Annotated in this window: 54 protein-coding genes (1 of these 54 cut by a window edge); 26 read left to right on the top strand and 28 right to left on the bottom strand. The window is 72.9% G+C overall.

All coding sequences use genetic code 11. From position 1 onward, the window contains the following. Window positions 1-273: 273 nt before the first annotated feature. Window positions 274-522 (top strand): SCO4226 family nickel-binding protein, encoded by a 249-nt coding sequence (locus ACFVHB_RS30080; RefSeq protein ID WP_380328504.1) that lies wholly within the window; start codon window positions 274-276, stop codon window positions 520-522. A gap of 93 nt (window positions 523-615) precedes the next feature. Here ACFVHB_RS30080 and ACFVHB_RS30085 read toward each other — a convergent pair whose 3' ends face one another. Continuing rightward, window positions 616-921, bottom strand: a complete 306-nt coding sequence (locus tag ACFVHB_RS30085; protein WP_380328506.1) for an antibiotic biosynthesis monooxygenase family protein — start codon at window positions 919-921, stop codon at window positions 616-618. A 296-nt stretch (window positions 922-1,217) separates the two neighbouring features. Here ACFVHB_RS30085 and ACFVHB_RS30090 point away from each other — a divergent pair, with 296 nt between their 5' ends. The 4 genes from ACFVHB_RS30090 to ACFVHB_RS30105 all read left to right on the top strand — a co-directional run bounded on the left by ACFVHB_RS30090 (window position 1,218) and on the right by ACFVHB_RS30105 (window position 5,190). Next, window positions 1,218-1,931: an MSMEG_1061 family FMN-dependent PPOX-type flavoprotein gene (locus ACFVHB_RS30090; protein WP_380328508.1), complete on the top strand. Its 714-nt coding sequence runs from the start codon at window positions 1,218-1,220 to the stop codon at window positions 1,929-1,931. A gap of 80 nt (window positions 1,932-2,011) precedes the next feature. Next, window positions 2,012-2,431, top strand: coding sequence for an HIT family protein (locus ACFVHB_RS30095; RefSeq protein ID WP_380328510.1), 420 nt, complete (start codon window positions 2,012-2,014; stop codon window positions 2,429-2,431). A gap of 415 nt (window positions 2,432-2,846) precedes the next feature. Next, a complete protein-coding gene (locus tag ACFVHB_RS30100; RefSeq protein WP_380328512.1) occupies window positions 2,847-3,902 on the top strand; it encodes a serine hydrolase domain-containing protein in 1,056 nt (351 codons plus the stop codon). A gap of 103 nt (window positions 3,903-4,005) precedes the next feature. Then, window positions 4,006-5,190, top strand: a complete 1,185-nt coding sequence (locus ACFVHB_RS30105; RefSeq protein WP_380328514.1) for a thiolase family protein — start codon at window positions 4,006-4,008, stop codon at window positions 5,188-5,190. 72 nt (window positions 5,191-5,262) lie between these two features. Here the strand turns inward: ACFVHB_RS30105 and ACFVHB_RS30110 are convergent, their stop codons facing one another. Beyond that, window positions 5,263-5,802, bottom strand: coding sequence for a winged helix-turn-helix transcriptional regulator (locus tag ACFVHB_RS30110; protein WP_380328516.1), 540 nt, complete (start codon window positions 5,800-5,802; stop codon window positions 5,263-5,265). A gap of 181 nt (window positions 5,803-5,983) precedes the next feature. On the opposite strand from ACFVHB_RS30110, the gene ACFVHB_RS30115 reads away from it, so the two are divergent. Both ACFVHB_RS30115 and ACFVHB_RS30120 read left to right on the top strand, forming a co-directional pair. After that, window positions 5,984-9,700, top strand: coding sequence for a SpoIIE family protein phosphatase (locus tag ACFVHB_RS30115; RefSeq protein ID WP_380328518.1), 3,717 nt, complete (start codon window positions 5,984-5,986; stop codon window positions 9,698-9,700). A 117-nt stretch (window positions 9,701-9,817) separates the two neighbouring features. Continuing rightward, complete coding sequence (locus ACFVHB_RS30120; protein ID WP_380328519.1) at window positions 9,818-10,234, top strand: nuclear transport factor 2 family protein; 417 nt, start codon at window positions 9,818-9,820, stop codon at window positions 10,232-10,234. A gap of 13 nt (window positions 10,235-10,247) precedes the next feature. On the opposite strand, the gene ACFVHB_RS30125 is transcribed toward ACFVHB_RS30120, so the two are convergent. The 3 genes from ACFVHB_RS30125 to ACFVHB_RS30135 all read right to left on the bottom strand — a co-directional run bounded on the left by ACFVHB_RS30125 (window position 10,248) and on the right by ACFVHB_RS30135 (window position 13,145). Then, window positions 10,248-11,363, bottom strand: coding sequence for an S-adenosylmethionine:tRNA ribosyltransferase-isomerase (locus tag ACFVHB_RS30125; protein ID WP_380328520.1), 1,116 nt, complete (start codon window positions 11,361-11,363; stop codon window positions 10,248-10,250). Beyond that, a complete protein-coding gene (locus ACFVHB_RS30130) occupies window positions 11,360-12,106 on the bottom strand; it encodes an SDR family NAD(P)-dependent oxidoreductase (RefSeq protein WP_380328522.1) in 747 nt (248 codons plus the stop codon). Before ACFVHB_RS30130 ends, ACFVHB_RS30125 begins: the two co-directional genes overlap by 4 nt. A gap of 76 nt (window positions 12,107-12,182) precedes the next feature. Continuing rightward, window positions 12,183-13,145 (bottom strand): pseudouridine synthase, encoded by a 963-nt coding sequence (locus ACFVHB_RS30135; protein WP_380328524.1) that lies wholly within the window; start codon window positions 13,143-13,145, stop codon window positions 12,183-12,185. A 241-nt stretch (window positions 13,146-13,386) separates the two neighbouring features. Here ACFVHB_RS30135 and ACFVHB_RS30140 point away from each other — a divergent pair, with 241 nt between their 5' ends. The 3 genes from ACFVHB_RS30140 to ACFVHB_RS30150 all read left to right on the top strand — a co-directional run bounded on the left by ACFVHB_RS30140 (window position 13,387) and on the right by ACFVHB_RS30150 (window position 15,964). After that, on the top strand, window positions 13,387-14,478 hold the full coding sequence (locus ACFVHB_RS30140) for a PP2C family protein-serine/threonine phosphatase (protein ID WP_380328526.1): 1,092 nt from the start codon (window positions 13,387-13,389) through the stop codon (window positions 14,476-14,478). Window positions 14,479-14,681: 203 nt separating this feature from the next. Beyond that, window positions 14,682-15,077, top strand: a complete 396-nt coding sequence (locus tag ACFVHB_RS30145) for a DUF3224 domain-containing protein (RefSeq protein ID WP_380328528.1) — start codon at window positions 14,682-14,684, stop codon at window positions 15,075-15,077. Between the two features lie 128 nt (window positions 15,078-15,205). Further along, window positions 15,206-15,964 carry a DUF5995 family protein gene (locus ACFVHB_RS30150; RefSeq protein ID WP_380328530.1) on the top strand — a complete coding sequence of 253 codons (759 nt, stop codon included), beginning with the start codon at window positions 15,206-15,208 and terminating at the stop codon, window positions 15,962-15,964. A gap of 6 nt (window positions 15,965-15,970) precedes the next feature. Here the strand turns inward: ACFVHB_RS30150 and ACFVHB_RS30155 are convergent, their stop codons facing one another. After that, on the bottom strand, window positions 15,971-17,410 hold the full coding sequence (locus ACFVHB_RS30155; protein ID WP_380328532.1) for a GuaB1 family IMP dehydrogenase-related protein: 1,440 nt from the start codon (window positions 17,408-17,410) through the stop codon (window positions 15,971-15,973). An 845-nt stretch (window positions 17,411-18,255) separates the two neighbouring features. On the opposite strand from ACFVHB_RS30155, the gene rpmD reads away from it, so the two are divergent. The 3 genes from rpmD to ACFVHB_RS30170 all read left to right on the top strand — a co-directional run bounded on the left by rpmD (window position 18,256) and on the right by ACFVHB_RS30170 (window position 19,939). Next, window positions 18,256-19,056, top strand: coding sequence for a 50S ribosomal protein L30 (gene rpmD / locus ACFVHB_RS30160; RefSeq protein WP_380328606.1), 801 nt, complete (start codon window positions 18,256-18,258; stop codon window positions 19,054-19,056). Then, window positions 19,053-19,466: a hypothetical protein gene (locus ACFVHB_RS30165; RefSeq protein WP_380328534.1), complete on the top strand. Its 414-nt coding sequence runs from the start codon at window positions 19,053-19,055 to the stop codon at window positions 19,464-19,466. Before rpmD ends, ACFVHB_RS30165 begins: the two co-directional genes overlap by 4 nt. Window positions 19,467-19,549: 83 nt before the next feature. Further along, the gene (locus ACFVHB_RS30170) at window positions 19,550-19,939 is read left to right on the top strand and encodes a hypothetical protein (protein WP_380328536.1); all 390 of its coding nucleotides are present in this window, start codon (window positions 19,550-19,552) and stop codon (window positions 19,937-19,939) included. A gap of 215 nt (window positions 19,940-20,154) precedes the next feature. Here the strand turns inward: ACFVHB_RS30170 and ACFVHB_RS30175 are convergent, their stop codons facing one another. The 6 genes from ACFVHB_RS30175 to ACFVHB_RS30200 form a co-directional block, all read right to left on the bottom strand. Beyond that, entirely contained in the window at window positions 20,155-20,538 is a 384-nt protein-coding gene (locus ACFVHB_RS30175) for a DUF6087 family protein (protein ID WP_380328538.1), read from the bottom strand. Beyond that, window positions 20,505-21,584, bottom strand: a complete 1,080-nt coding sequence (locus tag ACFVHB_RS30180; protein ID WP_380328540.1) for a methyltransferase domain-containing protein — start codon at window positions 21,582-21,584, stop codon at window positions 20,505-20,507. Before ACFVHB_RS30180 ends, ACFVHB_RS30175 begins: the two co-directional genes overlap by 34 nt. After that, window positions 21,581-22,525: an ATP-grasp ribosomal peptide maturase gene (gene tgmB / locus ACFVHB_RS30185; protein ID WP_380328542.1), complete on the bottom strand. Its 945-nt coding sequence runs from the start codon at window positions 22,523-22,525 to the stop codon at window positions 21,581-21,583. The genes ACFVHB_RS30180 and tgmB overlap by 4 nt, the downstream gene beginning before the upstream one ends. Window positions 22,526-22,555: 30 nt before the next feature. Then, on the bottom strand, window positions 22,556-22,810 hold the full coding sequence (tgmA, locus tag ACFVHB_RS30190) for a putative ATP-grasp-modified RiPP (RefSeq protein ID WP_380328544.1): 255 nt from the start codon (window positions 22,808-22,810) through the stop codon (window positions 22,556-22,558). Window positions 22,811-22,976: 166 nt separating this feature from the next. Then, window positions 22,977-23,135 (bottom strand): hypothetical protein, encoded by a 159-nt coding sequence (locus ACFVHB_RS30195; RefSeq protein ID WP_380328546.1) that lies wholly within the window; start codon window positions 23,133-23,135, stop codon window positions 22,977-22,979. A 167-nt stretch (window positions 23,136-23,302) separates the two neighbouring features. After that, the gene (locus ACFVHB_RS30200) at window positions 23,303-23,569 is read right to left on the bottom strand and encodes a hypothetical protein (protein WP_380328548.1); all 267 of its coding nucleotides are present in this window, start codon (window positions 23,567-23,569) and stop codon (window positions 23,303-23,305) included. Between the two features lie 453 nt (window positions 23,570-24,022). On the opposite strand from ACFVHB_RS30200, the gene ACFVHB_RS30205 reads away from it, so the two are divergent. The 3 genes from ACFVHB_RS30205 to ACFVHB_RS30215 all read left to right on the top strand — a co-directional run bounded on the left by ACFVHB_RS30205 (window position 24,023) and on the right by ACFVHB_RS30215 (window position 26,977). After that, on the top strand, window positions 24,023-24,772 hold the full coding sequence (locus tag ACFVHB_RS30205) for a DUF5919 domain-containing protein (RefSeq protein WP_380328553.1): 750 nt from the start codon (window positions 24,023-24,025) through the stop codon (window positions 24,770-24,772). Window positions 24,773-24,935: 163 nt separating this feature from the next. Continuing rightward, window positions 24,936-26,435 (top strand): SDR family NAD(P)-dependent oxidoreductase, encoded by a 1,500-nt coding sequence (locus ACFVHB_RS30210; protein WP_380328608.1) that lies wholly within the window; start codon window positions 24,936-24,938, stop codon window positions 26,433-26,435. A gap of 86 nt (window positions 26,436-26,521) precedes the next feature. Next, entirely contained in the window at window positions 26,522-26,977 is a 456-nt protein-coding gene (locus ACFVHB_RS30215; protein ID WP_380328555.1) for an NUDIX hydrolase, read from the top strand. Window positions 26,978-27,039: 62 nt separating this feature from the next. Here ACFVHB_RS30215 and ACFVHB_RS30220 read toward each other — a convergent pair whose 3' ends face one another. The 6 genes from ACFVHB_RS30220 to ACFVHB_RS30245 all read right to left on the bottom strand — a co-directional run bounded on the left by ACFVHB_RS30220 (window position 27,040) and on the right by ACFVHB_RS30245 (window position 34,728). Beyond that, window positions 27,040-29,271 (bottom strand): FtsX-like permease family protein, encoded by a 2,232-nt coding sequence (locus ACFVHB_RS30220; RefSeq protein WP_380328557.1) that lies wholly within the window; start codon window positions 29,269-29,271, stop codon window positions 27,040-27,042. Continuing rightward, the gene (locus ACFVHB_RS30225) at window positions 29,268-29,978 is read right to left on the bottom strand and encodes an ABC transporter ATP-binding protein (protein WP_380328558.1); all 711 of its coding nucleotides are present in this window, start codon (window positions 29,976-29,978) and stop codon (window positions 29,268-29,270) included. The genes ACFVHB_RS30220 and ACFVHB_RS30225 overlap by 4 nt, the downstream gene beginning before the upstream one ends. Further along, entirely contained in the window at window positions 29,975-30,499 is a 525-nt protein-coding gene (locus ACFVHB_RS30230; protein WP_380328562.1) for a PadR family transcriptional regulator, read from the bottom strand. Before ACFVHB_RS30230 ends, ACFVHB_RS30225 begins: the two co-directional genes overlap by 4 nt. A gap of 339 nt (window positions 30,500-30,838) precedes the next feature. Beyond that, on the bottom strand, window positions 30,839-31,513 hold the full coding sequence (locus ACFVHB_RS30235; protein ID WP_380328564.1) for a YoaK family protein: 675 nt from the start codon (window positions 31,511-31,513) through the stop codon (window positions 30,839-30,841). 229 nt (window positions 31,514-31,742) lie between these two features. Continuing rightward, complete coding sequence (asnB, locus tag ACFVHB_RS30240) at window positions 31,743-33,575, bottom strand: asparagine synthase (glutamine-hydrolyzing) (RefSeq protein ID WP_380328566.1); 1,833 nt, start codon at window positions 33,573-33,575, stop codon at window positions 31,743-31,745. A gap of 202 nt (window positions 33,576-33,777) precedes the next feature. Then, window positions 33,778-34,728: a hypothetical protein gene (locus ACFVHB_RS30245; RefSeq protein ID WP_380328568.1), complete on the bottom strand. Its 951-nt coding sequence runs from the start codon at window positions 34,726-34,728 to the stop codon at window positions 33,778-33,780. A gap of 248 nt (window positions 34,729-34,976) precedes the next feature. Here ACFVHB_RS30245 and ACFVHB_RS30250 point away from each other — a divergent pair, with 248 nt between their 5' ends. From ACFVHB_RS30250 to ACFVHB_RS30265, 4 genes are all read left to right on the top strand, one after another. Next, entirely contained in the window at window positions 34,977-35,945 is a 969-nt protein-coding gene (locus tag ACFVHB_RS30250; RefSeq protein WP_380328570.1) for a TIGR01777 family oxidoreductase, read from the top strand. Between the two features lie 269 nt (window positions 35,946-36,214). Next, entirely contained in the window at window positions 36,215-36,583 is a 369-nt protein-coding gene (locus ACFVHB_RS30255; protein ID WP_380328610.1) for a BlaI/MecI/CopY family transcriptional regulator, read from the top strand. After that, on the top strand, window positions 36,580-37,452 hold the full coding sequence (locus ACFVHB_RS30260) for a M56 family metallopeptidase (RefSeq protein ID WP_380328572.1): 873 nt from the start codon (window positions 36,580-36,582) through the stop codon (window positions 37,450-37,452). The genes ACFVHB_RS30255 and ACFVHB_RS30260 overlap by 4 nt, the downstream gene beginning before the upstream one ends. A 98-nt stretch (window positions 37,453-37,550) precedes the next feature. Continuing rightward, entirely contained in the window at window positions 37,551-37,688 is a 138-nt protein-coding gene (locus ACFVHB_RS30265; protein WP_380328574.1) for a hypothetical protein, read from the top strand. Between the two features lie 333 nt (window positions 37,689-38,021). Here the strand turns inward: ACFVHB_RS30265 and ACFVHB_RS30270 are convergent, their stop codons facing one another. Both ACFVHB_RS30270 and ACFVHB_RS30275 read right to left on the bottom strand, forming a co-directional pair. After that, window positions 38,022-38,474, bottom strand: coding sequence for a nuclear transport factor 2 family protein (locus ACFVHB_RS30270; protein ID WP_380328576.1), 453 nt, complete (start codon window positions 38,472-38,474; stop codon window positions 38,022-38,024). A gap of 143 nt (window positions 38,475-38,617) precedes the next feature. Then, a complete protein-coding gene (locus ACFVHB_RS30275) occupies window positions 38,618-39,652 on the bottom strand; it encodes an NlpC/P60 family protein (protein ID WP_380328578.1) in 1,035 nt (344 codons plus the stop codon). Window positions 39,653-39,893: 241 nt separating this feature from the next. Between ACFVHB_RS30275 and ACFVHB_RS30280 the strand changes: the two genes are divergently transcribed. From ACFVHB_RS30280 to ACFVHB_RS30300, 5 genes are all read left to right on the top strand, one after another. After that, window positions 39,894-41,783, top strand: coding sequence for a methylmalonyl-CoA mutase subunit beta (locus ACFVHB_RS30280; protein WP_380328580.1), 1,890 nt, complete (start codon window positions 39,894-39,896; stop codon window positions 41,781-41,783). Then, entirely contained in the window at window positions 41,783-43,987 is a 2,205-nt protein-coding gene (gene scpA / locus ACFVHB_RS30285; RefSeq protein ID WP_380328582.1) for a methylmalonyl-CoA mutase, read from the top strand. Before ACFVHB_RS30280 ends, scpA begins: the two co-directional genes overlap by 1 nt. Before the next feature lie 17 nt (window positions 43,988-44,004). Then, on the top strand, window positions 44,005-44,997 hold the full coding sequence (meaB, locus tag ACFVHB_RS30290) for a methylmalonyl Co-A mutase-associated GTPase MeaB (RefSeq protein WP_380328584.1): 993 nt from the start codon (window positions 44,005-44,007) through the stop codon (window positions 44,995-44,997). Window positions 44,998-45,075: 78 nt separating this feature from the next. Next, a complete protein-coding gene (locus ACFVHB_RS30295) occupies window positions 45,076-45,660 on the top strand; it encodes a TetR/AcrR family transcriptional regulator (protein ID WP_380328586.1) in 585 nt (194 codons plus the stop codon). A gap of 92 nt (window positions 45,661-45,752) precedes the next feature. Continuing rightward, the gene (locus tag ACFVHB_RS30300; RefSeq protein ID WP_380328588.1) at window positions 45,753-46,541 is read left to right on the top strand and encodes an SDR family oxidoreductase; all 789 of its coding nucleotides are present in this window, start codon (window positions 45,753-45,755) and stop codon (window positions 46,539-46,541) included. Window positions 46,542-46,660: 119 nt separating this feature from the next. Here ACFVHB_RS30300 and ACFVHB_RS30305 read toward each other — a convergent pair whose 3' ends face one another. Then, window positions 46,661-47,263: a superoxide dismutase gene (locus ACFVHB_RS30305; protein WP_380328590.1), complete on the bottom strand. Its 603-nt coding sequence runs from the start codon at window positions 47,261-47,263 to the stop codon at window positions 46,661-46,663. Window positions 47,264-47,564: 301 nt separating this feature from the next. On the opposite strand from ACFVHB_RS30305, the gene ACFVHB_RS30310 reads away from it, so the two are divergent. Then, a complete protein-coding gene (locus tag ACFVHB_RS30310) occupies window positions 47,565-49,880 on the top strand; it encodes a collagenase (RefSeq protein ID WP_380328591.1) in 2,316 nt (771 codons plus the stop codon). Between the two features lie 126 nt (window positions 49,881-50,006). Here the strand turns inward: ACFVHB_RS30310 and ACFVHB_RS30315 are convergent, their stop codons facing one another. The 7 genes from ACFVHB_RS30315 to paaK all read right to left on the bottom strand — a co-directional run. Continuing rightward, the gene (locus ACFVHB_RS30315; protein ID WP_380328593.1) at window positions 50,007-50,522 is read right to left on the bottom strand and encodes a DUF5990 family protein; all 516 of its coding nucleotides are present in this window, start codon (window positions 50,520-50,522) and stop codon (window positions 50,007-50,009) included. A 129-nt stretch (window positions 50,523-50,651) separates the two neighbouring features. Continuing rightward, entirely contained in the window at window positions 50,652-51,512 is an 861-nt protein-coding gene (locus ACFVHB_RS30320; protein ID WP_380328595.1) for a helix-turn-helix transcriptional regulator, read from the bottom strand. Between the two features lie 139 nt (window positions 51,513-51,651). Then, window positions 51,652-52,533 (bottom strand): SDR family NAD(P)-dependent oxidoreductase, encoded by an 882-nt coding sequence (locus tag ACFVHB_RS30325; RefSeq protein WP_380328597.1) that lies wholly within the window; start codon window positions 52,531-52,533, stop codon window positions 51,652-51,654. An 81-nt stretch (window positions 52,534-52,614) separates the two neighbouring features. After that, window positions 52,615-53,985: an MFS transporter gene (locus tag ACFVHB_RS30330; protein ID WP_380328599.1), complete on the bottom strand. Its 1,371-nt coding sequence runs from the start codon at window positions 53,983-53,985 to the stop codon at window positions 52,615-52,617. Window positions 53,986-54,235: 250 nt separating this feature from the next. After that, window positions 54,236-54,628 carry an ArsR/SmtB family transcription factor gene (locus tag ACFVHB_RS30335; protein WP_380328601.1) on the bottom strand — a complete coding sequence of 131 codons (393 nt, stop codon included), beginning with the start codon at window positions 54,626-54,628 and terminating at the stop codon, window positions 54,236-54,238. Window positions 54,629-54,766: 138 nt separating this feature from the next. After that, complete coding sequence (locus tag ACFVHB_RS30340; RefSeq protein WP_380328603.1) at window positions 54,767-55,372, bottom strand: disulfide bond formation protein DsbA; 606 nt, start codon at window positions 55,370-55,372, stop codon at window positions 54,767-54,769. Between the two features lie 110 nt (window positions 55,373-55,482). After that, window positions 55,483-55,777 carry the final stretch of a phenylacetate--CoA ligase PaaK gene (paaK, locus tag ACFVHB_RS30345; RefSeq protein ID WP_380328604.1) on the bottom strand. It continues 1,052 nt past the right edge of the window, so only the last 295 of its 1,347 coding nucleotides appear in the window; its start codon lies off the right edge, out of view — the gene reads right to left on this strand; its stop codon occupies window positions 55,483-55,485.

Consider the following 55,777-nt stretch of genomic DNA (forward strand, 5'->3'; position numbering starts at 1 on the left):
CTCGTCCGACAACACCAACTCGGCCTTCGGCCGACCAGTCCGCACCATAGACCCAGTCTATATTTATGAATGAAATTCCAGACTCAGGACACTAGGGTCCGTCTCCGAACTCCCGCCTGCCGGGCGGGCGGCGGGACGTCGGACGCGGACCCCGGGACCGGACGCCGGCGGCCTGACCGGTGGCGGTCCGGGGTGCGTCCGGGGTGCGTCCGGCGCACGCTGGTGGTACGGGCCGGCAGCAGCCGGCCGGGGACTCCTGGAGGTGCGAGGGCAATGGCCAAGTTCATGGACGTCCACCACGGCATGCCGGGCATCACCGCGGAACAGCTCCGCATGGCCCACCAGGCCGATCTGGCGATCGAGGGCGACGAGGGCGTGCACTTCGAGCAGGCGTGGGCCGACCCCGAGGCGGGCGTCGTCTACTGTCTCTCCGAGGCGCCGTCCAAGGAGGCCGTGCAGCGCATTCACGAGCGCACCGGTCACCCGGCGGACGAGATCCATCCGGTGCCGCTGATGGTCTGACGCCACTGATGGTCTGACGCCGGGCATCGCCTGACGCGGGGCATCACCTGACGGGTGACGCGGGGCGTCGGCGGCCGGGCCGGGCGGCGCGGGTCAGATGACCGGGACCGGCGTGAAGTGGGTGACCTCGGGCGGGTGCGCCAGGTAGCGCAGCTCGCCCTCCGACCAGACCGGCCGGATCCGCCACATCGGCCCCGCGTACCCGCGCAGGGCTTCCTCGTCACGCCACCGGCTGACCACGAGCACCCGCTGGGAGTCCTCCGTCATCGAGCGCAGCAGTTCGCCGCCCAGGCAGCCTTCCGTCTGCCCGAGCTGCGGGAGCACCTGTGACGTCAGCACGGCGCAGAACTCCTCGATGTGCCCGGCCATGACCTGCCCGGCCCAGATCCTGACGATCACGGCCACCACCTCCCACCGAAACCACCGAAACCACCGAAGCCCACGGAAAACCACGGAAACCCACGGAAGCCTTTGGCCCCATTATCGGCGCAAAACCGCTGGTGGGGAGGGTCCGGCGGGGCTTTCCCGGCGGACGGGCGGGGCGCCGGGTGGAGACGGGCGGGAGGCCGGGCGGAGACGGGCAGGAGGCCGGTAGAGACGGGCGGAAGGCCGGGGCGTCCGTGGCGGACGGGCCGGGTGCCGGAGGACGAAGGGCACCCGGAAGGCGGAGCAGAGCGCTCCGCTACATTCCCGGTATGACCAGCACACCGGAAACTGCCGCTCCGTCAATCACCGGCCCGGAAGCGCCGGACGCCCCGGACGTCCCGGGCAGCCTGTTCGCCGCGCTCAGCGCGGACGCCGTACGGGACGCGGCCGAGCTGCGCGAGATCTACGAGCAGCCGAGCGACCTCGTGCGGCGCAAGCAGGTGGACCGGATCCACGAGGTGGCGCGGCAGCTGATCGCCTGCTCGTCGCTGGTCTTCGTGGCCAGCGCGGACGCGGCCGGGCGGTGCGACGTGTCGCCGCGCGGCGGCCCGGCCGGGCTGGTGTCGGTGCTGGACGACCGGACGCTGGCCATCCCGGACGCCACCGGCAACAAGCGGCTGGACAGCCTGCACAACATCGTCGAGACCGGACAGGTCGGACTGATCTTCGTGGTCCCCGGCCGGGAGAGCACGCTGCGGGTCAACGGGCGGGCCTGCGTCTCCACCGACCCGCGGCTGCTGGAGCGGCTGACGGCGGTCGGCAAGCCGCCGCGCAGCGCGATCGTGGTCGCGGTCGAGGAGGTGTACGCACACTGCCCGAAGGCGTTCCTGCGCAGTTCGGCGTGGAAGCCGGAGAACTGGCTCGCCAAGGACGCCCAGCCCACCTCCGCCGAGGTCACCCTGTCCCACCTGCGGGATCCCTCGCTGACCATCGAGATGATCGAGCAGTCCGAGCGGGAGTCGCTGCTCCACCGGTACGAGTGACCGGGTAGCCGGTACGGGCAGCCGGCGGGAGCGGCCGTGCCGAGTGGCCGTCCCACGGGGGCGGTCGCTTGAATGGACGGATGGACTGCGTCTTCTGTGCGGTGGTGGCGGGTGAGGAGCCCGCGCACCTGGTGCTGGACGACGAGGCGGCGGTGGCCTTCCTGGACCGGCGGCCGCTCTTCCCCGGCCACGTGCTGGTCGTGCCGCGCGCCCACCACGCCACCCTGGCGGACCTGCCGGCGGCCGAGGTGGGTCCGTTCTTCCTGCGGGTGCAGCGGGTGGCCGCCGCCGTGGAGCGCGGGCTCGGCGCGGCGGGCAGCTTCGTCGCGACGAACAACCGGATCAGCCAGTCGGTGCCGCACCTGCACGTCCACGTGGTGCCGCGCAACCCGAAGGACGGGTTGCGCGGCTTCTTCTGGCCGCGCGGCACGTACCCGGACGAGGCGGGCGCGGCGGCGGTCGCCGAGCGGCTGCGGGCGGCGCTCGCCGAGCCCGGGTGATCCCCGCGGGGCCTTCGGGCGTCGGCCCCCGCGGACGTCGTCGAGCACCCAGTGCCGGTTGTCGCTGCCGGTGGACCGGCAGCGCGGCCGCAGCCGGCTCGCGCCGACCGGGACGGCCGGGACGGCCAGGGCCAGCGCCTGCCGGCCGTGGTCTCCCGGGGCGTGGCTCGCGACTCCCCGGGGCCCACCCGGATCCTCGGCACCGCCCCCGGCCCGAACCCGGGCCGCTGACGCGCCGGCAGGGGCGGGCTGACGCACCACCAGGACCGCCGACGGCGAACGTCGTACGCCCCGGCCACCCCTCGCTACCTCACGTGGAGTAGCCGGGGCGTACCCCCGGTGGAGGAGCGGCGGGGTCGGGAATCATCGTCTCGGCGGACGACCGGGACGGGGCTCGCGGCCTAGGCTCCCAGCCATGAACGACCTTGGCAGCCTTGTCCAGCAGACCGCCGACCGGCTCGCCGGCCAGCAGCTCGGCGTCGTGGTCGCCGGGCTGGCCGGCGGCGCGGTGGAGATCCGCGGCGCCGGCCGCACCTCCACCGGCCCGGACGCCGCCGTGCCCGACGCGCACACCCTGTTCGAGATCGGCTCGGTGACGAAGGTGTTCACCTCGCTCGCGCTGGCCCGGCTGGCGCTGGCCGGCTCGGCCGCGCTCGACGAACCGCTGGCCGACGTCCTGGCGGACGCGCTGCCGCCCGGCGTCACCGTCCCCGCCAAGGGCGGCACGCCGATCACCCTCCGGCACCTGGCCACCCACACCTCCGGGCTGCCGCGGCTGCCCGCCGGGATGCTGCTGCCGGCCCTGGTCGTGCCGAACAAGCCCGACCCGTACCGCGACTGCACCAGTGACGCGCTGCTGGCCGGGCTCGCCCGGACCAGGCTGCGCGCCGAACCCGGGCGCGGCTTCCGCTACTCCAACCTCGGCGCCGGTCTGCTCGGCCTGGCGCTCGCCCACCGGGCGGGCACCGGCTACGAGGAGCTGATCGCCCGGGAGGTCTGCGCGCCGCTCGGGCTCGCCGACACCGTGATCACCGTCGACGCCGAGCGGTCCGCCCGGCTCGCCCGGGGCCACACGGCCTGGCGCCGGGCCGTTCCGTTCTGGCACCTGGCCGACCTCGCGGGCGCGGGCGGGCTCCGCTCCACCGCCGCCGACCTGGCGATACTCCTGCGGGCCCAGCTGGCGTCCGGCCCGCAGGACGGCTCGCCGCTGGGGCCCGCCATCGCGCTCACCCGGGAGGTCGACCACCGCGTCAACCCGGTCGCCTGGATGCACCTCGGCTGGCTCGCCTACCGGCTGCACGCCCGGCAGGGCGGGCACCTGCAGATCTGGCACAACGGCGAGACCGGGGGGTTCCGCTCGTTCGTCGCCTTCGACCCGGAGAAGCAGGTGGGTGTCATCCTGCTGGCCAACACCCGCCGCTCTGTCGACCCGGCGGGCGTCGCCCTGCTGCGCACCCTGCAGAACGGTTAGAAGGACCGGGAACGACCCGACACAACTTCATAGTTGGATTCCCAAACTCACTCAACTCTAGTACGTTTGGGAATCCAACCCACCGCAGAGGAAGGCGGCCGCCATGCGTGACGCCGTGATCGTCGAAGCCGTCCGCACGCCGATCGGCAAGGGCAAACCGGGAGGCGCGCTCTCCGCCGTCCACCCCGTGGAGCTGCTCGCCCACACCCTGAACACCCTGGTCGCCCGCAGCGGCATCGACCCGGCGCTGGTCGACGACGTGATCGGCGGCTGCGTCGACCAGGTCGGCGAGCAGGCCATGAACACCACCCGGTACGCCTGGCTGGCGGCCGGCCTGCCGGAGTCCGTCCCGGCGACCACGGTCGACCGGCAGTGCGGCTCCTCCCAGCAGGCCGTCCACTTCGCCGCGCAGGGCGTGATCGCGGGCGCGTACGACGTGGTGGTGGCGTGCGGGATCGAGTCGATGAGCCGGGTGCCGATGTGGTCCAACGTGCCGCCGGGCGCGGACCCGTTCAGCGCCTCGATCGCCGCCCGCTACCCCGGCGGGCTGATCCCGCAGGGCGTCAGTGCGGAACTGATCGCCGCCAAGTGGTCCCTCTCCCGCGAGGCCATGGACGTCTTCGCCACCGGCTCGCACGCCAAGGCCGCGCACGCCCACGCCGCCGGGCTGTTCGAGGCGGAGCTGGCGCCGGTGACCACGCCCGCCGGCGTCGTCGCCGTGGACGAGTCGGTGCGCCCGGGCACCACGCCGGAGATCCTGGCGGGCCTGCGCCCCTCCTTCACCGACCCCGGCTTCGCCGAGCGGTACCCGCAGATCGACTGGTCGGTGACGGCGGGCAACAGCAGCCCGATCAACGACGGCGCCTCGGCCGTCCTGATCACCAGCGGCGAGACGGCGGCGCGGCTCGGCCTGCGCCCACTCGCCAGGCTGCACTCCTTCGCGGTGACCGGGTCGGACCCGCTGCTCATGCTCACCGGCGTCATCCCGGCCACCGAGAAGGTGCTGCGGCGCGCCGGGCTGTCGCTGGCCGACATCGACCTGTTCGAGGTCAACGAGGCGTTCGCGAGCGTGGTGCTGGCGTGGCTGCAGGAGACCGGCGCCGATCCGGCGAAGGTCAACGTCAACGGCGGCGCGATCGCGCTCGGCCACCCGCTCGGCGCGAGCGGGACCAGGCTGATGACGACCCTGGTGCACGCGATGCGCGAGCGCGGCGCGCGCTACACGCTCCAGACGATGTGCGAGGCGGGCGGACTGGCCAACGCCACCGTGCTGGAGGCGCTCGACTGACCCGGCGGACCGACCGGCGGTTGACCGGCGGTCACCCCGTGGTCGCCCCGCGCACTGGCCCGGCCCCGCCTCCTACCGCTCCGCCGCCGATCCGACCGGCGTCAGCAGGCGGTGGGGGCGGGCCAGTGCGCGCGAGACGGCGTCCGGGCGGACGTCGGGCGAGGCGCCCGGGCCGGGGCGCATCATCACGTCGCCCGGCGGGACGGCCGGACCGCCGCACTGCGGGCAGGCGCCGGCCAGATCGAGGTCGGTGCCGCAGAGCGCGTGCGAGAAGAGGCGCTTGGGCCCGCCGGGGGCGGCGTGGCGGCCACCCCAGCGGGCCAGCGTGTAGACCGGCGTCCACAGTTCGAGCCCGACCTCGGTGAGCAGGTAGCCGTGGCGCAGCGGCGCCTCCTGGTACGGCTCCTTGCGCAGCACCCCGGCCGCGACCAGCGCGTTCAGGCGGGAGGTGAGGACGGCGCGCGGGATGCCGAGGTGGACCAGGAAGTCGTTGAAGCGCTGCACCCCGTAGAAGGCGTCGCGGACGATCAGCAGGCTCCAGCGCTCGCCGACCACCTCCAGGGCGCGGGCGAGGGAGCAGTCCTGCTGTTCGTAGTCCGTTCCGAGCGCCATGCGGGCCAGCGTAGTCCCCGCGGGCTGCGGGTTCAATGAACAGACTGTTGCGCCCGCCGGGCTGCGGCACCGTGCAGAGCCCGGACGGGATCGGGGCGGGAGGCGGGAAGTCGGCGCGGGTGGGGGGTGCGTGGGAAGATGGCAGGGCTGGTGGAAACGATCTCCGGGCGGTTCTCTGGCCATGGTGAACGAGCAGCTGCGTGACGCCGGTGGGCCCGGGCGGCCGCGCCGGGGGGAACCGGGTGAGGGGCCGCGTCAGGACGCCCTGCTGATGGTGCCGATCGCCACCGCGCTGATCGAGTCCGACGGGCGGATCCTGCACTGGAGCAGCGACGCCGAGGCGCTGCTCGGATACACCGCCGAGGAGGCGATCGGCGCCCGCGCCGCGCAGCTGCTGGCCTCGGACGAGCAGCGGCCGGACGTTTTGGAGCTGTTCCAGGAGATCCTGGACGGCCGCGGCTGGTCGGGCGTGTTCCCGGTCCGCCACCGGGACGGCCACAACGTCAACCTGGAGTTCCGCACCCACCCGATCCTCGGCCCGGGCGGCAGTCCGCTGGTGCTCGCCGTGGCGTCCGACGTGACCACGCTGCGCCGGATCCAGGCGGACCTCGCGGTGCTCGACGGGTTCTTCAGCCAGTCCCCCGTCGGCATGGGCGTGTTCGACACCCGGCTCGCCTTCGTCCGGCTGAACAACGCGCTGGCCCGGGTCAACGGCCTGTCCGTCGAGGAGCACCTCGGCCACCGCCTCACCGAGCTGCTGCCCGGGATCAACGGGGAGGAGAGCGAGGCGGTGATGCGGCAGGTGCTGGAGAGCGGCGAGCCGGTGATCGACGCGCGCTCGCACGGCCGCACCCCGGGCGATCCGCAGCACGACCACGCCTGGTCGGCCTCGTACTTCCGGCTGGAGGACCCGGGCGGGGAGGTGCTCGGGGTCAGCTCGACGGTCATCGACATCACCGAACGGGCCCGCGCGGACGCCCGGGCGGCCCGGGCACAGGAGCGGCTGGCGCTGCTGGTCGACGCGACCGCCTCCATCGGCACCACGCTCGACCTGCGGCAGACGGCGCGCGAGCTGGCCGACGCGATGGTGCCGAGGGTCGCCGACATCAGCGGTGTGTTCGCCCTGGAGGCGCTGGTCGCCGGGCGCAACGTGGAGCCGCCCGACCCGACGTCCCCGCACCTGGTGCGCCGCCTGGCGCTCGCCACCCACGACCCGCTGTACCCGGCCGAGGCGCTGCCGGTGGACACCGTCTACGAGCTGGCGCCGGACTCGCCCTACGCCCGGGCGCTGACGACCGGGCGGACGGTCGTGGTGCCGTCCTGGGAGCTGCCGCTGCTGACCGAGGCGATCACCGAGAGCCGCCGCCAGGCGTACCTCGGCGACCGGCCGCGCTCGGTGCGGATCACCCCGCTGGTGGCCCGCGGCACCACGCTCGGCATGGTGGTGTACTCGCGGCGCGGCGAGCGGGAGTCCTTCGCCGAGGCGGACATCACCCTCGGCGACGAGCTGGCCTCGCGGGCGGCCGTGGCGATCGACAACGCCCGGCTCTACCTGCGCCAGCACCAGACCGTGCTCGCCCGCCAGCAGGCGCTGCGCGAGGCGAAGGCCGCGCAGGAGCGGCTGGCGCTGGTCAACTCCGCCTCGGCGCGGATCGGCACCACCCTCGATCTCGCCCAGACCGCCCAGGAGTTGGCGGAGGTGGCGACGCCCCGGCTGGCCGACACGGTGGTGGTCGAGGTGCTGGACGACCTGGTGCGCGGCGAGCGCGAGGCCCGCACGATGCCGGACGGCTCGGCCGTGCTGCGCCGGATGGCCTTCCACTCGGCGCAGGGCTCGACGCTGGCGCCGATCGACCGGACCGGCGGCGTGCAGCGGTTCCGCCCCGGCTCGCCGTACGCGTGGAGCCTGGCGAACCGCAAGCCGGTGCTGGTGCCGCGGATGGACGCGGCCGGCATGGCCTGGTTCGCCGACGACCCGGTGCGCACCGCGGCCGTGCGGGAGCAGAACGTCCTCTCGTTCATGGTGGTGCCGCTGATCGCCCGGGGCGGGGCGGTCGGGGTGGCCGGCTTCTACCGGACGGTGGTGGAGCGCCCGTACGAGGACGACGACCTGGCGCTGGCCGGGGAGTTGGCGGTGCGGGCGGCGGTGTCGATCGACAACGCGCTGCTGTTCTCCCGGGAGCGCGACGCGGCGGCCGCCCGCCAGCGCGCGCTGGACGAGGCGTGGGCGGCGCAGCAGCGGCTGTCGCTGCTGAACGAGGCCAGCACCCGGATCGGCACCACGCTCGATCTGCACCGCACCGCCGAGGAGTTGGTGGAGGTGGTGATCCCGAGGTTCGCCGACTTCGTCACCGTCGACCTGCGCGAGGCGGTCCTCAGCGGCGACGATCCGAGCCCGGTCCCGGACGACCGCTCGGTGCTGCTGCGCGCGGTCGCCGTCGGCGAGGCCGACGCGGACGGGGCACTGGCCGCCGCCGCGGACCAGGTCGGCGAGAACTCACAGTCCGCGCAGGTGTACGCGGAGAGCCTGCGGACCGGCCGTTCGATCCTGGTGTCGGAGGTCGACGAGGCGGCGCTGCGGCGGATCGTGGCCTCGCCGGACCGGGTCCAGCCGGGCCTGGACGCCGGGGTGCACTCGTACCTGATGGTGCCGTTGCTGGCCCGCGGAATGGTGCTGGGCGGCGCGGAGTTCATCCGGATCCGCAACCCGGTGCCGTTCGGGCCGGCCGACCGGGCGCTGGCCGAGGAGCTGGCGGCGCGGACCGCGCTCGCGATGGACAACGGCCGGCTCTACCGGCGCGAGCGGGACACCGCGCTGACCCTGCAGCGCAGTCTGCTGCCGCAGGAGATCCACCGCACGCTCGGGCTGGAGATCGCCTACCGCTACCTGCCCAGCAGCGTGGTCAGCGAGGTCGGCGGCGACTGGTTCGACGTCGTCCCGCTCTCCTCGGGCCGGGTCGCCCTGGTGGTCGGCGACGTGATGGGCCACGGCATCCGCGCCGCCGCCACCATGGGGCAACTCCGTACGGTGGCCCGCACGTTGATCACCCTGGAGTTGGACCCCGCGCGGGTGCTGCAGCGGCTGGACGAGGCCACCACGGCCATCGGCGAGGGCCAGTTCGCGACCTGTGTCTGCGTGGTGTACGACCCGGTGGAACGGCACTGCAGCGCCGCCTGCGCGGGCCACCTGCCGCCGGTGGTGGCCGACGCCGAGGGCGGGGCGCACCTGCTCGAACTGCCGCCGGGCGCCCCGCTGGGAGTCGGCGGCGTCACCTTCGAGAGCGTCGAGTTCACCCTCCCCGAGGAGGGCATCCTCGGGCTCTACACCGACGGCCTGGTCGAGCGCCGGGGCCGCGACCTCGACGACGGCCTCGACCTGCTCTGCCGGACCATCGCCGACCGGCGCCGTTCGCTGGAGCAGACCTGCGACGCCGTCCTGGCCGAACTCACCGGCCGCACCAGCGAGGACGACATCGCGATCATCCTGGCGCAGGTCCGGCCGGCCGGGTCCGACCGGATCGCCACCCTCCCGCTCACCGGCGACCACGCGATGGTCGCGCACTCCCGCCGGTTCACCCGCGAGACGCTGGCCGACTGGGGGCTCGCCCCGCTCGCCGACTGGGCCGAGCTGCTCACCAGCGAGCTGATCACCAACGCCCTGGTGCACGCCGGATCCCCCACCCAGCTGCGGCTGTTCTACAACCGGCTGCTCACCGTGGAGGTCGCGGACCGCGACACCGGGGCGCCGCGGATGCGGCGGGCCCGGGAGGAGGACGAGGGCGGGCGCGGCATGCACCTGGTCAACGAACTGGCGCACCGCTGGGGCACCCGGCACACCCGGGACGGCAAGGTGGTCTGGTTCGAGCTGGAGCTGCCGCCCGGGACGCCGCCGCGCTGAGCTCCGGTGACAACCGGCGGTTGTCGCCGCGCCCGGGCGGTTGTTCGCCCGGGCACGGCCCGGAGGGATTGGCTTGGTCCCGGAAGGAACGACCGACCGGAACCAGAGGAGCAGACCATGGACCAGCTCGACCCCCGCACCGTCGTGGAGCGCTACGTCACCGCCGTCGCCGAGGGCGACCTCGCCACCGCGGTGGCCTCCTTCGCCGAGGACGCCACCTGGGAGTACCCCGGCGACCTCCCGCTGTCCCGGGTCTGGCGCGGCCGGAAAGCCATCGCCGAGGACTTCCTCGGCTCGGTGGGGTCCCTGTTCGCCCCGGACGCCGTCCTGGAGGTCACGCTCACCGGTCTGCTCGCCGACGGCCCGCAGGTCGTCGCCGAGTGGACCGCCCGCGGCACGGCCGCCAACGGCTCCGCCTACCGGAACCGCTGCCTGGGAGTCTTCACCGTCGAGAACGGCCTGATCACCTCGGTGCGCGAGTACCTCGACACCCAGCACGCGGCCCGCACCCTGTTCGCACCGGCCGCCGGCTGAGCCCCGGCCAGCCCTAAGGCGTATCCGGGAGCAGCAGGTTGACGTCGCCGAACTCGTGCCAGAGGTAGCGGTGCCGGACGGCCTCGGCGTAGCAGCGTTCGAGCAGCGGCCGGCCGGCCACGGCGGCGAGCATCAGCAGGTGGGAGGCCCGGGGCTCGTGCCAGCCGGTGAGCAGGCCGTCCACGGCGCGCACGCCGCGTTCGGGGGTGATCACCAACTCGGTCCAGCCGTCGGCCTCGTGGACGGTGCCGTCCGGGGCCGCCGCCGTCTCCAGGGCGCGGACGACGGTGGTGCCGACGGCGATCACCCGGCCGCCGCCGGAGCGGACGTGGCCGATCAGGCCGGCGGTGCCGGCCGGCACCTGGAACCGTTCGGCGTACGGCGCCTCGTGCGCCTCCGGGGAGGCGACGCCGGTGTGCAGGGTGATCGGCGCGACCAGTACCCCGCGGCCGGCCAGCCGGGCCACCACCTCGGCGGTGAACGGGCGGGCCGCGCTGGGCATCTCGCTGCTGCCCGGGACGGTCGCGAAGACCGTCTGGTACGCCTCGATCGGCCAGTCGCGGTCCACGTAGCCGTAACGGATCGCCTTGCCGTGGTGGTCCAGGTAGGTCAACAGCGGCTCGGGCAGGGCGAGTCGGGCGTACCAGAGGCGCGCGGTGAACGGCGCGACGAGTTCGGCCGAGGCGCCGGCCGGCAGCGCCACCCGCAGCCCCGGCCGGGCCGGGGACTCCTCCGGCGGGTAGTAGCCGGCGGCCGCCCCGGGGACGATCCGGCGCAACTCCACCAGGTGGGCGCCGCGTTGGTCCGGCCGGGCGGAGGAGAGGTGCAGCGCGACGGGGGTGCCGTCCGGCAGCCGGCCGGGCAGCGCGGCGGGGAGGGTGGCCGAGTTGTTGACCACCAGCAGGTCCCCGGGGCGCAGGACCTCGGGCAGCTCGGTGAAGCGCCGGTGCTCCACACCGCCGACCCCGTCGCGCCGGCCGACCAGCATGCGCACGTCGTCCCGGGCGGTGCCGCGGGCCTCCGCCGGTGCGCGGGCGGAGAGTTCGGGCGGGACGGTGACGTCGATCCCCGGGCCGGTGAGCGCGGTCACCGGGTCGGTGAGCGCGGTCGGGTCGGTGAGCGCGGTCATCGCGCGCCCGACGCGGAGGCGGCCGGCAGGTCGGCGGCGCGGTAGCGGCCGGAGTCGGCCCGGTCCCGGACCAGGCCGAGCAGGGACGGCGCCACCTCCTCGGGCAGCGGTACGCCCGCGAGGTCCTCGCCGGCCTGCGCGAGCATCCTGGTCCGCATGCCGCCCGGGTCGACCGCCCACACCCGCACATCCGGCTCCTCCCGGGCCAGTACGGCGGAGGCCTGGTCCAGTGCCGCCTTGCTGGCGCCGTACCCGCCCCAGCCCCGGTAGGCCTCGACGGCGGCGTCCGAGCTGATGTTGAGGACGGCGCCGGTGTGGGCGCGCAGCTGCGGCAGCACGAGCTGGGTGAGGGCGATCGGCGCGAGGACGTTGACCTCGAAGGTCTCCAGCAGGCCCGGCAGCGGGAAGTCGGCCAGCCGGGGCAGCGGTTCGGCCGCGGCGGAGTCCGAGCCGTTGAGCGTGCCGGCGTTGTTGACCAGCAGCGCCGCGCCGCCGAGGGCGGCGGAGGCCTCGGCGAGGCGCTCGCGGTGCGCGTCGTCGACGACCGACCCGGCGAGGGCGGTGACCTTGGTGACGGCCGCCAGTTCGGCTTCGGCGGCGGAGAGTTCGGCCCCGTCGCGGGCGGTGATCACCAGCTGCCAGCCCTCGGCGGCCAGGGCCCGGGCGAGCGCCAGGCCCAGGCCGCGCGAGGCGCCGGTGATCAGGGCGACGGGCGGGGTGTGGTGCTGCGGTGCGTTCGTCATGTCCCCACGATCGCCCCGCCCGCCGCCCGCCGGATCGGCCGCCGGTCCTGCGACCGGCTCGTCCGTTGGGCTTAGATCAAGAGGCCGAGGACTCCCGGTTCTCCGCCCAGGCCTCGGGGTCGGACCAGGCGGCCAGGGTGCGGCGACTCTCGAAGCGGCGGTGCTCGCCGGACAGGGGGTCGGTGAACTCGACCACGGAGGACAGCAGTTGCAGGGGCCGGCGGAAGTCGTCGGGGGCCGGCTCGGGGAGCAGCACGGGGTACACCGGGTCGCCGAGGATGGGCAGGCCGAGGCCGCTCATGTGCAGGCGCAGCTGGTGGGTGCGCCCGCTGTGCGGCAGCAGGCGGTAGTGGCCGAGGCCGTCGCGGTGGTCGAGCAGCTCGATCCGGCTCTCGCTGTTCGGCGGGGCGTCCAGTTCGCGGGCCGCGATGACGCCGCGTTCCTTGAGGATGTGGCTGCGCACGGTGCGCGGCAGGGCGGTCGCCGGGTCGTACGGCGCGACGGCCCGGTACTCCTTGCGGACCAGCCGGTCGCGGAAGAGCGTCTGGTAGGCGCCGCGGTCCTCCGGGCGGACCACGAACATCGCCAGGCCCGCGGTCAGCCGGTCCAGCCGGTGGGCCGGGCTGAGGGCGGGGAGGTCCAGCGAGTGCCGCAGCCGGGAGAGCGCCGTCTCGACGACGTGGCGGCCGCGCGGGGTGGTGGCCAGGAAGTGCGGCTTGTCGACCACCACCAGGTGCTCGTCCCGGTGCAGCACGGCCACCTCGAACGGGACCGGGACCTCGGCCGGCAGCTCGCGGTAGAGCCAGAGGTGCGCTCCCGGGCGGAACGGCTCGTCCGGCCCGATCGGACCGTTCTCGCCGACGATCTCGCGCCCGTGCAGCAGCGCGTCGATCCGCTCCGGGGCGACGGTGGGCAGCCGGTCGGCCAGGTATCCGCGGACCGTCGGCCACGGACCGTCGAGGGGCAGCCGCAGGTGCACCGGGTCCACCCCGAGGCGCTGCGGGAGGGGGGCGGGCGGCACCTTGCTCTTGCGTCTCATCTCGTGGCCAGCTTATCCAGGGCCGGCAGCCGCACGGCCGCGGCCTCGTCCCCGGGCCCGGCCTCGTCTCCGGGCCCGGCCTCGTCCCCGGCCTCGTCTCCGGACCGGGCCCGGCCTCGTACCCGGCCCGGGCCGTACGGCCGCGGCTCCGACGTGCCGGGGCGCGGGGCGGCGGTGGAGAGTGGACGGAGAGGCCCCTCGCCGACGTGGGCCGCCGCCGACCCCCGCTGGAGGCGTACGCGTGACCGCCGACGGACCGCAGGACGCGGTGCCGCCGCTGCACCTGCCGCGGCGGACCAGGCTGCTGCTCGGCTGCGCGTTCCTGCTGCTGGTCGCGGCCGTGGTGGCCGACGTGGTGACCGGGCCGGGGACGACCCTCTCCCCCGTCCTCGCGGTGGCGCCGGTGCTGGCCGGGGCGACCACCCGGCGGGCCCGGGTGCCGCTGATCACGGGCCTGGTCGCGATGGCGGCCGTCGGGCTGCTGGAGGTCGCCAACCACGGCGTGCCCACCTCCGTCCACGTGACCGCGCTGATCACCGTGCTCGCCGCCACGCTGGCCAGCACCGCGAACGTGGTCCTGGTGGCGGCCCGGGAGCGCGAGCTGTTCCAGGTCCGGACGGTGGCCGAGGCCGCGCAGCGGGCGCTGCTGCGGCCGCCGCCGGAGCGGCTCGGGCCGTTGCGGGTGGCGGTGCGCTACGTCGCGGCGGCGGCGGAGGCGAGGATCGGCGGGGACCTGTACGAGGTGGCGGAGAGCCCGTACGGGGTGCGGATCCTGCTGGGGGACGTGCAGGGGCACGGGCTGCCGGCGGTGGAGACGGCGGCGGACGTACTCGGGGTGTTCCGGGAGGCGGCGCGGACCGAGCCGGACCTCGCCCGGGTCGCCGAGCGGCTGGACTCGGCGCTGGCGGCCCGCCCGGTGAACGAGCGCTGGGTCACCGCGCTGCTGCTGGAGGCGGACCGGGCCGGCGGGCGGGCGGAGTTGGTCAACTGCGGCCACCCGCACCCGCTGCTGCGCCGCGCGGGCCGGGTGAACGAGCTGGCGCCGCCGCGGCACGCCCCGCCGCTGGGGATGCTCGGCCTGATCGGCGGGCGGTACGAGGCGGGCGGCTTCGACCCCGGCCCGGGCGACCTGCTGCTGCTCTACACCGACGGCGTCTCCGAGGCCCGCGACGGCACGGGCCGGTTCTACCCGCTGTCCGAGCGCCTGGCCGCCCTCCCCGCCGGCAGCCCCGAGGACGTGCTGGACGAGCTGCTGGCGGGCGTCCGCGCCTGGGTGGGCGGTGCCGGCCTGGCCGACGACGCGGCCCTGCTGGCGCTGCGCTGGGAGCGCTGAGCGACCGGGAGCGCGGGGCGGGGGGTCCACCGTCCACCGGGCGGGCGGGTCCACCGGGCGGGCGGATGCGCGGCCGGTGCGCGGGGGCCGGTGCGCCGGGGCCGGCCGGGTGCGTCAGGGGCCACTTGTCAGTGCCGGGTGCGAGGCTCTGTGCCGACGGCCGGCGGGGAACCGGCCGCACCAGGGCCGAGGGGAACGGTGCGATGGGGACGAGGACGAGCGGCGCGTTCGAGGTGACGGCGTTCGAGCCCGAGGAGACGGACGAACAGTCGGGGGCGACGCTCGGGCGCGTGCGGCTCACCAAGGAGTTCACGGGCGGCCTGACCGGCGGCAGCGTGGTGCGGATGCTCTCCGTGCTGGACGGCGCGGGCGGCCCGGCGGCGTACGTCGCGGTCGAGCACTTCACCGGTGAGCTGGACGGGCGCAAGGGCTCGTTCGTGCTCCAGCACGCCGCGCCGGGCAGTCAGGGCGAGCGGCTGGCGATCCGGGTGGTGGCGGGCACCGGGGCGGGCGAGCTGACGGGGCTCACCGGCACGTTCGAGCTGACCGTGGACGAGGCCGGCCGGCACGCCTACACGCTGGACTACGCGCTGGGCTGAGCCGACCCGGTTCGGGCGGACGGACGGTCCGCGCGGCGCCGGGGCGGTCCGCGCGGCGCCGGGGCGCTCCGGCCCGCCGCTGTCACGATGATGCGATCAGCGCACGACCCGATCGCGGAGGGTGACAGATGGCCCAGGAGCCGGCACACGAGGTCGACCGGATGGTCGGGCGGCTGCGCGGGATCGGCCGCGGCCTGCCGCCGTCCGACGGCGTCGCGGTGTTCAACCGGATGTACCTGACCGTGACGGAGGCGGTGCGCGACCGCCTCGCCCGGCCCTACTTCGCCGACCCCGCCGCGATGGCCGAGCTGGACGTGGTGTTCGCCGGGCGGTACCTGCTGGCCGTGGACGCCGTCGCGGCGGGGCGCCGGCCGCCGGCCTGCTGGCGGCCGCTGTTCGAGCTGCGCGGGCACCCTGGGGTGCACCCCCTGCAGTTCGCGCTGGCCGGGATGAACGCGCACATCCAGCACGACCTGCCGCTCGCCGTGCTCGACACCTGCCGCCGGCTCGGCCGTCCCCCGGAGCGGCTGGCCGACGACTACCACCGGATCAACGGCCTGCTGGCCGCGGTGGAGACGGCCGTCCGGGAGCAGCTGATGCCCGGGCCGGACCTGCTGGAGCGGGCCGAACCCCTGACGCACCTGGTGGGCGCCTGGTCGGTCGACGCCGCCCGGGACGCGGCCTGGGCGAGCGTCCGCGCGCTCTGGGAGCTGCGCGAGGTGCCGGGTGCGGTGGCGGCGCTGACCGCCACCCTGGACGCCTCGGTGGGACTGCTCGGCCGGGCCCTGCTCACCCCGCTGGGCCTGCACGGCCACCCGGGCCCGGACGCGCGGACGGCCGGCCGGTTCCCCGGGGCGAGGAACCGGCCGGCCGTCGAGCGCGGCTGAGGGCGATCAGGCCCAGCTGGAGTGCAGCGGCTTGCCCTCGGCGTAGCCGGCCGCGCTCTGGACGCCGATCACGGCCTTCTCGTGGAACTCCTCCAGGCTGGAGGCGCCGGCGTAGGTGCAGGAGCTGCGCACACCGGCCACGATCGAGTCGATCAGGTCCTCGACGCCCGGGCGGGCCGGGTCGATGAACATCCGGGAGTGCGAAATGCCCTCCTCGAACAGCGCCTTGCGGGCCCGGTCGTACGCGGAGTCCTGGGCGGTACGGTTGCTGACCGCGCGCGCCGAGGCCATGCCGAAGCTCTCCTTGTACTGGCGGCCGTCGGCGGTGGTCTGCAGGTCGCCGGGCGACTCGTAGGTGCCGGCGAACCAGGAGCCGATCATCACGTTGGACGCGCCGGCGGCCAGCGCCATCGCGACGTCACGCGGGTGGCGGACGCCGCCGTCGGCCCAGACGTGCTTGCCGAGGCGGCGCGCCTCGGCGGCGCACTCCAGGACGGCGGAGAACTGCGGGCGGCCGACACCGGTCATCATCCGGGTGGTGCACATCGCGCCGGGGCCGACGCCGACCTTGAGGATGTCGGCGCCCGCCTCGACCAGGTCACGGACACCGGCGGCGGAGACCACGTTGCCGGCCACGATCGGGATCTGCGGGTCCAGGCCGCGCACCGCGTGCAGCGCGCTGACCATCGACTCCTGGTGGCCGTGCGCGGTGTCGACCACCAGCACGTCGGCACCGGCCTCGATCAGGGCCTTGGCCTTGCCGGCCACGTCGCCGTTGATGCCGACGGTGGCGGCGATCCGCAGCCGGCCCCGGTCGTCGACGGCGGGGGTGTAGAGGGTGGCGCGCAGCGCGTTCTTGCGGGTCAGGATGCCGACCAGGCGGCCGTCCGCGCCGACCACCGGGGCGAGCTTGCGGTGCGCCTCGCTGAGCTTGTCGAAGGCGGCGCGCGGGTCGATGCCCTCCTCCAGCAGCAGCAGGTCGCGCGACATCACGTCGGCGAGGCTGGTGAAGCGGTCGACGCCCTGGCAGTCGCCCTCGGTGACGACACCGACCGGCTTGCCGTCCTCGACCACGACCAGCGCGCCGTGCGCGCGCTTGGGCAGCAGGGAGAGCGCCTCGGCGACGGTGGCGCCGGGGTCGAGGGTGATGGCGGTGTCGTGCACCAGGTGGCGCTGCTTGACCCAGCCGATGACCTCGGCGATCACGTCGGTGGGGATGTCCTGCGGGATGGCGACCAGGCCACCGCGGCGGGCGACGGTCTCGGCCATCCGGCGGCCCGCGATGGCGGTCATGTTGGCGACGACGAGCGGGATGGTGGTGCCGGTGCCGTCGTTCGAGGAGAGGTCGACACCCTGCCGGGAGCCCACCGCGGAGCGGCTGGGGACCATGAAGACGTCGTCGTACGTCAGGTCGTACGAAGGCTTGAGGTCGTTCAGGAAGCGCATTGGGAGGTCTCCGGCGGTCGTAGATACACCTTGGGTGCGGACTGGGCCGGGAACGGGTGGACGCACATGGCTCCCTTGACCCGTGGACCAATCCTCGCTGAACCACAGGTCAAAGCGCCAGTCCGCCGGTTAGTCCTGAAGGTCTGTACGAGCGCATCCTCGCTGTGGACGCCCCGCCTTGTAGGAAAACACAGAACCTCTCCCGGGATCACTTCCCGGACATTGCCGCTTCAGCAAGGGCGGCCTTCAAGTTGCTGAGTACGGCCTCGCACTCCCGGCACCGGCGGTCATGGAGGGGAGGCGGATACCACGGCTGCCCGCGCGCCGTCGGCTGGCAATGCTCGTGCCGCATCGTGGTCGTGTCGAGCTCGCACAGGGTCCGCGAGCCGGGATCCTCGGGAACGTCAGGGTCAGCCGGCGCCGCGTGCACCCAGCGGACCTCCGGGGCGACTCCCCGCCACCCGCGCGAGGCACGTCGCCGGCCTCCTCCGCCAGCTCCAGCAGGATTATTGAGCTGCCCACATCCCGACGATGCATCGTTCACCCGACCCTCGCACCCGGAGCCCGTCAGTAATCGGTGTCCCGAAGACGTGGACGGCACGCGGCCCCAGCGCGCTTGAGTTTGGCCCCGCACCGCTGCAGCTCAGCCAGCTCCAGCATCGATCAGAGCGGAGCCCAGGCCATACACAGCGCCCTCCAAGGAGTCGGTCCCGCACCGCAGGCCGACTTACGACGTCAGCGCCAGACCCTCCCAAGCCTCAGTTCGTGAACCCAGGTAGCACATCGGGATTACAGGTTGTGCAATTGAAGGTATGGAGCGAAGGAACCCCAGGTACTTCATGTACATGGCAGGAGAACCGTCCAGCGGGGGCGGTGGAGCTTCCAGTGGGGCAACATCGAGGCTAGACAAACCGCCGAAGGACGGCGAGACGCGTCAAAATATACAAGTAAAAGTCGGCCACAAGGCCAAAGTAATCCAAATACGCCCACCGCGATCGGAGCATCAGAAACGCGTTCTTAGAGCACTCGGCCTGCGACGGGTTGGCGCTGTGCGATTCGTAGAGGGCGACCGCCCGTCTATTCGAGGAATGCTTCAAGCGGTCGACCACCTGATTGAGGTTTCATTCGATCAGGGAGCCCAGATCGAGGAGTCCTTCTGCAGAGTCTCTCGCTGGCTGCCGGAAATTGAGGTCCAATCCACAATCGGAGAGTACAGGTCCGGCGAGTACATCAAGGTGCTTCGCGGTAAACAATCAGCTTCAGTTATATGGTCAACAGAGCTATCGCTGCACCGGCTTCTCGCATCAATGGGAACAGTGGAGCCCCATTGGCTCACCCGATCAGATTCATTAGGCAGATCAACCTGGAATAGATACGGGCAGCTGCATACACAGCCAGCCATCGACACTTGGAGGAGGGTCCGAACCCGCAATAGCAACCCATCATTTGTGCGCTTCGAAAGTGAGGGCATATCACTGGTCTGGATCTCCCCGAAATTTAATGACAGAAACTACGGCCAACTGAGCGCAACTTCAAGGGATGGAAACCTGCTGCAATTCTTGGATTTAATCTCACAGACGGCAACATTCTCTATTGCTCGAAGCCTGCACACGATTGACATCGTCACACTAAAGGCGAGCCCGTGAAGACTAAGGCTGTGAAAAAGCTTGACGACCTCGGTGCGCTAATCATCAAAACGAGCGTCATCGTAAGCAATCCACTCAGCGGTGATAGATACTTCGAGATGCACGCCGGAGATGAAGGCCGCCACTCGCTCATCGTTCAAAATATGCGAGGCGAGGATGCACACGTTCACCTAATCGCACGCTGCCACAACGGCGGGCCGCTTGAATACACATGCCAGGATCATGTCTTCGAGAAAACGTTCCACATACCCGACGGCGAGGACAGGGCCACCGAGATCATCCTGCATAAGAGAGCAAGGGGCAGCGGTGGATCTCAGTATATACAGGTAGAAGTAAAGGACGTCTGGGCCGATCACTGGCACCCGTCACCGCCCTCCAGTCCGTACTATGTACGGGTCCAAGTAGATTAGCGCCCAAGATGACGGAAAACGCGCCCGGCCCAGGCGAAGCGCCATCAAGCTTGGCGCTTGCTGGGCCCTTTATCGTCATCGCAGTGATCGCCGTACTTTCGTGGGCGCTATCACTTGTACTTGACCGGCTAATCGAGAGCAGGGCAAAAGAATGGGAAATGAATGTTCCAAACACGATAGGACTTGCCGATTGGGCTATAGACGCTAGTCAGACAGCAGCTTCCGTGGCGGTTCCAATTTTGGGCATTGAAGTCCTGTTTCACAAAAGTGCGCCCGAGTGGATCCCCATATTCTATGCAGCAACGGCAGTTTTCAGCCTAGCTGCAAGTTGCGTAATAATGGCCCAGGGTCATCCCGTGACATACGTGCAGCGCTTTCGAAAGAACAAGAAGTGGTGGATGCCGCTACCTGGCATGACCTTTTCATTCTCAATAAACACAGCCTTAGGTATTGTTGTGTTCCTAGCTGCCTAAAGTACTTCGATAGCATTCCAAGTCGGCGTACAGCTGGCCGGGCCAACGTGATGCACTCGGGCCTCTTTGTTGCAAATGCGGCACAGGCGCTCCTGTGCAACAAAGGGCCCCGGACTGACGCCGCCAAGCGTGTCCGGGGCTCTGCTCTGCCCTCTTCCCCGCGTCTGCGCGCCGACGCGGGGAGAGGCGTTCAAGGGTCCGGCCACGCCTGTGGGCTACGCAGTCGGACCGGGCTTCCGGTGTCGGCCGGCTCGGGCCTTACGAAGCGGTAGCGGCACTCCGCGAATCACGCCGTCGCCTTCGACTCCGTGAACGAGGCGCTGAGCAGCCGCATAGTTGTCTGCGACGGTTTCAGCGATCCATTGGTAGCCGTCCCATCGGAGGATGGCGCGCGGGAGATCTTGGTACAGGTGGGCCGGAGCGTGTTCGTGGCCAATGATGACGGCCTTCAGCTGGCCGACTGGCCGTAGCCGCTTCTGTCGTCGTTCCGCCCAGTCGGCCAACGGCTCCTCGTCCACCCTTGCCTCTTTCGATCGGGCGCCCCAGGCTACCGGCTCGTGCCGGCCTACCCTGCGAAGTGGACGGCAGGCAGGTCCCATCCCATCTCGTCGGTCTTCCACCAAGCCCACTGGCGCTCCGGTGTGATCGTGAGCCCGAAGTCCTCACGCTGGGGCGCGACTTCGAACTGCCGGCCCAACCGCTCCACCACGTCCCACAGCTTTCGCGGCCCGGCCTGACGCACAGAGCCGTCATGGCCGGCCGTGGCGGCGGATCCGTCGGGTGTCCAAATGCCGACCGCCATTACTCCACCATCGTCTCCGCCCCATGTGCAGGTCCGGTACCCGGGAAGAGCGAGCCCCAACGGGAACTCCAGGCGCGTCAGAGCATCCTGCGCACGGAGGTCGGAGACCGTGGGCTGTTCCTTCTCCAGCTCGTCAAATCGCGGTCGGACGCGGGAGGTCCGCCGGGCCATGAAGTAGGCGCTCTGGGGCAGGAATCGGCCGGTTGCGTGCCCGCCCTCGATCGTGATCCTGGCCAGCCCCCATCCGATCGGGACGACTATCACGGCACCGTCGGCGGCCTGTTGCACCCATGCGGCCGGAATGGACTGCATACCGCAGGTGGCGATGATCCGATCGAACGTGGCGTGCGACGGTACCCCGCGAGCCCCGTCCCCCGTGTGAACGGATGGCCGGTACCCGGCATCAGCCAGCCGTCGTGCGGCATCCGCGGTCAGTTCGGGGTCAACGTCCACCGTCGTGACGCTGGCGTCCCCCAGAACGTACGACAGCAGCGCCGCGTTGTAACCGGTCCCCGTGCCGATCTCCAACACGCGCTGCCCGGCTTGCGCCCCCAGCGCGTCCAGCATCGAGAGCATGAGACCCGGCTCGCTGGACGAGGACGTGGGCTCGTTGCCCTTGATCTGTGTGGTGAGGGCCCGGTTGGCGTAGACGTTCTCCAGATAGCCCGGCGTTGCGATGGTGACCTCCGACCACCGCCCCGTGCCGTCCTGCTCGTAGAACGTCGGCACGAACAAGTGCCTCGGCACCTGCGCCACCGCGCGAGTCCACTGTTCCCCGTGGCCGGCTGCAGCCAAGTTCCGGGCCAGCAGTTCCCGGAGGGGACGGGCGTCAGCGTCGTTCATACTGCTCCTTGCAGGAGGGAGGCATGAGCCTCCGCGATCGGCAACTTCGTTGCTGCTGCGATGAATTGCCATTGCCCGGCAGGGTTGCATTCGAGGAAGACCCAGTCGCCCGTCGGGGTTACGACGAAGTCGAACGCACCGTAGTTGAGGCGGTAGCCGGCCATGAACCGCCGGACCCCGTCTGCGACTTCCTCCGGAATGACCGTCGGCTCGCAGGAAAGTGCGTCGTAGTCGCTCCGCCAGTCCACCGTCGCGGCGTCGCTGCCCGCGTGAATGGCCACGGGAAACATCTGGCTGCCGACCACGGTGAGCCGCACCTCATGCCGCTTTGGAACCCACTCCTGCAACATGTGCGCAGTCAGTTCAAGTGACTCATCGAGATCCGATGCCTCGATCCGGCGGGTAGGCAGCATCATGGAGCGATCGTGCAACGTGATCGCACCGGCGGTGACCGGCTTCACGATGAGCGGCCCGCCGATTCCGGCTGCCCACTCCCGAGCCCGCGGCAGGCTGTTCGTGACCAGCGTGCACGGCACGCGAAGGCCCGCAGCGGTGGCGGCGGCCAGCTGCCCCGGCTTGTACGCGGACGCCCTGTAGATGTCGGGGTGGTGCAGCCATAGCACCGGCAGGGAGCTGAGAACCTGGACCATGCCGACCAAGGCCTGTCCCTGCGCCCACTCGCGGTATGCGGGGTCAACTGCGCGGCTGATGTGGGGCAGTCCGGGCCGCCTGTAGTAGACGGCCCGGACCTCTTCCAGCCGCACAGCTCGGGTGCTGGTGATCAGATCCCCTTGCCACCCCGAAACATGGCCGCCATGCTCAGCGGCCAGGTCGAGGTGTTGGGGGAACGCTGCCAGGTCGAACCGCATCACCGGAACGTTCCGCTCATTGAGAGCGTGCACGACCAGGTCTGCGGACGGGTCCAGGTCTTCAGCGGCCACCAGAACGGTTCCATGCTGTACGGGCACCGGTTACGCCACCTGGTCGCCCGGGAAGGCGTACGGGTCGGACGTCTCGTCGGCCCCGGTGGTGGAGTCGTTGTTCGTGGCCGTGCTGGAGGCGGCCATCGGGGTGTGCGCCCACAGGGAGCCGTCCGCCTTCAGCACGTTGACCTGTCGCTCCGGGTCGTACGTGAACTCCGACGGGTTGATGGTGACCGTGTACGGCGCCTGGACGGCGCGGGCGCCGAACGGCACCTTCGTGGGCTCCTGGGTAATGGTGGTCATTGGTGTTCCTTCCATGCAGTCGATGGTGCGACCTCCCGGGCGAGCGTGTCAGCCCGGAAGGGGACTTGGGGCGTCACTCAGCGGTGACGCCGATATGAACCCGCCCCGGCCGGCTGCCTGCCTGCCTGCCTGCCAGGGATGACGGCCGGGGCAGGAGTCTGAGTGGCTACGGGCCGGGGCAACAGACCGTCAACAGCAGTACGACGACCACCACGAGGCCGGCCAATGACACCGCGAAGGCGGCGGACAGTCGCCGGGGATCGCGGAGGCCGAGCCGGTGCCGCTCCATGACGTCGCGGTACGGCTCCAGACCGTCGTCCGTCATCGGTGTGTCTCGCGATGGTGCTGGCGCATCAGGATGCGGGCATCGACCGTCCGGGAGTAGTTGACGTCGGTCCTCGCCGTCTCGTGCATCTCGGACAGCTCCCCGCACCTGCAGCAGTCCTTGATCCGCGGCGGCATCTCACCACGCTTATAGGTTGCCACTGCAGCTCAGTTCGGCTCGTCGGCGGGCACGACGACCCACGGGGCGGAGTAGGCGTGCTCGTACGAGCGGTGGTCCTGGTGTCCGTCAATGTGGACGAAGGCCCAGCTCTGGGCATCCTCGAACGTCTCACTCGCCGGTCCCTCGGCACCGCAGGGCGTGCCGTCCTCCGCCTCCCCCACACACCGGAACCGGTGTTGAGCGGGCGGGCGGTCCGTCGCGACGTCCGGCTGAAGGGTCCACTTCAGGAAGCGGTAGAGGCCGCGGAGTGTCACGAGGTCACCTCTGGGAGGGATAAGGGTTGGATGGTGGGAAGTGTTCGCAGGGTCGGCGCGGACAGCCCTTGCTCGCTGCCGGCCGTGCGGCGACAGGAGACGCGCCCAAGGGTCGACGCGCAGCAAGCGGTCGGCGCTCAACACTTCCTCTTTGCAGTGCAGTTGCCGCATTCGCAGTGTGCGAGAACGGCGTCCCGGGACAGCCTCTCGGCGGTCGTCACGAAGGCGCCGTCCCGTCGTGCGGCACGGTAGTCGTCCAACGGGGACCAGACCGCTCGACGGTCCGTTCCGATGGCGGCATTTTGGCGCTGTGCGGGCATTGTCAGTCCCTTCTCTCTGTTGACACACCGTCATCATCGGCGCCCGAATGGGCCAGATCACCCCCGTCTCCGAGACATGCGGGCCGTCTCGGCGCTACCGTGCAAGAACGCCCAAATGTCCGAGGGGGAAGTCTTGAACAACGCGCTTCGGCGAGGTATGGCTGCGGCCCAGCTCGGTCCGCGTCAACTGGCCGCCCGGGTCGGTGTCACATCTAAGACCGTGGAACGCTGGTTAGCGGATGCGTCGATCGTGCCGCATCCGCTGAATCGAGCTGACGTGTGTGCGGCCCTGGGAGTGGATGAGCAAATGATCTGGCCAAAGGCGGTCCGAACGGCGATCAAGACCGGGCACGACCGGGAGGTTACGACGGTCTACCCCTACCGGTCTGCGTGTCCGCACGAGGTGTGGTCCCAGTTGATCGCGGGTGCCGAGACGGACATCTTCCTCGCCGGGTACACCAACTACTTCGTCTGGCTGGAGCAACCCGCGCTTGTGCAGACGCTCCGCCGCAAGGCAGAGGCCGGGTGCCGGATCCGCTTCCTTCTGGGCGACCCCACCTCTGACACCACCGTCCAGCGCGAGCGCATCGAAGGCGTCACGCTCACCGTGTCGACACGTATCCGGATCACCCTGGAGCACCTGGCCAAGCTGGCCGATACCAGTGTGGAGGCACGGTTCAGTGCTCCTGACGACGGCGCCAACCACGTCAGCCTCAGCGTCTTCCGCTTCGACACGGATGCGCTGGTCACGCCCCACCTCGCCCGGCTCGTCGGCCATGACTCCCCCATGATGCACCTGCGCCGGCACGAGGATGGCGGGATGTTCGACCGATTTGCCGAGCACACGGAGGAGCTTTGGGAGCGCGGAACGCCCGTGCCATAGGGGGCCAGCTTCGGGGCACCGCGCGTGGACATGGAGGATCCTCCAAGCGGCCTCCCGGCCGGCTGCTTTTCGCCCCGGCCAGGGCGGCTCCCGTAGCATTCACGCGGTAAAGGCGAGGCGACCCAGGAAAGCGGCAACGGGCATCATGACGGCGGGCGTGGACATCGAGCAGGACAGCGGCACCGAGGCCGTCGGGGTGACCGAGGAGGAGGTCGACTACGGTCCCGGCCTCGACCCCGAGCGGCTGCGGCTCTGCCTGGAGGTGCTCGCCGAGCTGGACGAGCTGCACGTGGACCACCCGGACGCGATCACCGTCCGCAAGGCGGTCGGCGGCATATTCCGCACGCTCAAGCAGCGTCGCCGCCAGGAGACCCGGGCCCGGAAGACCGCCAACGACCGGGCCGTCACCGCCCGCACCGCGACCGGGGCCCCGAGCCGGATCGACGACGAGACGGCCGGCGCCTTCGGCCTGACCACCGTCACCACCACCGAGATCGCCGGCATCCTGGAGCGCCCCCGCTCCTGCTACATCTGCAAGCAGCGGTACGTCGAGGTGGACGCCTTCTACCACAACCTCTGCCAGGACTGCGCGGTCAAGAACCGGGCCCGCCGGGACGCCCGCGCCGACCTCACCGGCAAGCGCGCGCTGCTCACCGGCGGCCGGGCCAAGATCGGCATGTACATCGCGCTGATGCTGCTGCGCGACGGCGCCCACACCACCATCACCACCCGCTTCCCGAACGACGCGATCCGCCGCTTCAAGGCGATGCCGGACAGCGCCGAGTGGCTGCACCGCCTCAAGATCGTCGGGATCGACCTGCGCGACCCGGCCCAGGTCATGGCGCTGGCCGACGAGGTCGCCGCGGACGGCCCGCTGGACATCCTGATCAACAACGCCGCGCAGACCGTGCGCCGGCCCCCGGAGTCCTACCGCGAGCTGGTCAACGCCGAGAACGCGCCGCTGCCGGCCGGCGAGCTGCCGCAGTCCACCACCATCGGCCGGTTCGGCAGCGGCAGCGTGGACCTGCCGGCCCTGCCCGCGCAGGCCACCGGTGACGGCGAGCGGATCTCCGCCGAGGACGTCACCTCGCTGGCCCTGGTCACCGGGTCCGCGACGCCCGCCCGGATCGAGGCCGGCACGGCCATCGACGCCGGCGGCCTGGTGCCGGACCTCGCGCCCACCAACAGCTGGGTGCAGACGGTCAACGAGGTCGGCCCGGTCGAGCTGCTGGAGGTGCAGCTCTGCAACTCCACCGCGCCGTTCATCCTGATCAGCCGGCTCCGCCCGGCGATGGCCGCCTCGGCGTCCCGCCGCAAGTACGTGGTCAACGTCTCCGCGATGGAGGGCGTCTTCGCCCGCGGCTACAAGGGCGCCGGCCACCCGCACACCAACATGGCCAAGGCCGCGCTGAACATGCTCACCCGCACCAGCGCGCAGGAGATGTTCGAGACCGACGGCATCCTGATGACCGCCGTCGACACCGGCTGGATCACCGACGAGCGGCCGCACCCGGACAAGATGCGGCTCGCCGACGAGGGCTTCCACGCCCCGCTCGACCTGGTCGACGGCGCGGCCCGGGTCTACGACCCGATCGTCCGCGGCGAGCAGGGCGAGGACCTGTACGGCTGCTTCCTCAAGGACTTCGACCGCGCCGCTTGGTGACCGCGCCGTTTGGTGACCGCGCGGCCCGGTGACCGGCGCCGCCCGGTGACCGCGCGGCCCGGTGACCACCCCTGGGAGGACCTGACTTGACCACCGCACCACTGCTCGGCGCCGGCGTGATCGTCCCCACCGGGGACGGCCGGGTGCTGCTCGGCCGCCGGATCACCGCCGGCGAGCCGCCGACCTGGAGCCTGCCCGGCGGCAAGGTGGACGACCCGGGCGAGTCCTTCGAGCAGGCCGCCGCGCGCGAACTCGCCGAGGAGACCGGCATCGTGCTGCCGGCCGCGCAGATGCGGGTGCTGGCCGTCCTGCTCGACCACGAGCTCGGCCGCCCCCGGCTCACCGCGGCCGTGCTCGCGCCGCCGAGCCTGGCCGCCGCCGAGGTCACCGAGCCGCACGCGTGCGCCGGCTGGGAGCGCTTCCCGCTGGACGCGCTGCCCGGGCCGATGTTCTACCCGTCCGCGCTGGTGCTGGGCAGCTGGCTGCCGGCCCTCGGCGGCGTCCGGCGCGCCGGCACGTACGCGTACCCCGTCGTCCGCTGAGCGCGGACGACGGGGTACGGACGACAGGGTGCGGACGACGGGGTACCGGTCCGGGCGGACGGTCAGCCGTTGCGGGCCGCCTCCGGGCCGGTGATCCGCCTCAGCAGCGGCAGCGTCGAGGCGATGATGCCGAGCGAGGCCGCCAGGCCGAGCGCCACCAGGCCGAAGTACACCGCGCCCGGCGACACCAGGTCGTAGTTCATCTGCGACTTGAGGAACATCGCGGACGCCGCGAAGCCGGTACCGGTCGCGATCGCCGCCACCACCAGCAACGGCAGCGCGCTCTCCAGTCCGACCACCCGCTGCAACAGGCGCAGCGGCGCACCGGTGAGCCGCAGCATCGCGAACGGCCGCTTGCGGTCGGTCAGGCCCGCGACCACGCTCACCGCCAGGCTGCAGCCGGCGATCGGCAGGGTGGTCAGCAGCACCACGTTGGCCAGCTGGCGCCACCCGGCCAGCTGCTTCTGCTGGGAGGAGCCCCAGTCGCCGACCGTCCGGGCCTGGTACCCCGGGTGGGCCCTGGTGAGCAGCGTCCGGGTCCGCTCCATGGCCGCGGCGGAGCCGTCGGTGGTCACGTAGACGTTGCGCACCGGCAGCCCGGCCGCCTCCTCCGCGGAGACCGGCGCGGCCGACCACTCCATCCGGGAGGTGGAGCGCAGGCTCAGGAAGCCCCACGGCGGGACGCCGACGACGCTCGCGCCGGCCGGGCAGTGGCCCACCACCGGGATCTGGGCGAGGTCGGCGCAGAGCACCAGGTTCGGCGCGAACCCCGGGCGCTCGCCGGGCAGGGCGCCGAGCGCCCGCGGGTTGTCGTGGCCGATCGCGAGGCCGCGGAAGCCGGGTACCGCCCGGAGGTCCGCCAGCAGCTGCGCGGAGACGGCGTCCGTCATCGGCGGCTCCTCGACCAGGTTGCTCTGCTCGACCGCGACCCGGGTGTCCCGGTCCCCGCTGAGCGTGCCCCGGTTCTCGTTGATGGTGCCGATGATGCAGACCGTCGCCGTGGTGACGAAGAGGGCGAGGACGAGGCCGGCGACCGAGCGGAAGCCCGCCTTGGGGTCGTCCGCGAGCCGGCGGACGGCGATCAGGGTGGCCGGCCGGCTGGTGCGCCGGGCCACGCCGCGGGCGGCCGCCATGGTCAGCCAGGGTCCGGCGATCACCAGACCGAGCATGATCACCAGGAAGCCGGTCAGATAGGCCGCCGTCTGCCCGTTGCTGGTCTCCGGGCGGCGGTTGACGAACCAGCCGAGCTCGGCGAGGCCGCCCAGCAGGGGGGCCAGCCGCCAGACGCCCGGCGGCTTCGGGGTCACCCGGCGGGTGACGCCCAGGGGCGAGACGGTGACCCGGCGCAGGGCCAGCCGGGCCGCGACCGCCGCCGCCACCGGGACGCCCAGCGCGGTGACCACCGCCTGGAGCGGAGTGAGCGTCAGGTCCTCGACGAAGAAGCGGTCCCCGGTGAACGGGACGGTCGCCACCAGCGGGCGCAGCAGCAGGTACAGGCCGAAGCCGACGACCGTGCCGGCCACCGCGGCCACCGTGGACTCCACCGCCGAGATCACCGAGACCTGCCGCGGGGTGGCGCCGACCAGCCGCATGGCGGCGTAGCGCTGCTCGCGGGTGGCGGCGGACAGCCGGGTCGCGGTGCCGATGAAGATGACCACCGGGAAGATCAGCGCCCCGGCCACCACGGAGAGGATCAGCGTCATGGCGTCGCCGCGCGTGCCCAGCCCCGGGCAGTAATCGCCCTCGCAGGAGGGCGGGAGGGCGGTGGCGATGGTGGTCACCTTGCTCACGCCCGGCATGTGTTCGATCTCCGCCGGGGTGCGGCCCTCGATCACGTACAGCGAGTCGGGGGAGGGCACGGCCTCGTCGCCGAGGACTCCGGCCATCCGGCCGGGGAAGCGGTCGCCCAGTTCCGCGGCCGGGGTGCGGCGCAGCAGTTCGGCGAGCGCGGTCGAGGCGTAGTACTCGCCGGGCGCGGGCAGCCGGTCGAGGCCCGGCGGGACGGGCGCGGTCGGTCCGGTGGCGGCGACGTCGACCCGGAAGATCTCCTTGCCGTCGAAGTAGTCCCCGTGGTCCCACCACCAGAGCGGGTCCACCGGCGCCGTCTCGGTCCGGCTCGACACGCCGGTGTTGGTCCAGAGCACCCGTTCGTTGGCCTTGCCGACGGCGTTGATGCTGGCCAGCGTGGAGAGCAGCAGGCCGACGCCGATCGCCACGGCGGCGGCGATCATGACCAGCCGGGCCACGGCCTCCCGTCCCCCGCTGACGGCGAGGCGGAGCGCGAAGGGGATCACGAGGCGATCCGTTCCGTCGCCGGGCCGGCCGAGGGGGCCGGGGCGAGCTCGGTGGCCCTGCCGTCGCGGACGATGGCCTGGCGGTCGGCGTAGGAGGCGACCCGCGGTTCGTGGGTGACCAGGATGACGGTGGTGCCCTGCTCGCGCGCGGCGGCCACCATCAGCTCCATCACCTGCTCGCCGGTGAGCGAGTCCAGCGCGCCGGTCGGCTCGTCGGCGAACAGCACCTGGGGGCGGGCCACCAGACCGCGGGCCAGGGCGACGCGCTGCGCCTGACCGCCCGACAGCTCACCGGAACGGCGCCGCTCCATGCCGTCCAGGCCGAGCCGGGCGAACCAGGGCCGGGCCTCGGCCAGGGCGGCCGCCCGCTTGGTCCCGCTCAGGAGTAACGGGAGCGCCACGTTCTCCTCGGCGCTCAACTCGGGGACGAGCTGGCCGAACTGGAAGACGAAGCCGAACCGGTCGCGGCGCAGGGCGCTGCGCTCGGCCTCCTTCAGGTCGTCGATCCGCTGACCGTTGAAGTGCACCTCGCCGGCGTCCGGGGCGAGGATGCCGGCCAGGCAGTGCAGCAGGGTGGACTTGCCGGAGCCGCTCGGGCCCATGATGGCCAGCACCTCGCCGGCGTCCACGGTCAGGCTCGCGCCGCGCAGGGCGGGGGTCTGGCCGAAGGCGAGGGAGACGCCCCGGGCCTCGATCAGGGCGGTCATGAGCGCACCGCCTCGGCGAGCGCGTCCAGGCGGGCGGTGGTGAGGTCGATCCAGCGCAGGTCGGCCTCCAGGTGGAAGAGCCCGTGGTCGGCGAGCAGGGCGTCGACCAGTTCCCCGTCGCGGCGCAGGTCGTTCAGTTCGCGCATCCGCCTCAGGTGGGCGGCGCGCTGGGTGTTCAGGTAGGTCTCGGCGTCGCGGCCGAGCATCAGGGCGAGCACGACCTTGGTGAACAGCACCGTCTGCAGGTTGGGTTCGGGCGTGATCGGCTCGGTCAGCCAGTGCTCGAACTCGGTCACGCCGGCGTCGGTGATGACGTACCGCTTGCGCTCGGGCCCGTCACCGGGCTCGGCCTCGCCGGCCACCACCTTGCCGTCCCGCGCCAACCGGCCGAGCGTGGCGTAGACCTGACCGTACGGCAGGGGCTTGCCCCGCCCGAAGAAGGCGTCGTAGTCACGCTTGAGGTCGTAGCCGTGGCTCGGCTCTCGCTCCAGCAGACCGAGAAGGGTCAAAGGAACACTCATGAGAGGAACATACACCAGAGATATACTCTGAGTGTATAGCTGGCGAGAATACGGCTCTGACCTGGGAGAACGACGGGTCGAGGCCTCGGGCACCGAAGGATTGACGGGGCTCGGCAGGTGGGGGCGGGGGCGGGACCCAAGGCCGCCCCCGCGCCGCACCGCGGTCCGGCGAGCCCCCACAGCGGGCCGGCCCGGCCGCGCCCCGGCACGTGGAGGGCGCGGCCGCACCCAGTCTGCCCGGCCGGCGCCTCCCCCGCCGAGGGTCGAACGTCCCGGTCCGACTGCCGTCGGCCATCGGTCGTGCGAGTGCGCACCACTCCGGTGTGCGGGTCCCGCGGGTCAGACCGGGGTCGTCCAGGGCGGGGCGGGGTCGGCGGCGGAGGCGCGGTGGGTGACGGCCGCCACTGCGGCGAGCAGGACCAGGGCGAGGGCCAGGGCGGCGTGCACACTGACGTGCAGGACCAGCACGGCACCGAGCAGGGCGCCGCCGAGCATCCAGACGGCCGAGGCGAACCGGCGGAGGCCGGAGCGGTCGGCGGCGAGGGCGGTGATGGTCATGGTGAGCACGGTGGTGGTGAGGTCCGGGACCCTCAGGTGGCGGACCACGGCGTTCTGCAGGCCCATCGCGAAGCCGAGCAGGACGATCAGCGGGTAGCGGACGGCGTCGGCGGTGTGGCCGGCCAGCGCGGTCAGGACGGTGCCGGCGGCCAGCAGGACGGCCTCCCCGACGGCGGAGACGACCAGCAGCCTCCCCCGGTGGCGGGGCCGGAGCTCGCCGAGCCGGCCGCCGGCCAGCGAACCGAGCAGGAAGGCGGCCAGGGCGGCGAGCGAGGCCCGCGCGGAAAGGTCGGGCGCGCCCGCGAGCGCGAAGCCGAGGAAGACGACGTTCCCCGTCATGTTGGCGACGAAGACGTGGCCGAGCGCGAGGTAGCTCACCGCGTCGACCAGGCCGGTGACGACGGTGAGCACCAGCAGCAGCGGTACCAGCGGGCCGTGGCGGGGGTCGGTCCTCAAGCCTGTTCTCCTCCGGTCGGGCGCCGGCCGCGCGGATCTCCGGCGCTCCGTCCGTTCTACGCCCGCCCGGCCCCCTCCCGCTCCGACCCGCCCGTCGCGCCGCGAAGCGGGTCCGTCGCGCCGCGAAGCGGGTCCGCCCGGCCGCGAGGCGGGTCCGTCCCGTCGCGAAGCAAGCCCGTCCCGCCCCGGAACGCAGGCCGGGGCGGGACGGGCGACCGCGGGCGGACCGTCAGACGGCCAGCGCCGGACGGTGGTGGTCGAGCCAGAGGGCGAGGTCGACGACCCGCTCCAGGCGGAGCCGGTGGCCCCACTCCAGCTGGTCGGGCGGGGTGTCCAGACCGGCCTTGATCACCGTCTCGTCGGCGATGTCGCGCACGTGCGGCGCGTCCAGGGCCTCGCGGGCGAGCTGCTGCAGGCCGCCGTTGTAGTCGGCGTGGTGGGTGGCCGGGTAGTGGTTCTTCGGCCGCCAGAGCACCGAGTCGGGGGCGATGCCCTGCCCGGTGGAGCGCAGCAGGCTCTTCTCCCGGCCGTCGTGGCTCTTCATCGCCCAGGGGGTGTTGAAGGCGTACTCGACCAGCCGGTGGTCGCAGTACGGCACGCGCACCTCCAGGCCCTGGGCCATCGAGAGGCGGTCCTTGCGGTGCAGCAGCTGGCGCAGCCAGCGGGTGAGCGAGAGGTGCTGCATCTCGCGCTGCCGGTGCTCGGCGGGCGTCTCGTCGTCCAGGTGCGGGACGGCGGCGAGCGCGCCGCGGTAGGTGTCGTCCCGGAACTCGCCGATCCGCAGGTGGGCGGCGAGGTCCGGGTTGATCGGCATCGCGGCCTCGTCGCCGGTGACGAGCACCCAGGGGAAGGTCTGCGCGGCGAGCGCCTTGGGGTTGTGGAACCAGGGGTAGCCGCCGAACACCTCGTCCGCGGCCTCGCCGGAGAGGGCGACGGTGGAGTGCTTGCGGATCTCGCCGAACAGCAGGTAGAGCGAGGTGTCCATGTCGCCGACGCCGATCGGCGAGTCCCGGGAGACGACGACGGCGCGGCGGTGTTCGATGTCGAGCAGGGCGCGCGGGTCGAGGACGACGGTGGAGTGGTCGCTGCCGATGAAGGCGCCGGCCTCGGCGGCGTACGGGGTGTCGTGGCCGGTGCGCAGCACGTCGCCGGTGAACTGCTCGGCCTGGTCGCTGTAGTCGACGGCGTAGGACCGCAGCTTGGCCTGCGGGCCCTCCTGGAGCCGGAGTTCGTCGGCGACCAGCGCGGTCACGACGGTGGAGTCGAGGCCGCCGGAGAGCAGGCTGCAGAGCGGGACGTCCGCCTCCAGCTGGGCGCGGGCGGCCCGGTTGACCAGGGAGCGGACCTGCTCGGTGGTGGTGGCGAGGTCGTCGGTGTGCGGGCGGGCCGTCAGCTCCCAGTACCGGCGCTCGCGGATGCCGCTCCGGTCGAGGACGAGCAGGCCGCCGGGGTGGACCTCGCGGACGCCCGCCCAGACGGTGGGGCCGGTGTTGAAGAGCAGGCTGTAGGCCTCGCGCAGGCCGTCGGCGTCGACGGTCGGGGTGAGCTCGGGGTGGGCGAACAGGGCCTTGGGCTCGGAGCCGAAGGCGAGGCCGCCGTCGACGGCGGCCCAGAACAGCGGCTTGACGCCGAGCCGGTCGCGGACCAGCAGCAGGCGCTCCGCGCGCTCGTCCCAGATCGCGAAGGCGTACATGCCCTCCAGCCGGTCGACCAGGGCGTCGCCCCACTCCTGGTAGGCGCGGAGCACCACCTCGGTGTCGCTGCGGGTCTCGAACCGGTGCCCCCGGGCGCGGAGTTCGGCGCGCAGCTGGTGGTGGTTGTAGACCTCGCCGCTGTAGGTCAGCACGACGCCCGGCTCGTCGCGGCGGTCGGGCATGGGCTGGGCGCCGCCCTCGATGTCGATCACGGCGAGGCGGCGGTGGCCGAGCGCGGCGTGGGCGCCGAGCCAGACCCCGCCGGCGTCGGGCCCGCGCAGGGCCATGGTCGCCGTCATCGCCTCGATGACGGGGGCGCTGTGGCGGACGTCCTGGTGGAAGGACGCCCAGCCGGTGATTCCGCACATGCGCGTGCACTCCTTGGGCGGGGGGTCGGAACGGTCGGTCGGGGCGGACGGCCGTCGGCGCCCGGTTCACCAGTCGGGCGGCGGGGGCCCGGAGTTCCACCGATTCGGACACATTTTCGGCCACGGAGGCAGCGCTGGGGTGGTGAGGTGCGGCGGAGCGGCGGGCGCGCCGGGCGCCCGCCGCTCCGGAACGGACCGGGTGTCAGCAGTCCTTGAGGGTGGTGCAGAGCGCCGAGTCCATCGCCTTGGCCACGTCGGCGTCGGCCGGGCCGGCCCACGGGACCTTGGGCTGCGCACCGGCCTTGGTGCTCGTCCAGACCGCGAGCTCGTCGACCGTGCCGTCCGGGTTGCTCAGGTACTCGTGCAGGGTGACGGCGGTGCCGCCGGACTGCGGGACGGTGACCGTCGCGGCGAAGTAGGTCGCGTCCTCGGGGCTGGTCACCTTGACGGTGGCGCCGGGGAGGGTCTTGGCGCAGGCCTTGACCTCCTCGCGCAGGTCGTCGAACACCAGGTGGGCGCTCTGCGCGACGCCGCTGCTCGGCCGCGGGTCGCCGATGTGGAGCAGGGTCTGCTGGGCCTGCCACTGGTCGGCCCCGCCCGCGCCGAGCAGCGACTGCGCGGCGGCGCGGCCGGCGCCGAGGCTCGCGTGGTCCGGGTCCAGCTTCGCGTGGCACAGCTCCTGGAGCTTGAAGACCGGCGCGCCGTTCACGCCCTTGGCGGTGCTCGCCGGGGCCGGCCAGTGGTAGGTCGAGTCCAGCGGGACGGCGTGCGGGTCGATCCAGGCGCCGGCCGGGATGTCCTTGGAGACGGCGGGGCCGGCCGCGGACGGCTTGGCCGCGCCCGAGGTGGGCGCGGCGGCGGGGCCGCTCGCCGGGGCGGTGCCGGCCGCGGTGGCGGTCGGGGCGGCGGCGGTGGTGGTCGGGGCGGCGGCCTGGTCCCCGTTGTTCTCCGGTCCGCAGGCGCTCAGCGCGGCGAGGCAGGCGAGCGCGGCGGCGGTGACGCCGACGGTGGCGGTGAGCCGGCCGCCGGCCCTTCCGGTGGTCGCGGTGGTCGCGGTGGACCCTGCGGACCCGGTGGTCGCGGTTCCAGCGGCCCCGGTGGTCCCGGTGGTCCCGGTGGTCCCGGTGGTTCCGGCGGTTCCGGTCGTGCGCATGGTGCTTTCCTTCCCCCGATGTGACGGTGCCCGTCGACACGGCCGCACCACCGGCCGGCTGACCAGTGGTCAGTCCCCCTGTGGGCCCCCGCCTCGACGGCGTCGAAACCTAGTGCGAACCGCCGCCGCCACGCAAAGCGACCCACCGGCCGGAAACCGGTACCGCGGCCGGGCGTGGAAACACTCCTCGCGGGTTTGAACGCGTTCATTTTTGCTTTAGGCTAAGCAGCACACCACGAGGGGGCTCGATGAAGATCGTCATACCTGGCGGAACCGGACAGATCGGCCGCATCCTGGACCGCGCCCTGACCGCCGAGGGCCACGACGTCCTGATCCTCACCCGGCGGCCGCGGCGCGACCGGGAGCTCTACTGGGACGGCCGGACCCTGGGCCGCTGGGCCGAGGCCGTCGACGGCAGCGACGCCGTCGTCAACCTGGCCGGGCGCAGCGTCAACTGCCGCTACACCCCGGCCAACCAGCGCGCCATGCTGGACTCCCGGGTGGACTCCGCGCGGATCATCGGCGAGGCCGTCGCCGCCGCGAAGCGCCCGCCGCGGGTCTGGCTGCAGATGAGCACCGCCACCATCTACGCCCACCACTTCGGGGCTCCGCACGACGAGGAGACCGGCGTTCTCGGCGGCGACGAGCCCGACGTCCCCCGGTACTGGGACTACAGCGTCGACATCGCCCGGGCCTGGGAGCGCGCCCAGCGGGACGCCCCCACCCCGGACACCCGCCGGGTCGCCCTGCGCACCGCGATGGTGATGAGCCCCGACCGCGGTGGCGCCTTCGACCTCATGCTGCGACTGGCCCGCTGCGGGCTCGGCGGTCCGATCGCCGGCGGCGCGCAGTACATGTCCTGGATCCACGACCGGGACCTGGTGCGGGCCGTCACCTTCCTGCTCGACCGCGACGACCTGGCGGGGCCGGTGAACCTGGCCGCCCCGCACCCGCAGTCGCAGCGCGCCTTCATGGCCGCGATCCGCCGGGCCTGGGGGATCCCGGTCGGCCTGCCCGCCACCCGCTGGATGGCCGAGCTCGGGGCGTTCGCGCTCCGCTCGGACACCGAGCTGCTGCTCAAGAGCCGCACGGTGGTGCCGGGCCGGCTCCAGGCGGCGGGGTTCGCGTTCGAGCACTCGCACTGGCCGGCGGCGGCCGTCGACCTCGCCCGGCGGGTCCGGTGCCGGCCCGCGCGGACGGCCGACCGTCCGGCGTGAACGGGCGCCGACCGTCCGGCGTGAACGGGCACCGGGCGATCCGGCGTGACCGGGCGCCGACCGTCCGGCGTGAACGGGCACCGGGCGATCCGGCGCCAACGGGTACCCGGCGGGTGGCACGCCCGGTCCGGGCACGCGGGGCCGGGTACGCGCTCGCCACGGCCGCGGCCGCCCGTACGATGGGCGGCGGACGGCAGTCGGACGGACGTCGGACGGACGTCGAACGGAAGCCGGACGGCAGGCGGGCGGAGCAGGAGGACGGCGCGGTGTTGCGCGGGCTCGGGGATCTCGAAGCGGAGATCATGGACCGGCTCTGGAGCTGGGGCCGGCCGGCGACCGCCCGCGAGGTCGTGGACGACCTGCAGCGGACGCGGCCGGTGGCGTACACCACCGTCACCACCGTCGCCGACATCCTGCACACCAAGGGGTGGCTGCGCCGCGAGAAGGCCGGCCGGGCCTGGGTCTACGAACCGACCTGCACCCGCGAGTCGTACACCGCGCAGCTGATGCACCAGGCCCTGGAGACGACGCCCGACCGGGCCGGGGCCCTGCTGCACTTCGTGGACCGGATCAGCGGCGACGAGGCCTCGGCGCTGCTCGCCGCCCTGGAACAGGTCAAGGCGCGGGACGACGGGTGACGGCCGCCCTGCTCGCGCTCCACCTCCTGCTGGTCGGCGTGCTCCTCCCCCGCCGGCTGGCCGGCTCACGCCGCCTCCAGGGCCGCCCGGCCGTCGGCGTGGCGGTCTGGCTGGCCCTGATGGCCTCCTTCGGGACCGGCCTGCTGCTGGCCGCACACCACCTGCTCGCCCCGCTCGGCCACGAACCGGCCGGCCTGGTGGGCCTGTTCCCGCACGTCGAACCGGCCGCCGCCGCGCCGCCCGCCCACGACTGGTGGGCGCCGGCCGGGGCGGCGCTCGCGCTGGGCGCGGTGGCGGCGGCCGTCGGCGGGCGGGCCGCGCGGCAGCGGCGGCGGCACCGGGAGGTGCTGGACGTGGTGGCCGGGCGGGACCGGCGCCACGACGCCCTGGTCCTGGACGATCCCCGGCCCGCCGTCTACTGCCTGCCCGGCCGGCACGCCCGGGTGGTGGTCTCGCGCGGGGCGCTGGAGCTGCTCGGCGAACGGCAGTTGGCCGCCGCCGTCGCCCACGAGCACGGTCACATCCGCGGTCGGCACCATCTGGTCCGGGTCGTGGCGGACACCTTCGCGCTGGTCCTCGGCCCGCTGCCACTGGCCCGCACCGGAGGGGCGGAGGTGGCCCTGCTACTGGAGATGGCCGCCGACGACGCCGCCCTCACCGAGGTCACCCGCACCGAACTCGCCTCCGCGCTCTGCGCCCTGGCCGCCGGGCCGGCCCCCGGCCCCACCCTGGCGGCCGCCACCACCGGCGTCCTCCCCCGCGTCCGCCGCCTCGCCCGGCCCGCCCCCGGCACCCCCACCGCCTGGCGCCTCGCCGCCGCCTCCGCCCCCGTCCTCCCCTACCTCCTGGCCTGCGCCCCGCACCCGTGACGGGCGGGGCGGCCCCGGGCCGGCGCGCCCCGGTCGCGTCCCCCGGGTGACCCGGGCCGATCAACCGGGCGACCCGGTGGTGCAGCACCGCCGAGAACGTGATCCTCACCGACGGCCTGCCCGTCAACCGGCGGTTCGTCAGCGCCGTCACCGACAAGGGCGGCTGCGTCACCCCGCCCGCCGGCTCCGCCGACACCGTGACCTGCGGCATCGGCGCGCTCGCGGCCGGTGCCTAGGCCACCGCCTCGTGGTGAAGGCTCTCAACGCCGGTGCCGGCGGCAACACCAACACGGCCAAGGCCACCAGCAGCACCCCCGACACCGCGACCGACGACAACCCCGTCACCCTTCCCCCTCACCTCCCCTGTGAGCCGACCGGCGCCGAACGCCGAGGGGCACGCAAGGGGCGTCGTCCCTCAGCGTTCGGCGGCCCGGGTCAGTTGGCCGAGAACGGCCACCCGCAGCCCCTCCTCGCGCACCGCGCGGCGCGGGCGGTCGGTGCCGGAGCCGATCGGGCGGCCGCACCGGCCGGAGCCACGACGTGCGGCCCCTGCCCCGGCGTCCGGCCGGTCACGCACCCCCGGCCCGGCGGGCCGGCGAGCCGGCCAGGGGCGAGTCGTCCTCGTACCGCACCTCGTAGACCCGCTCGGAGAACTTCCAGCCGTCCTCGGTGCGCTGGTAACGGTCGTGGTAGATGGCGTAGTTCAGCCCTCCGCGGCCGTCGAGGGCACGCCCGAGCTCCGCCATGTACGCGCGGCCGGACGCGGTGTCGCCGTCGAGCCGGATCACGCCCGGGTGCGTGTTCTGCACGAGGAAGTCGACGAACTCCGGCACCCGCTCGCCCCAGGCTCGGATCGCCTCCGGCCCTTCGAGCTCGACGGGGATGTTGGGCATCCGCAGCGCGCCGTCCGGCGTGAACAGCGAAGCGATGCGGTCGTAGTCGCGCATCATCACCGCGTCGGTGAACTCGCCGCGCAGCGCCTCGATCTCGACGCGATCCGCGATGGCCTGGATGTCGGTCATCGGTGTCCTCCTGTCGCCTGGGCCTCGGTGGACGGTGTTTCCGTCCGCCCGCAGTAAGGAAGACGACATGGCGCCGCGGACTGTGACACCGATCTGCCGAGCAGGCGGGTCGTGTTCCCCGTGCCGAACCACCCGCAGCGCGCCTACGGCCGGACGGCGCCGACGTAGGGCATGGCGTCGATGGGGAGGACCTCGACGTTCTTGCCGGTGCGCGGGGCGTGGATCATCTTGCCGTCGCCGATGTAGAGGCCGACGTGGTGGAGGTCGGAGTAGAAGAAGACGAGGTCACCGGGCTGGAGGTCGGAGCGGGCGATGCGCCGGCCGGCGTTCCACTGGTCCTGGGAGACGCGCGGGAGCTTGACGTCGGCGGCCCGGTAGGCGGCGCCGGTGAGGCCCGAGCAGTCGAAGCCGGCGGGGCCGGTGGCGCCCCAGACGTAGGGCTTGCCGAGCTGGGCGTAGGCGAACCGGACGATGGTGGCGGCGCGGCCGGTGGCGGGCCCGGTGTAGGCGGGCGGCTCGGCGCGGTTGCCGGCGCGGGAGGCGCGGGCGGCGGCCTCCTGGGCGTTGACCTTGGCGCGGTCGGCGGCACCGAGCTTGTCGAGGAGCGCCTGGGCCTTGGCCAGCTTGTCCTGGATCTGCCTCTTCTCCCCGGCCAGGGCGGTGCCGGCGGCGTCCAGCCGGGCGAGGGTGGCGGTGGCCTCGGCGCGGTCCTGGTCGAGCTTGCGCTGCTCGTCGCGGGCCTGCCGGAGCAGGGCGGCCTGGGAGTCGATCACCTGGTTCCGGGCGGAGGCCTTCGCCAGGTAGCCGCTCGGGTCGGAGTCCAGCATGAGTCGGACGGACGGGTCGATCCCGCCGTTGCGGTACTGCTCGGCGGCGATGGCGCCGAGCTGGGTGCGGAGCTGGTTCATCGCCTCCTGCCCGCGGGCGACCTTCTCCTGGATCCGGTTGGCCTCGCCCTGGAGTCGCTGCTGCTTCTCCTGGAAGCCGTTGTAGCGCTCGATCGACTGCTCGGCCTCCTCGTTGAGCCGGTCGACCTGTTCCTTGACGGAGTCGAGGGTGGGCGCGGGCTCGGCCCGGGCGGTGCCGGCGGCGGCGAGCACGGCGCTGCCGGCCATCGCCGTGGTGACCACCGCGAGGCGGGCCCGGCTCGGCGGACTGGGCTTGCGACGCTTCCCCATGGCGGTGGGCTCCTTCGCGCGGTTCCGGGCACTCGGCGGCAGTTCGAGCATTTCGAGCATTTCGAGTATTTCGGGCAGCTCGGACGGCCCGGACGGCACCCGCGGCGCCATCTACTAAGTAACTTAATAGATGCTTCCCCGGTCTCCGCAACCGAGGTGAGTGCAACCGATTGCAGAGCGAGGGCAAGGTCACACCCTCCGCCTCTGCTGCGCGCCCGCCGCAGGGCGCTAACCTGCGGGCATGACGGTCCCGCCCGAAGGGCTCCCCCTGGCCGCCGAGTTCCCGGCAGCACACCGCGAGCAGTGGCAGCACCTCGTCGAAAGCGTGCTGCGCAAGTCGGGTGCACAACCCGCCGACGGCGAAGCGGCCGAGCAGGCGCTCACCACCGCACTCCAGGACGGGCTGAGCGCCCGCCCGCTGTACACCGCCGAGGACGCCCCGGCCGAGCCCGGCTACCCCGGCTTCCCGCCCTTCGTCCGCGGCGGCCGGCCGCAGGGCTCCGCGGTCGCCGGCTGGGACGTCCGCCAGCGGCACGCCGACCCCGACCCCCGCCGCACCAACGAGGCCGTCCTCGCCGACCTCGAGAACGGCGGCGGCTCGCTCTGGCTGGAGCTCGGCGGCGCGGGCCTGCCGATCGCGGCGCTGCCGGAGGCGCTGACCGGCGTCTACCTCGACCTGGCCGGTGTGGTGCTCGACGCGGGCCCCGAATTCACCGATGCCGCCGAGCAGTTGTTCAAGCTGTACGAAGAGCGCGAGGTCTCCCCCGGCGCCGCCGCCGGCAACCTGGGTGCCGACCCGCTCGGCCTGCAGGCCCGCACCGGCGACACCGGTCGCACCGACGCCCTGATCGCCGAGGCCACCGCCCTCGCCGCCCGCTGCGCCGACGGCTACCCGGGCCTGCGCGCGCTGACCGTCGACGCCCTGCCGTACCACGAGGCCGGCGCCTCGCCCGCCCAGGAGCTGGGCTGCTCGCTCGCCACCGGGGTCGCCTACCTGCGCGCGCTCACCGCCGCCGGGCTCTCCGTGGACGCCGCGCTCGGCCAGCTGGAGTTCCGCTACGCGGCCGACGCCGACCAGTTCCTGACGATCGCCAAGTTCCGTGCGGCGCGCCGCCTCTGGGCCCGGGTCGCCGAGGTCTCGGGCGCCACGCCGGACGCCTCGGCGCAGCGCCAGCACGCCGTCACCTCCGCCGTGATGATGACCGCCCGCGACCCGTGGGTGAACATGCTGCGCACCACGGTGGCCTGCCTGGCCGCCGGGGTCGGCGGCGCGGACGCGGTGAGCGTCCAGCCGTTCGACGGCGCCGTCGGTCTGCCGGACGCCTTCGCCCGCCGGATCGCCCGCAACACCCAGTCGATCCTGCTGGAGGAGTCGCACCTGGCCCGGGTGATCGACCCGGCCGGCGGCTCCTGGTACGTCGAGCAACTGACCGACGAACTGGCGCACGCCGCCTGGGCCTGGTTCCAGGAGATCGAGCGGGCCGGCGGCCAGCAGGCCGCCCTCGCCTCGGGGTCCGTCGGCGAGCGGATCGCCGCCACCTGGGCGGAGCGCTCGGTCAAGCTGGCCAAGCGGCGCGAACCGGTCACCGGCGTCAGCGAGTTCCCGAACCTCGGCGAGCAGCCGCTGGTCCGCGAGCCGGCCCCGGCCGCGCCCGGCGGCGGACTGCCGCGAGTGCGGCGCGCGGAGGCGTACGAGGCGCTGCGCGACCGCTCGGACGCGCACCTCGCGGCCACCGGCGCGCGGCCGACGCTCTTCCTCGCCTCGATCGGCACCGCCGCCGCGCACACCGCGCGGACCACCTTCGCCGCCAACCTGTTCCAGGCCGGCGGGATCGCCACCACCTCCGTCGAGGGCACCGACCCGGCCGCGTTCGCCGAGGCGTTCAGCGCCTCCGGCGCGTCCGTCGCCTGCCTGTGCTCCAGCGACGCGCTGTACGGCGAGCACGCCGAGGCCGTCGCCGCGGCGCTGAAGGCCGCCGGCGCCCGCCGGGTGCTGCTGGCCGGCCGGCCCGGCGAGCAGCGCGAGGCCTACCTGGCCGCCGGCGTGGACGAGTTCGTGTTCGCGGGCGGTGACGCGGTCGCCGTCCTCTCGTCCCTGCTGGACGAGATCATCGAGATCGGAGCGGTGTGATGATCCCCGACTTCACCGGAATCGGGCTGGACGGGGACACCGCCGGGTCCGTCAACGACGGGCAGTGGCGCGACGCCTGGCGCCGGGCCACCGGCAAGGACGTCGACGAGCAGCTCTGGGACACCCCCGAGGGCATCGGCGTCAAGCCGCTGTACACCGCCGACGACCTGGCGGGCCTGGACTTCCTGGGCACCTACCCCGGCATCGCCCCGTACCTGCGCGGCCCGTACCCGACCATGTACGTCAACCAGCCGTGGACCGTCCGGCAGTACGCCGGCTTCTCCACCGCCGAGGAGTCCAACGCGTTCTACCGCCGCAACCTGGCGGCCGGTCAGAAGGGCCTGTCCGTCGCCTTCGACCTGCCGACCCACCGCGGCTACGACAGCGACCACCCGCGCGTCACCGGCGACGTCGGCATGGCGGGCGTCGCCATCGACTCGATCTACGACATGCGCCAGCTGTTCGACGGCATCCCGCTGGACAGGATGTCGGTCTCGATGACCATGAACGGCGCCGTGCTGCCCGTCCTGGCGCTGTACATCGTCGCGGCCGAGGAGCAGGGGGTGCCGCCCGAGAAGCTGGCGGGGACCATCCAGAACGACATCCTCAAGGAGTTCATGGTCCGCAACACCTACATCTACCCGCCGCAGCCGTCGATGCGGATCATCTCGGACATCTTCGCGTACACCTCGCAGAAGATGCCGCGGTACAACTCGATCTCCATCTCCGGCTACCACATCCAGGAGGCCGGCGCCACGGCCGACCTGGAGCTCGCCTACACCCTGGCCGACGGGGTGGAGTACCTGCGCGCGGGCCTGGACGTGGGGCTGGACGTGGACGCCTTCGCGCCGCGGCTGTCGTTCTTCTGGGCGATCGGCATGAACTTCTTCATGGAGGTCGCCAAGCTGCGCGCGGCCCGCCTGCTCTGGGCCAAGCTGGTCAAGCAGTTCGACCCCAAGAACGCCAAGTCCCTCTCGCTGCGCACCCATTCGCAGACCTCCGGCTGGTCGCTCACCGCGCAGGACGTCTTCAACAACGTCACGCGCACCTGTGTCGAGGCGATGGCCGCCACCCAGGGGCACACCCAGTCGCTGCACACCAACGCGCTCGACGAGGCGCTGGCGCTGCCCACCGACTTCTCCGCCCGCATCGCCCGCAACACCCAGCTGCTGCTGCAGCAGGAGTCCGGCACCTGCCGGGTCATCGACCCGTGGGGCGGCTCGGCCTACGTCGAGAAGCTCACCAACGACCTGGCGCGCCGCGCCTGGCAGCACATCCAGGAGGTCGAGGCGGCCGGCGGCATGGCCAAGGCCATCGACGCGGGCATCCCGAAGATGCGCGTCGAGGAGGCCGCGGCCCGCACCCAGGCCCGGATCGACTCCGGCCGCCAGCCGGTGATCGGCGTCAACAAGTACCGGGTGGAGAGCGACGAGCAGATCGACGTGCTCAAGGTCGACAACTCCTCGGTGCGCGCCCGCCAGATCGAGAAGCTGCGCCGACTGCGCGAGGAGCGCGACGAGGCCGCCACCCAGGACGCGCTGCACGCGCTCACCCGGGCCGCCGAGGCCGGCCCGCGGCGCGGCGGCTCGCTCGACGGCAACCTGTTGCACCTGGCCGTCAACGCGGCCCGGGCCAAGGCCACCGTCGGCGAGATCTCGGACGCCCTGGAGAAGGTGTACGGCCGCCACTCGGGCCAGATCCGTACCATCTCCGGTGTGTACCGAGACGAAGCGGGCCCGTCGGCCTCCCTCCAGCGCACCCGTGACCTGGTCGAGCGGTTCGAGGAGGCCGAGGGCCGCCGCCCGCGCATCCTGGTCGCCAAGATGGGCCAGGACGGCCACGACCGCGGCCAGAAGGTGATCGCCACCGCCTTCGCCGACCTCGGCTTCACCGTCGACGTCGGCCCGCTGTTCCAGACCCCGGCCGAGGTCGCCCGCCAGGCCGTCGAGGCCGACGTCCACATCGTCGGCGTCTCCTCGCTGGCCGCCGGTCACCTCACCCTGGTGCCCGCGCTGCGGGCCGAACTCGCCGAGGCGGGCCGCGAGGACATCACCATCGTCGTCGGCGGGGTCATCCCCCCGCAGGACTTCGACGCCCTGTACGAGGCGGGCGCCGCGGCGGTCTTCCCGCCCGGCACGGTCATCCCGGACGCCGCCTACGACCTGCTGAAGTCGCTGGCGGCCGACCTCGGCCACGAGCTGTGAGCCGGAGCTTCTAGGCGATGCCTCCGCGGACGATCGACCTCGACAGCTATGTGACGGGTGTCCTGGACGGCTCGCGCGCCTGGATCGCGCGGGCCGTCACCCTCGTCGAGTCCACCCGGCCCGACCACCGCGCGCTCGCGCAGCAGTTGCTCCAGCGGCTGCTGCCGCACGCGGGCGGGGCGGTCCGGGTGGGCATCACGGGCGTGCCCGGTGTCGGCAAGTCGACCTTCATCGACTCCTTCGGCACCATGCTCACCAGCCTCGGCCACCGGGTCGCGGTGCTCGCCGTCGACCCGACGTCCAGCCGCACGGGCGGCTCCATCCTCGGCGACAAGACCCGGATGGAGCGGCTGGCGGTCGATCCGCACGCCTTCGTCCGCCCCTCCCCCACCTCCGGCACGCTCGGCGGGGTCGCCAAGGCCACCCGCGAGTCGATGGTGGTGATGGAGGCGGCCGGGTACGACGTCGTGCTGATCGAGACGGTCGGCGTCGGGCAGTCGGAGACGACGGTGGCGGGGATGGTCGACACCTTCCTGCTGCTCAGCCTGGCCCGGACCGGCGACCAGCTGCAGGGCATCAAGAAGGGCGTGCTGGAGCTCGCGGACGTCATCGCCGTCAACAAGGCGGACGGCCCGCACGAGACCGACGCGAAGGCCGCGGCCCGCGAACTCGCGGGCGCGCTGCGGCTCTTGCAGGCCCCCGATGCCGCGTGGACGCCGCCGGTGCTCACCTGCAGCGGCCGCGAGGGCCTCGGGCTGGACGTGCTGTGGGAGCGCTTGCAGCAGCACCGCAAGGTGTTGGACGCGACCGGCGCCCTGGCGGCGAAGCGGCGGGAGCAGCAGGTGGAGTGGACCTGGTCCATGGTCCACGACCAGCTCTACGCGCGGCTGCACGAGCACCCGGAAGTACGGCGCCTCGCCCCGGAGTTGGAGGCCCAGGTGCGGGCCGGGACGCTCCCGGCGGGCCTGGCGGCCCAACAGCTCTTGGACGGCTTCTTCGGCGCCTCGTAGATCAACGCCGTTCCGGTGGGCGCGAGGGTCGCACAGTGGTTCTAGACCGCTGGGTCAAGAACCTGCTACCGTCCTCGCATGGCCCGCCCCCGTACCTTCGACGCCGATGTGGTGGTCGAGCGCGCAATGCAGGCATTCTGGACGCTCGGGTACGCCAACACCTCGCCGGCAGCGCTGGCCGAGGCCACTGGCGTGGCGAAGGGCAGCCTGTACAACGCCTTCGGGAGCAAGCGCGAGCTGTTCGAGCAGGCACTCAAGCGGTACGACCGGCTCGGCGCGGAGTTCACCGCGGAGTTGTTGGCGCGGCCCGGAACCACCCGCGCATGCCTCCGGGCCTTCCTCCGGGACAGCGTGAAGTCCGACCTGGACCATCCGGTTCGACGCGGCTGCCTGGCGGTGAACACGGCCGTCGAACTCGCCAGCCACGACCCGGAGATCGCTCGCGCGGTGCGCCGCGCCGTGGAGCGGACCATGGCCGAGCTGGAATCCCGGATCGCGCAGGGCGTGCTGGACGGTGACGTGCGCGCCGGCCTCGACCCGCGCGCCACCGCCGAGTACCTGATGAACACGCTCGCCGGGCTGCGGGTGATGGCCCGCACTTATGACGAGGCGACGCTGCTCCGCATCGCCGACACCGCGCTGGCGGTGCTCGACCCAGCCTGACCGGTCGCCGATCCCGCTTGCCCGAGGGGGCATCCCCGGGGGCGGCCAAGCCATGCCCTCATTTTAGACCAGTAGTTCAAGAAAGGTGTCCCATGGATCTTCAGCTCGCCGGCAAGACCGCCGTCGTCACCGGTGCCAGCCGCGGCATCGGCCTGGCGATCGCCGAAGCGCTCGCCGCGGAGGGGGTGCGCGTGCTCGGCGCGGCCCGCACCGTGACACCGGAGCTGGACAAGGTCGCGGCGGCGACGGTGTCCGCCGACCTGTCCACGCACGAGGGCGCCGAGGCCGTCGTCGCGGCGGCGATGTCGGAACTGGGAGGCATCGACATCCTGGTGAACAACGTGGGCGCCGGCGATGCCGAGCACTTCAACCTCGGCGGATTCCTCGAGACCGACGACGACCAGTGGCGCCGGCTGCTGGACCTCAACCTCTTCAGCGCCGTCTGGACAACCCGTGCCGCACTGCCGAGCCTCGTCGAGCGCGGTGGCGCCATCGTGAACATCTCCTCGGTCAACTCCCGCGTACCCGCGACCGGCCCGGTCGGCTACAGCGAGGCCAAGGCGGCCCTGACCACTCTGAGCAAGCGGCTGAGCGAGGAGTTCGGACCCCAGGGAGTGCGCGTCAACACCGTCACCCCCGGGGTGGTCGGCACCCCCCAGTGGCGCGGCCCGAACGGCGTCGGCGCCAAGGTCGCCGCCACCCAGGGAATCGGGCACGACGAACTCCTGTCAGCGCTCCCGCAACAGTTCCAGATGGCCTCCCCCCGGATCACCGAACCCGAGGAGGTCGCCGCGCTCGTCACCTTCCTCGTCTCCCACGCCGCGGCCAACGTCCTCGGCGCCGACATCGTGATCGACGGCGGCACCATCAAGACCGTCTGACCGGCGGCACCGTCGCCGACCGACCTTCGGCCCGAGTGGTGGAGCAGGGGGCAGGCCCCGGACCGCATGCCCGGTCCGGGGCCTGCCCGGAGCCCGGCGCCCGGGCTCCTGAGTTCGGGTCAGACGCTCTTGGCGGCGGCGAAGCGGGTCGAGACGTCCTGCCAGTTGACGACGTCCCAGAGCTTCTCGACGTAGTCGGGGCGGACGTTGCGGTACTGCAGGTAGTAGGCGTGCTCCCAGGCGTCGAAGGCGAGCAGCGGGGTGGTGCCCTGGCCGACGTTGCCGTGGTGGTCGTAGACCTGCTCGACGATCAGGCGCCTGCCGAGCGGCTCCCAGGAGAGGATGCCCCAGCCGGAGCCCTGGACGCCGGTGGTGGCGGTGGTGAGCTGCTTGCGGAAGGCCTCGAAGCCGCCGAAGTGCTCGGTGATGGCGTCGGCCAGCTCGCCCTCGGGGCGGTCGCCGCCCTCCGGGGAGAGGTTCTGCCAGAACAGCGAGTGCAGCACGTGGCCGGACAGGTGGAAGGCGAAGGTCTTCTGCAGGCCGACCAGGCCGCCGAACTGCTCCTTGTCGCGCGCCTCGGCGAGCTGCTCCAGGGTGTCGTTCGCGCCCTTGACGTAGGCGGCGTGGTGCTTGGAGTGGTGCAGCTCCAGGATCTCCGGGGACATCGCGCGCTCCAGCGCGGAGTAGTCGTACGGCAGGTCGGGAAGCGTGTAGGTGCTCATCAGAACACGGGCCCTTTCGGCAGGTTGAACGTCGGCGGTCATGCCGGGACAACACTATTGCGTATCAGTTGCAAGAACGAAGCTTAGGCTTCTGCTTATTCCTCACACGCCCGCCCCGACACCCCGGACCAGGTCTGACGGGTCGCCACTGACCGCCACCTGACAACGTTTCGGTTTCGCCGGACACCAATCCACACCAGGGTCTTCCCGCCACGCGACAGTGTGTGCCATTTTACATGTCACACATCGAGCGGCCGCGCCCCAATTCGCGGCCCCCGAACGGCCCCGGAGGCCCCCACAGATGCGTCCCTTCCGGATATCCAAGGCCAGTGCGCGCAGATTGCCGGCGCTCGGCGCCGCCTTCTTCCTCGCGCTCGGCCTGTTCGCCCCGCAGAGCCAGGCGGCCGCTGCGGCCCCCACCGGCCCCACCAGCCCGGCCGCCGCCCCCGCCGCCCCCGCCGCCGCGCCGAAGTCCGTCCCGGTACCGAAGTCCCCCGAGGCGCGCACCGACGGACGCCCGCTCGCCGCCGAGAGCACCTCCAAGGACAGCCGCCCGAAGGCGGCCACCACCCCCGCGGACACGACCGCCAAGACCGCCAAGCAGTTCTCCGCCGCGGCGGCCGCCGCGGCCGCCGACGCCTGCGACGTCTCCGGCATCCTCAGCGCCTCGGGCAGCGCGCTGATCCAGCAGGTCAAGGCCCTCCCCACGGTCGAGTGCACGTACCCGCTGTTCAACCTCACCGGGAACGACGCCAGGAACGTCTTCCGCGAGGCCCAGATGGTGACCGTCGCCGACGCCCTGCGCGCCGCCTCGGCCGCCTACCCCGGTGACAACTCCACCTCGGTCGGGCAGCTGGTGATGTTCCTGCGCGCCGGCTACTACGTCCAGGACAACCAGCCGGACAACGTCGGCGGCTACGGCACCGCGCTGCAGACCTCCATCCGCGGCGCGCTGGACGCCTTCTACGCCGCCCCGCACAGCCAGGACGTCACCCAGGCCAACGGCAACACCCTCAACGAGGCCGTCACCCTGATCGACAGCGCCAAGGAGAACGCCCGGTACGCCGGCGTCGTCAAGCGCCTGCTGGCGGGCTACACCACCGGCTGGCCGGCCTCGATGACCCAGGCCGTGGCCAACACCGAGACGGTCATCACCAACGGCTTCGACCGCGGCCTGGCCGCCGTCCTCCAGGCCGACCCGTCCTTCGGCACCACCTGGGCCGCCTTCGTCACCCGCAACGGCGCCCAGCTGGACGGCGGCGACGTGGTCACCCGGATCGGCATGCTGATCGGCACCATGCTCGCCCACGACGAGCTGAAGGCCCAGGGCCGCCCGCTGGTCAAGGACCTGATCAACCGGTACCCGCTGGTCGGCGCCACCGCCCCGCTCACCATGAACCTGGTCTGGTTCACGGAGAACAAGGACAAGGGCAACTGCTCGTACTACGGCATCTGCGACCTGCCCACCCGGCTCCCCCCGCTGGTCCTCACCCACGACCGCGTCTGCAACGCCAACCTGCGCGTCCGCGGCCAGGAGATGACCGACCAGCAGCTGTCGGACACCTGCACCAGCCTGATCAACCAGGACGCCTTCTTCCACAAGGTGATCCAGGACAACGGCGCGATCCCCGGTGACGTCAACACCAACCTCGAGGTCGTCGTCTTCGACGACTACTACAACTACAGCCTCTACGCCGGGTCGATGTACCACATCGCCGTCGACAACGGCGGCATGTACGAGGAGGGCGACCCGGCCAAGGCCGGCAACCAGGCCCGCTTCATCGCCCACGAGGCCAGCTGGCTGCGCCCGGAGTTCCAGATCTGGAACCTCAACCACGAGTACACCCACTACCTCGACGGCCGCTACGACATGTACGGCGACTTCGACGCCGGCATGACCACCCCGACCATCTGGTGGGTCGAGGGCCTCGCCGAGTACATCTCCTACGGCTACCGCAACGTGCGCAACGCCGACGCGATCGCCGAGGCCGGCAAGAAGACGTACAAGCTCAGCGAGCTGTTCGACACCGTCTACGACCAGACCTCCGACGCCGCCGTCAACTCCAACCGGGTCTACCGGTGGGGCTACCTCGCCGTGCGCTACATGCTGCAGTCGCACCCGGACGACGTGAAGGCGGTGCTCGCCAAGTACCGCACCGGTGACTGGGCCGGCGCCCGCACCCTGCTCAAGAGCACCATCGGCACCCGGTACGACGCCGACTTCGCGAACTGGCTGACCGCCTGCGCGGCCGACAACTGCGGCACGCTGCCGCCGGTCCAGGCCCCGCTCTGCACCAACCCGGACACCCGGCAGTTCGACAACGACTGCCGCCGGGACGGCCTCGCGGCCACCACCGGCAACTACAGCCACCACTTCCTGTACCTGCCGGCCGGCGTCCGGCAGCTGACCATCACCAGCAGCGGCGGCACCGGCAACGCCGACCTGTACTACAACGGCGGCAACTGGGCCACCACCGGCTCGTACCAGGCCAGGTCCGCCAACGCCGGCAACGGTGAGACCCTCACCATCACCAACCCGCCGGCCGGCTGGGTGTACTTCAGCCTCGCCGCCCAGCAGTCCTTCGGCGGCGTCAGCGTGACCACGCAGTACAAGTAACCGGACCCGCCCGCGACCGCACACCCGGGGCACCACGCGCACCACGCGCACCACGTGCACCAGGCGCGGCAGGCGCGGCAGACCGGTCACCGGAGGAGGGCCCCGCCGCACCGGCGGGGCCCTCCGTCATGCCGCGCCCGGCCGCTCCCCCGCCGACCAGGTGACCAGCGGCGGCCGGACGGCGGCGCAGAGCGGGTGGCCCAGGGCGTCGGTCAGGCCGAGCCGGGCCAACAGCAGCCCGCCGCGCACCGCCGCCACGGCGGTCTCCCGGCCGATCCCGTCCAGCATCAGCTTGGCGCGGCGGAACAGGGTGGAGCCGTCCGGACCGCCGGCGACCCAGGAGAGGTAGACGAACCGGGCGCCGGGACCGCCCTGGACGTACGGGCCGAGCAGGTCCGTCCCCTTCGCGGTGCACTCCAGCGTCCAGACGGCGTGCTCCGCGTCCCCCGGCACCGGGTCGAGCAACTCGCCCGGCCTGCCGCGGCGTTGGACGCCGACGTGGATGTCGTCGTAGCCCGGGAAGCCGGGCGCCGGGGCGCAGTTGCGCCCCGGGAGAGCGGTGGCCTCGATGCGGATCGACACGGTGCTCTTCGAGGCCCTGTTGTTCGGCGCGGCGCTGTTCGGCGCGGTGCTGTTCGACATGGTGCCATCCTGCCGCCCCACCCGGAGGCGGGCGCTTCAGGACGGCGCCGGCGCGCCCGAGTCGTCCGGGGCGACGGGGGCGACAGGGGCGACGGCCGAGAGGAGGGGCGACGAGGGGTGCGGCGCAGGTCAGCCGACCGGGGCGGCGGACCAGGCGAGGAGCATCCGCAGGGCGTCGTCGGACGGCGAGCCCGGTTCGGCGGCGTAGGTGATCAGGGCCTGGTCGGGGTCGTCGGCCGGGCGCAGGGTGTCGTAGCAGAGGTCCAGCTCGCCGACCAGCGGGTGGTGGAAGCGCTTGCGACCGGAGGTCTTGTCCCCCACCGGGTGCTCCGCCCACCAACGGCGGAACTCCTCGCTGCGCATGGACAGTTCGCCGATCAGCTCGGCCAGCCGGGGGTCGTCGGGGCGGCGGCCGGCCTCCAGGTGGAGGAAGGCGACGTTCTCGCGGGCGCAGCCGGTCCAGTCCGCGAACAGCTCGCGCGAGGCGGGGTCGAGGAAAGTGATCCGGGCGATGTTGCGCTCGGCCGGGGCGAGCCTGCCGTAGTCGCCCAACAGTGCGGCGGCGGCCCGGTTCCAGGCCAGGATGTCCATCCGACGGCCCATCACCAGGGCGGGTACGTCGGGCAGTTGCTCCAGCAGCCGGGCCAGCATCGGACGGACGGGCTGCGGTCCGCGCGCTGCCGACGGGCCCCGGCCGGACCGGCCGACCTGGCGGGGACGGGCGAGCCGGTGCAGGTGCCGGGCCTCGTCCGGGCCGAGCCGCAGGCCGCGGGCCACCGCGTCGACCACGGCCTCGGACGGGTTGCCGACCCGGCCCTGTTCCAACCGCGTGTAGTAGTCGACGCTCACCCCGGCGAGCTGCGCGAGCTCCTCGCGGCGCAGCCCGGCCACCCGGCGGCGGCCGCCGAAGTCCGGCAGGTCGACGTCCTCGGGCCGGAGGCGGGCACGCCTGGTCCGGAGGAACTCGCCGAGGGTGGTCGTGGTGTTCATAGGAGGATTGTCGCCGCCCACGCCACGGGCAGCCTGGCCCCGTCAGGACCAGGCTGCCGCCTCGACACCCGGGCGGGTGGCCCGGCGGCTCGTCGGCCACCCGCCGGGCCGGCCGCCGCCGGGCCCCTCGTCGGACCGCTCAGGCGGCCGGAACGGCCGTCACCAGGCCGCCGTCCACCACGATGTCCTGCGAGGTGATGTAGGAGGAGCGCGGGGAGAGCAGGAAGGCCACCGTCTCGGCGACGTCCTCGGAGGCGCCGAGCCGGCCGATCGGCACCTGGGCCCGGACGGCCTCGTGGTCGGCCGGGTCGGGGAAGACCTCGGCGAAGATGTCGGTGACGATGAAACCGGGGCTGACCGAGTTGACCCGGATGCCCCGCCCCGCGAGGTCGCTGCCGAGGGTGCGGGCCAGGTTGTGCACGGCGGCCTTGGTCGCCGCGTACACCGGCGCCTGGGCCGGGCCGCGGTGCAGCGTCCAGGAGGCGTTGAGGACGACGGAGCCGCCGCCCGCCGCGTCGAGCAGCGGGAGCATGTACTGCACGGTGAAGAAGACGCCCTTGAAGTTGACGTCCACGGTGTGGTCGAAGTCCTTCTCGGTGACTTCGTCGCCGCGCTGGAAGACGGCGACGCCGGCGTTGGCGAACACCCCGTCGAGCCGGCCGTACCGGTCGGCGACCACGCCCGCCAGCCGCTTCAGTTCGGCCGGCACGCCCGCGTCGGCGCGGACCGTGAGAAGGCGCTCGCCCGCGTCCAGCTCCGCCGCGGCGCGCGCCAGCTTGGCCTCGTCGCGGCCGGTGATCACGACGCTCGCGCCGCCGTCCAGCAGCAGCCGCGCCGTGGCGAAGCCCATCCCCCGGCTTCCGCCGGTCACCAGGACCACCTTGCCCTCGAACTCGCGGGCGCCGTTGTCGCTCTCGTTCGCGTGCTCGCTCTCGTTCGCGTGCTCGCTCTCCTTCGCGTTCGCGTTCTCGTTCTCGTTCTCGTTCGGATTCGCGTTCTCGTTCTCGTTCGCGTGGGTCATGCCCCCACCTTCGCGGCGGCGTGGGCCGGCCAACCAGGCCCGCCGTCACCGGGGTCCACCGGGGCCACCCAAGCGGGTCGGCTACACCTGGGAGGTCCGCCTGCGCCGGTAGCGGCCGGTGGCCGATGCCCCGACGGTCACGGACGGGCGGGAGGGGCCCGAGGGGCGGGACTGGCCCGCCGTGGTGAGGCCCGGCCGGGGTCGCGCGGCCGCCTCGGGGTGCCAGGCCCGGACCGCCGCCGCGCCCGCGGCCAGGGCGAGCACGGCCAGGACGGTCGCCGCTCCCGGGAGGCCGGCGGCGGCGCCGAGGCGGCCGGCCAGCGGGTAGGTGAGCAGCCAGCAGCCGTGCGAGAGGGAGAACTGGGCGGCGAAGGCGGCGGGCAGGTCGGCGGGGGCCACCGCGTCGCGCAGGACGCGACCGGTCGGGGTGAGGATCAGCGAGCCGGCCGCGCCGAACGCCGCCCAGAGCGCCAGCAGGGCGGGCCAGCGCCAGGGCGCCGGGCCGGCCGCGGTGAGCCCGGCCAGCGCGCCGAGCAGTCCGGCGGTGCCGAAGGCCGCCGGGACCATCACGGCGCGGTCGGACAGCCGGTCGAGCATGCGGGGCAGCAGCAGGGCCACCACCATCGAACCCGCGCCGTACGCGCCGAGCGCGAGCGGGACGTCACCGGGCGGGCGGCCGAGGCGGTCCCGGACGTAGACCACGGTGTTGACGATCACCATGGCACCGCCGGCGGCGACCGCGAGGTCGAGCGCGAGCAGTGCGCGCAGCCGTGGTCGCGAGAGGAAGAGCCGCAGGCCCCGGCCCGAGCGGGCGAGGACACCGGCGGCGGTGGCGCCGGCACCGGGAGCACCGGAATCGCGCCCCGGGCCCGGGTCCGGGACCGGCTTGGGGAGGACGGCGGAGACGACCAGGGCGGCCGAGGCGAGGAACCCGGCCGTGGTGCCCCAGAACAGCCAGTGGTAGCCGACCAGCGCCAGCAGTCCCGCCGCGAGCACCGGGCCGGCCACGCTCTCCAGGTCGTACGCGAGCCGGGACAGGGACAGCGCGCGGGTGTAGTCGCGCTCCTCGGGCAGCACCTCGGGGATCACCGACTGGAACGCCGGGGTGAACGCCGCCGAGGCCGACTGCAGCAGGAAGATCAGCAGGTAGACCTGCCAGACCGCGTCGACGAACGGCAGCGCGAGCGCGACCGTCGCCCGGATCAGGTCGGAGGCGACCATCAGCCGCCGGCGCGGGATCCGGTGGGCCAGCGCACCGACCAGCGGCGCGATCCCGACGTAGGCCACCATCTTGATCGCCAGCGCCGTGCCGAGCACCGAGCCGGCGTCGGCGCCGGCGAGGTCGTAGGCGAGCAGACCGAGGGCGACGGTCGCCAGTCCGGTGCCCACCAGGGCCACGACCTGGGCGGCGAACAGGTGCCGGTAGGTGCGTTCGCGCAGCACGGACAGCATGGGGACCCCGCTCGGACTCGGCCCGCCGGACGGCGGCGGGCGGGACGACGGTGCGCAGGACGGCAGGCCACCGGCGGGGCGGCGTGAACGCCGGGACGCCGCCGGGGCGATGGCACCAGCATAAGACAACATGTGCATACGTGTGCACCTATTGGTGAGAAGAAGAAGCCCCTGCCCGCCCGCTCCCGCACCCCCGCACCCCCGCCCGCGCTCCTGACCGGTCGGCGGGACGGACCCTGCCGCCCCCGGCTCAGTCGTGCGGCGGCAGCCCGCTGATCTGGTGGTCGGCGACGTTCAGCGCCTCGTTGACCAGCCGGCGCAGATGCCCGTGCCGCAGCGCGTAGACCACCCGCCGCCCGTCCTTGCGGGTGGTGACCAGCCCGGCCAGCCGCAGCTTGCCCAGGTGCTGGCTGACCGAGGGCCGGGCCGCGCCGCAGGCCTCGGTCAGCGTCGTCACGTCGGCCTCGCCCTCGCCCAGCCGCTGCATCAGCGCGAGCCGGGTGCGGTCGGCGAGCAGCGCGAGGATCCCGGCCGCCGTCTCCAGCCGCTCGTCGCTCCCCGCCGCCTCGTCGCTCCCCGGCCGCGCGCCGACGCCGGGCTGCTGCGACCGATGCGCACCTGACAGTTGAAGGCTCCCGCTCATGGGCACATCGTAGAGCGCCCGCCGCACCGGCTCACCCGTGCGCACTCCGCCGCCTCGCGGGCCAGCGCGGCAGAGATCCGGCGCGGGTCCGCGAGGTGGCGGCCCTCACGAGAAGGCGGCGCCTCGGAAGGCGGCGCCTCAGGAGAAGTCGAGCGACCCCGTGCGGGTGCGCTTGAGCTCGAAGAACTTCGGGTAGCCGGCCAGCAGCCGCACGCCGTCGAAGACCTTCAGCGCGTCCTCGCCCCGCGGGATCGCGCTGAGCACCGGCCCGAAGAACGCGGTGCCGTCGACGTGGAGGGTCGGCGTCCCGACCTCCTCGCCGACCGGGTCCATGCCCTCGTGGTGGCTCTTGCGCAGCGCGAGGTCGTACGCGGTGCTGTGGGCCGCGTCGGCCAGTTCCTCCGGGAGCCCGGCCTCGATCAGGGCCTCCCGGATGACGGTGTCGTCGGCCGCCCGGTCCTGGTCGTGCAGGCGGGTGCCGAGCGCGGTGTAGAGGTCGCGCAGGACGTGCTCGCCGTGGTGCTCGGCCGCGGCGACGCAGACCCGCACCGGGCCCCAGCCGGTGTCGAGCAGGCGGCGGTAGCGCTCGGGGAGGTCCTCGCGGCCCTCGTTGAGGACGGACAGGCTCATCACCCGGAAGGTGAGGTCGAGTTCGCGGTGGCGCTCGACCTCCAGGATCCACCGGGAGGTGATCCAGGCGAACGGGCAGATCGGATCGAAGTAGAAGTCGACTGTGTTGGTCACGCTGCCGAGCCTAGGGGCCAGGTGGTCCGGCAGACAGGGGCCGGTTCGGCACGCGGTTCCTGGGCCACTTACAGGGGTCGGCCCCTCCGGGCGGCCCGGGTCACGCGGCGTCAGGCGTTCCGCAGGTCGGCGATCCGCTTGATCTTGCCGACCGAGCGCTCCAGGCTGTACGGGTCCAGCACCTCGGCCTCCACCGTCACCCCGACGCCGTCCTTGACCGCCCGGACGATCGCCGCCGCCGCGGCCTCCCGCTGCTCGGACGTCGCGTCGGGCCGGGCCTCGACCCGGACCGTCATGTGGTCCAGTCGGCCCCGGCGGGTCAGCCGCAGCTGGAAGTGCGGCGCCACCGCCGGGACCCGGAGCAGGATCTCCTCGATCTGGGTGGGGAAGACGTTCACGCCGCGC

Source organism: Kitasatospora sp. NPDC127111 (assembly GCF_042677465.1).
Lineage (GTDB): Bacteria > Actinomycetota > Actinomycetes > Streptomycetales > Streptomycetaceae > Kitasatospora.

Coding starts and splice junctions, on each gene's coding strand:
- ACFVHB_RS30080 (WP_380328504.1), top strand. CDS start 274: ATGGCCAAGTTCATGGACGTCCACCACGGCATGCCGGGCATCACCGCG.
- ACFVHB_RS30090 (WP_380328508.1), top strand. CDS start 1,218: ATGACCAGCACACCGGAAACTGCCGCTCCGTCAATCACCGGCCCGGAA.
- ACFVHB_RS30095 (WP_380328510.1), top strand. CDS start 2,012: ATGGACTGCGTCTTCTGTGCGGTGGTGGCGGGTGAGGAGCCCGCGCAC.
- ACFVHB_RS30100 (WP_380328512.1), top strand. CDS start 2,847: ATGAACGACCTTGGCAGCCTTGTCCAGCAGACCGCCGACCGGCTCGCC.
- ACFVHB_RS30105 (WP_380328514.1), top strand. CDS start 4,006: ATGCGTGACGCCGTGATCGTCGAAGCCGTCCGCACGCCGATCGGCAAG.
- ACFVHB_RS30110 (WP_380328516.1), bottom strand. CDS start 5,802: ATGGCGCTCGGAACGGACTACGAACAGCAGGACTGCTCCCTCGCCCGC.
- ACFVHB_RS30115 (WP_380328518.1), top strand. CDS start 5,984: ATGGTGAACGAGCAGCTGCGTGACGCCGGTGGGCCCGGGCGGCCGCGC.
- ACFVHB_RS30120 (WP_380328519.1), top strand. CDS start 9,818: ATGGACCAGCTCGACCCCCGCACCGTCGTGGAGCGCTACGTCACCGCC.
- ACFVHB_RS30125 (WP_380328520.1), bottom strand. CDS start 11,363: ATGACCGCGCTCACCGACCCGACCGCGCTCACCGACCCGGTGACCGCG.
- ACFVHB_RS30130 (WP_380328522.1), bottom strand. CDS start 12,106: ATGACGAACGCACCGCAGCACCACACCCCGCCCGTCGCCCTGATCACC.
- ACFVHB_RS30135 (WP_380328524.1), bottom strand. CDS start 13,145: ATGAGACGCAAGAGCAAGGTGCCGCCCGCCCCCCTCCCGCAGCGCCTC.
- ACFVHB_RS30145 (WP_380328528.1), top strand. CDS start 14,682: ATGGGGACGAGGACGAGCGGCGCGTTCGAGGTGACGGCGTTCGAGCCC.
- ACFVHB_RS30150 (WP_380328530.1), top strand. CDS start 15,206: ATGGCCCAGGAGCCGGCACACGAGGTCGACCGGATGGTCGGGCGGCTG.
- ACFVHB_RS30155 (WP_380328532.1), bottom strand. CDS start 17,410: ATGCGCTTCCTGAACGACCTCAAGCCTTCGTACGACCTGACGTACGAC.
- rpmD (WP_380328606.1), top strand. CDS start 18,256: ATGGCAGGAGAACCGTCCAGCGGGGGCGGTGGAGCTTCCAGTGGGGCA.
- ACFVHB_RS30175 (WP_380328538.1), bottom strand. CDS start 20,538: ATGGGACCTGCCTGCCGTCCACTTCGCAGGGTAGGCCGGCACGAGCCG.
- ACFVHB_RS30180 (WP_380328540.1), bottom strand. CDS start 21,584: ATGAACGACGCTGACGCCCGTCCCCTCCGGGAACTGCTGGCCCGGAAC.
- tgmA (WP_380328544.1), bottom strand. CDS start 22,810: ATGACCACCATTACCCAGGAGCCCACGAAGGTGCCGTTCGGCGCCCGC.
- ACFVHB_RS30195 (WP_380328546.1), bottom strand. CDS start 23,135: ATGACGGACGACGGTCTGGAGCCGTACCGCGACGTCATGGAGCGGCAC.
- ACFVHB_RS30225 (WP_380328558.1), bottom strand. CDS start 29,978: ATGACCGCCCTGATCGAGGCCCGGGGCGTCTCCCTCGCCTTCGGCCAG.
- ACFVHB_RS30230 (WP_380328562.1), bottom strand. CDS start 30,499: ATGAGTGTTCCTTTGACCCTTCTCGGTCTGCTGGAGCGAGAGCCGAGC.
- asnB (WP_380328566.1), bottom strand. CDS start 33,575: ATGTGCGGAATCACCGGCTGGGCGTCCTTCCACCAGGACGTCCGCCAC.
- ACFVHB_RS30245 (WP_380328568.1), bottom strand. CDS start 34,728: ATGCGCACGACCGGAACCGCCGGAACCACCGGGACCACCGGGACCACC.
- ACFVHB_RS30250 (WP_380328570.1), top strand. CDS start 34,977: ATGAAGATCGTCATACCTGGCGGAACCGGACAGATCGGCCGCATCCTG.
- ACFVHB_RS30270 (WP_380328576.1), bottom strand. CDS start 38,474: ATGACCGACATCCAGGCCATCGCGGATCGCGTCGAGATCGAGGCGCTG.
- ACFVHB_RS30275 (WP_380328578.1), bottom strand. CDS start 39,652: ATGGGGAAGCGTCGCAAGCCCAGTCCGCCGAGCCGGGCCCGCCTCGCG.
- ACFVHB_RS30280 (WP_380328580.1), top strand. CDS start 39,894: ATGACGGTCCCGCCCGAAGGGCTCCCCCTGGCCGCCGAGTTCCCGGCA.
- scpA (WP_380328582.1), top strand. CDS start 41,783: ATGATCCCCGACTTCACCGGAATCGGGCTGGACGGGGACACCGCCGGG.
- meaB (WP_380328584.1), top strand. CDS start 44,005: ATGCCTCCGCGGACGATCGACCTCGACAGCTATGTGACGGGTGTCCTG.
- ACFVHB_RS30295 (WP_380328586.1), top strand. CDS start 45,076: ATGGCCCGCCCCCGTACCTTCGACGCCGATGTGGTGGTCGAGCGCGCA.
- ACFVHB_RS30300 (WP_380328588.1), top strand. CDS start 45,753: ATGGATCTTCAGCTCGCCGGCAAGACCGCCGTCGTCACCGGTGCCAGC.
- ACFVHB_RS30305 (WP_380328590.1), bottom strand. CDS start 47,263: ATGAGCACCTACACGCTTCCCGACCTGCCGTACGACTACTCCGCGCTG.
- ACFVHB_RS30310 (WP_380328591.1), top strand. CDS start 47,565: ATGCGTCCCTTCCGGATATCCAAGGCCAGTGCGCGCAGATTGCCGGCG.
- ACFVHB_RS30315 (WP_380328593.1), bottom strand. CDS start 50,522: ATGTCGAACAGCACCGCGCCGAACAGCGCCGCGCCGAACAACAGGGCC.
- ACFVHB_RS30320 (WP_380328595.1), bottom strand. CDS start 51,512: ATGAACACCACGACCACCCTCGGCGAGTTCCTCCGGACCAGGCGTGCC.
- ACFVHB_RS30325 (WP_380328597.1), bottom strand. CDS start 52,533: ATGACCCACGCGAACGAGAACGAGAACGCGAATCCGAACGAGAACGAG.
- ACFVHB_RS30330 (WP_380328599.1), bottom strand. CDS start 53,985: ATGCTGTCCGTGCTGCGCGAACGCACCTACCGGCACCTGTTCGCCGCC.
- ACFVHB_RS30335 (WP_380328601.1), bottom strand. CDS start 54,628: ATGAGCGGGAGCCTTCAACTGTCAGGTGCGCATCGGTCGCAGCAGCCC.